The organism is Mucilaginibacter sp. (genome assembly GCF_965277465.1).
Taxonomy (GTDB): Bacteria; Bacteroidota; Bacteroidia; order Sphingobacteriales; family Sphingobacteriaceae; genus Mucilaginibacter.
Genome location: NZ_CBDICW010000001.1, coordinates 57672 through 115342 on the forward strand (window position 1 = coordinate 57672; position 57671 = coordinate 115342).

The following is a 57671-nucleotide window of genomic DNA, read 5'->3' on the forward strand; positions in this document are numbered from 1 at the left end:
TCGTATTCGGCCATGCCTAACTTGTCGTAACATTTGGCCGTTTCACGGGTACGGTCCTCTGCCCTCACCCAGAACTCCCTGGCATCATCTCCCGGGAATACCGGCCTGTCCTTCTGGCTCTGGTGCTTAAAGATCGCGTTCCGCTTCCGGATCACTTCCTGCGGCGACAGCGGTACGGCCATCTCTATCTCGTACGTGTCAAACTCCTGCCATGCCCCACGGTACATCCACAGCCAGCAGTCTTTTACCCAGGCCTCTGTTTCGCTTAGCCTGCGCAGTGCCGCAAGGATGATATTGAAGCACACCAGATGTGTCCCGTTAGGGTCCGCAAAGTCGCCCGCTGCAAACACCTGCTCCGGTTTTACCTGCTGCAGCAGTTCCATCGTCAGCCGGATGTCTTCTTCTCCCGCCGTGTTCTTCTTGATCTTCCCGGTTTCGTAGAATGGCAGCGCCATAAAGTGGATATGGTCGTCGCTCAGTCCTGCATAGCGTGCTCCCGAGATCGCTTCTGTCTTCCGGATAAAGCCTTTTACATCCCTGATCTCTTTTGTATCTACCTGGTTGGGTTGTTTTGTCGGGATAAACGCCCGCATCTCTTCGTAGATGTTCTTCAGCCTGCTGTTATCCTCCCCGATGCTTTGGTTAAAGTCTATCGCGAATTCTACAAAGCGCAGTACGTCATCATCCCATACCGCTGTATTCCCCGAGGTCTGGTACGCTACGTGTACATCATGCCCCTGGTCTACCAGCCTTATGAACGTGCCCCCCATCGAGATCACATCGTCATCCGGGTGCGGCGAGAAGATGATCGCTCTTTTGCGTGCCGGTTGTGCCCTTTCCGGACGCTGGCTGTCGTCCGCATCGGGTTTACCGCCCGGCCAGCCCGTGATCGTATGCTGCAGCTGGTTAAAGATGTCTATATTGATATTGTATACCGGGCCCTGTTCTACCGCTAACTGCGCCATCCCATGGTTATTGTAGTCTTCTTCTGTTAGTTTCAGGATCGGCTTATCCGTCGTATTGGCTAACCAGATCACGGCTTTCTTTTTCAGCGTGTTTTCCCACACGCAGTCTTTTACCAGCCAGGGGGTATCAAAGCGGGTCAGTGAGCTGGCTGCTGCTGCATCCAGCACAAATTCTACATGGTCGGATAATTGCAGGTAGGTTGCCGGTACTTCGCCCGAGATCTCGCCTTCTACTGCTTTCTTGATGATCGGTGCCTTTTTCAGGCTCCAGGCCATCAGGATGATCTCCCTGGCCTTGAAGATCGTGCCGATCCCCATCGTGATCGCCTTCGTCGGTACGTTTTGTTTACCTCCGAAGTCTCTTGAGGCATCGTTCCGCGTCAGGTCATCCAGTGTAACCAACCGGGTACCTGAGTTAGGGGCCGAGCCGGGTTCGTTAAAGCCGATGTGGCCCGTACGCCCTATCCCCAGTATCTGCAAATCCAGCCCGCCTAATTTGGTGATCTTTTGCTCGTAATCCAGGCAAAACGCTGCTACCGCGTCTTTATCCAATGTCCCGTCAGGGATATGTACATGCTCTTTTGCTATATCTACATGGCTGAACAGGTGCTCGTTCATGAACGTTACATAGCTCTGCGCCGCATCCGGCTGCATCGGGTAGTATTCGTCCAGGTTGAACGTGATCACATTCTTAAAGCTCAGTCCTTCTTCTTTGTGTTTGCGTACCAGTTCGGCATACACCGCTACCGGCGTTACCCCTGTGGCCAGGCCCAGTACCGTCTTTTCGCCTTTTGACTCTTTGTCTTTGATCAGCTTCGCTATCCGATCTGCTACCGCCTTCGAGCCTGATTCCCTGCTCTCGTACACGCTTACTGGTAGCTTCTCGTACCGCGTCTCTTCTAATAAATTTAATCGCGCCATATTATAGATTGTGGTTAGTAAAACATGAATAATGAAAAGTGCTTACAAAGAAAATCCCCGCCGGGGCGAGGATTTATTCAAACCAATTTAACTATTAAAATTACCCTTACCGACATAAGGTTAATGAGAAGTTCGATATATAATAAGCTTTGCATTAATTCAATACAAACTTAATAAATTAAATTTTACAATTCCAATACTTTTTAAAATATTTTAATAAGTTTTTATTGCCTTAACATTGTACCTATATTTTACCCCTATCTGCCAAAATTTATCCTGTTTTGTAACAGTGTTAACATTAGCACCTAATTACTGATCATTTTATTAAATTAGCTTCTTAAACTGACCGAAACAAAATGAAAAAACTGCTACTCTTTATCGGGGTTGCGTTATGGTGTAATTTTGCCAGCGCCCAATCAGCTCCCGACACCGCCTACATCAGGGACCATTACACTAAAATGGAAAAATATATTACCATGCGCGATGGTAAAAAACTGTTCACTTCCATTTACCTGCCGAAGGATCAGTCTAAAAAATACCCTATCCTGATGACCCGCACGCCATATACTGTTGCGCCTTATGGCGAAAACAACTATAAAAAATCGTTAGGGCAAAATTCACTGCTGGAGAAAGAGGGCTTTATTTTTGTTTACCAGGATGTACGCGGCAAGTGGATGAGTGAAGGCGATTTTGTTGACGTGCGCCCAAACATCGATAACAAAAAAGGCAAAACCCAAATAGACGAAAGCTCTGACACTTACGACACGATTGACTGGCTGATAAAAAACCTGCCAAACAACAATGGCAAGGTAGGTATTGAAGGTATCTCGTATCCGGGGTTTTACTCAACAGCATCACTCCCAAATGCGCACCCAGCTTTAAAGGCGGTATCGCCGCAGGCCCCGGTTACTGATTGGTTTATCGGCGATGATTTTCATCATAACGGTGTTTTGTTTTTGATGGATGCTTTTTCATTTATATCAAGCTTTGGCGTTCCGCGCCCTATGCCTATTACACCTGCCCAGTTTAAAAATGGCATCAAGTTTTCGGCGGCTGATAATTATAAGTTTTACCTGAACATGGGTGCCCTGCCTAATTATAAAACACACTACATGGGCGATTCGGTACAGTTTTGGAATAATATGATGGCGCATCCAAACTATGATAAGTTTTGGCAGGATATGAACATCCGCCCGCATTTAAAAAACATTACCCCGGCAACCATGACCGTTGGTGGATTTTTTGATGCCGAGGATTGCTTTGGCGCGCTGCATGTATTTGAAGCCCTTGAAAAGCAAAACCCGGCAACGCATAAAAATATGCTGGTTATGGGTCCATGGTTCCATGGTGGCTGGGAACGTGGCGACGGCCAGTTTTTTGGCGATCAGAATTTCGGCTCAAAAACAAGCGCATGGTTCCAGGAAAACTTGGAGCTGCCTTTCTTTAAATACTACCTGAAAGGCGAAGGCGAGCTTGATCTGCCAAAGGCAACCATTTTTATCTCGGGCAGTAACGAATGGAAAAAATTCAGCAAGTGGCCACCTGAAAACACTACCGAAAAAACTTTATACTTTCATGCTGATGGGAAGCTATCATTTGATGCACCAACAAGCAGCGAGAACTTCGACGAATATGTAAGTGATCCAAATTCGCCGATACCTTACCAGGATGGGATCCAATCACGTCGTACCCGCGAGTATATGTTGGACGACCAGCGTTTTGCCGGCCGACGCCCGGATGTTAAGGTTTACCAAACCGATACCCTGACAAACGATATTACCTTAACCGGCCCTGTAGTTGCCGACCTTTTAACCTCTATCAGCAGTACCGATGCCGATTACGTGGTAAAACTGATCGATGTTTTCCCGGATAATTATCCTGCACCGGTGCCAAATCCTAAAAATGTGATCATGTCTGGCTATGAGATGCTGGTACGCGGCGAAATATTCAGGGGCAAGTTCCGCAACTCGTTCGAAAAACCGGAGCCCTTTGTTCCGGGTAAGGTAACCGAGATTAAATACAACCTGCCCGATGTTGCGCATACCTTCCGTAAAGGACACCGCATTATGATACAGGTACAAAACTCATGGTTCCCGCTGGCCGACAGAAACCCACAAAAATTTGAGGATATCAACCAGGCTAAAGATTCGGATTTTCAAAAAGCAACCATCAGGATCTATCACGATGCTCAAAACAAATCGAGCGTTAAGGTTACTGTACTGCAATAATTAATTTTCACAATAGATTACACACATAAATGAAACTAAGTAAATTATTAATATGCGCCCTTGCATTACTCTCAATGGGGGCAAAGGCGCAAATGTTAGGCGGCAAGCGCGAAACATATACCCGTGCCGATTCTTTACGCGGCTATCAAAGTCCGCTGCGTACCTGTTACGATATTAATTACTATCACCTTGATGTTAAGTTTGATATTGATAACAAATTCATCAGCGGCAGCAACCTGTTTAAGTTTACCGCAACAGATGATTTCATCAAATTACAGTTTGATCTTTTTGCTAACCTGAAGGTTGAAAAGGTGGTTTATAAAGGCAAAGAACTGCCTTACACCCGCGAGTTTAATGCCGTGTTTGTTACCTTCACCAATACCATAACCAAAGGCAGTAAAGATCAGTTTACCGTTTATTATTCGGGCAACCCAACCATAGCCAAACGTGCGCCCTGGGATGGTGGTATTGTTTTCGCCAAAGATTCATTGGGTAACCCATGGGTGGCTACAGCCTGCCAGGGTATTGGCGCCAGCATCTGGTGGCCTAATAAAGATCAGCAGGCTGATGAAGTTGACAGCGCGTTGATCAGCATCAGTGTTCCTAAAGGTTTAATTGATGCATCGAATGGCCGCCTGCGTAAGGTTACTGATTTAAAAAACGGCTATACCCGTTTCGATTGGTTTGTGGCCAACCCCATTAATAATTATGATATTGAGGCTAACATTGGCAAGTATACCCACTTTAGCGATAGCTATATGGGCGAAAAAGGTAAGCTGACCTTAGATTACTGGGTACTGGATTATAACTTAGCAAAGGCAAAAAAACAATTTGGCGAAAATGTTAAGGATATGATCAAGGCTTTTGAGCACTGGTTTGGCGCTTATCCTTTTTACGAGGATGGCTATAAGCTGATTGAGGCACCGCATTTAGGTATGGAGCACCAGAGCGGTACAGCCTATGGCAACCACTATGGCAATGGCTATTTAGGGCGTGATCTTTCAGGTACCGGATGGGGCCTTAAATGGGATTTTATTATTGTGCACGAAAGCGGCCACGAATGGTTTGGTAATAACATTACCTCAAAAGACCTGGCTGATATGTGGATCCATGAAAGCTTTACCAATTATTCTGAATCATTATTTGTTGAGGACCGCTACGGCAAACAAGCCGGGCAGGAATATGTGCATGGTACCCGCTTTGCCATACAAAACGACTCGCCTATTTTAGGCATTTACAATGTGAACCGCGAAGGATCGGGCGATATGTATTATAAAGGCGGTAACCTGCTGAACATGATCCGTACTATAATTAATGATGACGAAAAATGGCGCGGTATTTTGCGAGGCCTTAATAAAATCTTTTACCACAAAACCGTAACTTATGATGATGTAGTGAATTACATTAATGAGCAATCGGGCAAAAACCTATCGCCGGTTTTTGATCAGTATTTAAAATATAAGGGCATCCCTATCCTTAACTTTATGGAAACAGAAGGTAAACTTTACGTTCGCTGGATCTCGGATGTTAAAGGGTTCAACATGCCGGTAAGGGTAAAGATAAAAGGTGGTGAGTATGAATTTATTACCCCATCAACCCGCTTTAAACCTGTTGATATTAAGAATGCCAACAAAGCTAATATTGAGGTAGATACCTTTAATTATTATATAGGTGTAATGGTAGATTAAATTGCGGCATAGTCAATCCCTAAAAAGGTCACATCTATTACAGGTGCGACCTTTTTTTATTTAATGCGATTGGGTAATCAATAAAATATTTTTAACTTATACATTTAAAAACAATAGTTATGGGACGCATTGTAATTGTATGCTATAAACCAAAGCCCGGCAAAGCCGAGGCACTGAAACAACTTACCCAAACACATGTATCGCGCCTAAAAAAGGAAAGTTTGGTAACCGACCGCCAACCCATTATTATGGAAACAGCCGATGGTACCATTATAGAGGTTTTTGAATGGCTATCGGCCGAGGCCATACAACAGGCACATTCAAATCCGGCAGTTCATCAAATGTGGGGAGAGTATGCTGAGGTTTGCGATTATGTAAACCTCAACAGCCTAAGCGAAGCGGAGAATTTGTTTGCCGAGTTTAATGCGATAGGTTAGTGATGATTTTTCGTTGTGCTCAATCGAAAAAAAGCACCATAGATGCTAAATATCGGTAGAAAAAACAATGTGATTAGCTTGCATGCCATAGGTAGGCAAATTTGCAAGCAACAATCTCAGTGGATTATTCCTGTTCAACCCAGTTGCCATCATCTTTAATAATGCCAATCAATTCATCGAGCGCATTGGCCGAACTTATATTTTTCTTCACCGCCTCTTTGCCGCGGTAAAGGGTAACCTTATCCGTACCCGAACCAACATAGCCATAATCAGCATCGGCCATTTCGCCGGGGCCGTTAACTATGCAACCCATAATACCAATTTTTAACCCTTTTAAATGGCTTGTGCGGCTGCGGATCATCTGCGTGGTAATCATCAGGTCAAACAATGTACGGCCACAGCTTGGGCATGATATATATTCGGTTTTTGAAATTCGCGAGCGGGTAGCCTGCAAAATACCAAAAGCGGTAGAAGTAATTACCTTAGCCTCGACAGCAGGGGCATCAATCCAGATCCCGTCGCCAAAACCATCAACCAATAAAGCACCTAAATCTGTAGATGCGTAAAGCTGTAAGTTCTGTGTACGCAGTTCTGCATCTGTAATTGCAGCAAAGTCATAATCTCGTTTGATGATAACAGGTATATCCAGTTCTGACTCCTCTAACTTAAAAAAGAATGAACGCTGGTCGGCCATGCCATGCAAGGCATCGGTTTCTAAAACAAAAACTAACGATTGATTAAACGGTAAAGCACCAAACGCCTCCGAATCAATATCTGCCGGTTTCACTTTTACCAGGTTCAGGGCTGATGAGCGGTCGGCCCCGTCCGCTACATACTCCTGCAAAGTAAACAGCGGGTGGCACATGGTTTTATCAGCTAATTGCAGCCATGTTTTATAGTTGTAGAGCTGTTTTAAATTACCCGGAAAATTAAAGGAGGGTAAATTATCCGCCAGGTAAACAAAATCAACCGACTGCTCGGCCATGTTATATTTATCCAGCAAAGCTGAATATAAATAGCCTGCATCGTTTAAAACAGCAGGATCTTTCAGATTTTTCTGTGACAGATCAATCACTACCCTTGGCACCATGTGGCCGCCAATAAAAGCATTAGCCTCATAAGTGTTGCGGCGAATGTATTCGTATGGGTTATGTGCGGAAGTGATTTCTTCAGCAGTAGTATTCTCAGCTTTTGCCTTTTGTTCTTTTGCCCTTGCAGAATAACGTTCAACCAAAGCAATAGCAACCGGGGCTTCTGCTTCCGGCTCTTCAGTTAGCGAAACACGAACCGTATCGCCAAGGCCATCTTCTAATAAGGTACCAATCCCTACTGCCGATTTGATGCGGCCATCTTCGCCATCGCCTGCTTCGGTAACGCCCAGGTGCAGCGGATAGTTCATCCCCTCGGCAACCATGGTTTCAACCAGCAGGCGGTAGGCCTGCACCATAACCTGTGGGTTGCTTGATTTCATGGATACCACCAGGTTGTAATAGTTGAGCGACTCGCACATGCGCATAAACTCCATAGCCGATTCAACCATGCCCTGCGGCGTGTCGCCATAGCGGCTCATGATCCTGTCTGATAGCGAACCGTGGTTAGTTCCTATCCGCATAGCGGTACCATATTCCTTACAGATTTTTACCAGCGGTGCAAACTTTTGGTTTATGCGTTCCAGCTCGCCAAGGTATTCGGCATCGGTATAGTCTATCTGGTCAAATTTCTTTTTATCGGCATAGTTGCCGGGGTTTACACGTACTTTTTCAACAATACGGGCCGCTACTTCGGCAGCATTGGGGGTAAAATGTATGTCGGCCACTAAGGGCACATTATAACCACGCTGGCGCAGCTGTTTTTTTATTTCGGCCAGGTTCTTGGCTTCTTTAATGCTGGGCGCAGTAATGCGCACATATTCGCAACCCGCATCAACCATCCTTATTGATTGCTCAACCGTACCAATGGTATCCATGGTATCGGTAGTGGTCATGCTCTGTATACGGATAGGGTTATTGCCGCCCATAGGTACATCGCCAATAAAAACTTCGCGCGTAATAAAACGGGAGTAATCAGTTAGCGAATTACAATAGCGGCCTTGCAGCAATTTAACAGCATCAGTATTCATCAAAGGATGGAATTAATATGATACAAAAATACAAAATATGATGGTTGTTGTATGAGCCTAAAGTTGAAAGCTTGTAAAGATTAAACTGCATGTGAAATTAAATAGCATGATTTATCTAATTTTCTTAAATTTGGTTAATGAGCACTCAATTCATCACTAACGATAAAGGCGAAAAAACCGCTGTAATTATTCCGATAAGTGAATATGAAAATCTGTTACACCAACATCATCTTGATCTTGACTTAACAGATGAGTATAAAACCATGATTGATGCGATGATAAAAGATGAGGAGCTTGAAAAAGCACAATACAAATCGTTTGAAAGCATTAAAAACAGGTTTCTCCCTAAATGATTTTTGAGCTTATTTTCAGAGTTGAAGCTGAAAAGGATTTAGAAGATATTCAAGATTATTACAACAAGATTCTACCCGCATTAACTGATCGGTTTTTCACTGAGTTTTTTGAAACGATGGACTTTATTCAAAGTGAACCACAGTTATTTTAAGTACGATACAGGGAAATAAGAATTGCTCCTTTATACAAGTTTCCGTACGGCATACATTATAAAGCAAACGGAAATAAGATCATAATTTATCGGGTGCTTCATACTAAAAGGTACTTTAAATAATATCAACCGCTATCGTCTTCTTCCTGATTTTCTGCTTTAAGCCCTAACATTCAAATACTAAATAACTTATTGCATACAAAAATTCGGTTTTAAATAAATATTTATAATTTAGTGTCGTATTTACAGTTATTAATCTAATCAACCCGATATGTTATTTCATAATGCTTTTTTGAAGGCGGTAAAACTTATCTGCCTGCCTGCCGCACTATTGCTTTTTAGTTTTAATGGTTTTGCCCAGCAAGGCCGTTCTGTTGCCGACTTTGATAAAGACTGGCATTTTCATTTAGGTGATGTGAGCAATGGCGAAAAGGAAAGCCTTAATGATGCTGCCTGGCGCACCCTTAACCTACCACACGACTGGAGCATTGAAGGTAAATTCAGCAAGGATAACCCTGCAACGCCCGAAGGTGGCGCCCTGCCCGGCGGCATTGGCTGGTACCGCAAAACATTCACTGTTCCGGCAGCTTCAAAAAGCAAATTGGTTTATATTGATTTTGACGGTGTTTACCAAAAAAGCGATGTTTGGGTAAATGGCCATCATTTAGGTTTCAGGCCCAATGGCTATATCTCTTTCAGGTATGAGCTAACTCCCTATTTAAACTTTGGCGGCAAAAACACCATAGCCGTTAAGGTTGATAACTCTGTACAGCCAAATTCACGCTGGTATTCGGGCTCGGGTATTTACCGTAATGTATGGCTGGTAACTACCAATAAAACAGCGGTAAACCACTGGGGTACCTATGTAACTACGCCAAAGGTTGATAACCAACAGGCTACCATACACATTGAAACCAGCGTACACTCGGCAGATAAAGCTGAGTTGAAAACCACTATTTATGATGCTGAAGGCAAAGCTGTAAAAAGTATAACCACGGCTATAAATGCTGCTGATGATAAAACAGCTGTAAAGCAGGATATAACCATTGCCGATCCAAAACTATGGTCGGTTGAGCTGCCTTACCTGTATAAGGTGGTAAGCGAGGTTTTAGTTGGCAATACCGTAGCTGATACTTACACCACGCCAATTGGTATCCGTTATTTTAATTTTGATGCTGATAAAGGCTTTACCCTAAACGGCAAGCCGGTTAAAATATTAGGCGTTTGTGATCACCACGATTTAGGTTCATTAGGTGCTGCTATAAATACCCGCGCACTGGAGCGCCAGCTGCAAATGTTAAAGGAAATCGGCTGCAATGGTATCCGTACCTCACACAATCCACCAGCCCCTGAATTGCTTGACCTTTGCGACAAGATGGGCTTTATTGTGATGGACGAAGCTTTTGATTGCTGGGAATGGAAAAAAGCCACTTATGACTACCATTTATTTTTTAAGGAATGGCACAAACGAGATTTAGAAGATCAGATACTGCGCGACCGTAATCACCCAAGTGTAATTATCTGGAGTATTGGCAACGAAATACCACAACAAAGCGATACCAGCGCTTTACGCCTGGCACCCGAACTTGCAGGCATTGTTCACAGCCTTGATTTAACAAGACCAATCACTACTGCAAATGACCGCCCTGACACCTCAAACAAGATCATTAAATCAGGTGCTATTGACCTGATAGGTTATAACTACCACGAGTTTAGCTATGCTACATTCCATGACAGGTATCCCGGTAAAAAATTCATCGCTACCGAAACAACTTCGGGCCTGGAAACCCGTGGGCATTATGATATGCCGTCAGACAGTATCCGCATCTGGCCGTCAAGATATGATAAGCCATTTACCGAGGGCAACGCAGATAATAGCGTATCTGCCTATGATAACGTGCGCCCGGCATGGGGATCAACCCACGAGGCTACCTGGAAAGTGATGAAGAAATACGATTTTCTTTCGGGCATGTTCATCTGGACCGGCTTTGACTATTTAGGCGAGCCTACTCCTTATACCTGGCCATCGCGCAGCTCATACTTTGGTATTATTGACCTTGCTGGATTCCCTAAAGATATTTATTACATGTACCAAAGCGAGTGGACCGATAAAACCGTGCTGCACATTTTTCCGCATTGGAACTGGACACCGGGTAAGACTGTTGACATTTGGGCATTTTATAACAATGCCGACGAGGTGGAGCTTTACCTGAACGGAAAATCAGTAGGGATCAAAAAGAAGACTGGCGACGACCTTCATGTAATGTGGCGTTTAAAATTTGAGCCGGGAACATTAAAAGCAGTATCGCGCAAGGATGGCAAAGTGGTTTTAACCCGCGAGATCCATACGGCCGGTGCCCCTGCAAAAATTGAACTGACTGCCGATAGAAAAAACATCAAAGCCGATGGTAAGGATTTATCCTTCATCACCGTAAAAATATTGGATAAAGACGGCAACGTTGTACCAAACGCCGATAACTTAGTGAACTTTAAACTAAATGGCGAAGCTTTTATAGCAGGTGTTGATAATGGCGATCCGGTTAGTCATGATTCTTTTAAGGTGAGTTACCGCAAGGCATTTAACGGCCTGGCACTGGCAATTGTACAGGCCAAAGAAAAAGCAGGTGCTGTTACATTTACGGCAACATCAGCCGGATTAAAACCAGCTGCATTAACCTTACAGGTTAAATAAAAAAGTAAAGAGTCGCAAAGTATTGTGTTTCTACAAAAAGCGTCATCCTGAAATCCAGGATGACGCTTTTTAATAGGACTGTATTTATTCTCCTTTAAACTTCAGGCCTATTTGTGCCCTTGCTGTATCCAGCATGGATATCATCTGCCGAGACATTTGGTGGCTAATGATTGGGCTTTCTTTTGCCCCCTGTTCTACTAAATCACAAAAATGCTGGGTTTCATAATTTAGGCCCCCGGCTATGAAAGGTTCATCCAATGTAATGATCCGGCCATCCAGGTAGTTAATAGTAGCCCTCGATGGGTTCCACCAGTTTTTGTTAATGGTAACATGCCCAAGTGTTCCGCAAATCAGGGCATCCCCCTTACCATGCAGATCAAAACCGCTGTAAAGCTGTGCATAACCCTGCTCATGTTCGGTTTGAAATATGGCAAACATATCAATCCCCGTTTCGCCAAACCTACCTAAGGTTTGCACCTGTTTGGTTGCGCCCAGCCAGTCGATAGCTAAAAAAGCCTCGTAAATGCCTATCCCCATTAATGCGCCGCCAGCTAATTCATAACTGTAATTAGGATGCCCGGGAGGGCAATCAGCAACTGATGAGCCCGCACGCACATAACCTACCGGGCCAATTGGATCAGTAATTAAATATTCTTTTAAACGGGTATATAAAGGATAAAAGGGAGGTTTCATTCCCTCCATAAATAGCAAACCCTTTAAGTGTGCAACGCTAAGTATAGTTTCTAATGCGGGTAAATTTATAGCCGCCGGTTTTTCGCATAATACATGCTTGCCTGCATGTAAGGCAGCTATGCTGTATTCGGCATGGCTATCGGGCAGGGTTGCTATATAAACCGCATCAATATCGCTGGCAAGCAGCTCATCAACCGATGTGCAGGCCTTGCCCCCATAGATGGCCACAAAATCAGTAACCGTTTCTACACGGCGCGACCATGATGCCGTTAACTCAGTACCGGGTACCTCCTTAAGCCCCTGCATAAAGCGGTGCGCTATGCGGCCGCAACCTATAATGCCCCAACGTATCATAATCCTGCTGATTTATATTTTGGTTAAAAAACAAATGTCACCCTTCGTTTGCAACAAAGGATGACATTTTAAATTTAAACTACCTATTGGTACTGAATATAAATAGGGTTTGGTTTTTTCTTTAAAACCTCCTCGGGTGTTAACATGTGGTGAGGAGCTTTCTTTAAATCATTTTTGTAGAACAATTTAAAACCTGTAAACTGTACAGGCTCGTTATGTATAAAGTAGCGCCATGTACCCTCTTTCAAATCCGGCTCACCCCATCCGTCCATATCCATTACTAATTGAACTTCAGGACGCAGTTTAATACCCTGGTAATTGGTAACCATCTTTTTGGTAAAGCGGTGTACAATTAAAATTTTTGGAGGCAGGTTATTCTTTTTTACAAGGCCAGCTAAATAGCCTGATACATAGTTAATATCGTCAGCATCATAAGTACCTATCTTTTTACCTGGATGGGTACCATCTTTCATTGAAAACTCAGGATCCATACCGAAGTGAACCTGTGGCATTATCAAATATTTCTCTAACAAAGGCAGTTCTGTTTTAATGTTGCTTAGCGCTACCTGCACATCTAAAAACACAATGGCATGTGCTTTTTTAGCAAGTACCAAAACGCTGTCAATTTGTTTAAATGGCATGCGGTGCCTGTATTTACCGTCTTTACCGGCATCGCCGCTGGCAACTACAGCTATATAATGTAAGGCTGGCTGTACCGGGGTTAAGGGATCAGCTTTTTGCCAGTTCTTTACTTCGCCTTTTAGTTTGGCAAGCATTTCATTTGGTGGCAATTCGCCCAATATACCCATCTTTTTTGCATACAGGTTACCATAAAATGCAACTACCCTTTTAAAAGGCAATATTGCGCCCGGTAAGGGGTACGGCGTATTTTTTACCGGCCATTTCCCGCTGGTATCACCATGTGCCAAACGTTTCATTAACGAATCGTATAGCTTTTTATCCAATGGCGGATAAGTAACCGGGGCAGCAACAGTATCTTTTGTTGCGGCTACGGTAGTAGTGGTGGTTTTTTTAGTAGTGTCTTTTACATCAACCTTACTGGTACTGCTGCTGGAATGACCACAGCTTGAAAAGAGCATTAACGAGGATAAAAGAAATGCGGCAGAAAAGATGATGTTCTTCAATTTCATTTTTATTGATTTGTATGTATAACCGGGGTGCTGCAAAGTAACAGCTTTTTTAGAGTGATTGAGTGTAATTTTATCAACATTTAAGTAACTGGTAGTTAATACAATGCAGCTTTACCGCAAACAGCATAACCTTAACCTGCTATTAACACATCAATTATTCCTTGTGTTTAAAAAACTTGCCAAACACCCCTAAAGGTAGTTTTGAACCTGCTGTTGCCTGTAAGTACAGCTCCCCTGTTTCCAGGTTTTGTACCTGCGGATAAGCACTTTTTATCAGGTTTTCAATAATTACCGATGAGAAGCCTAACGAATAAGTGTTCAGGATCAGGAAATGCTCTTCAGGATCCAGCAGCTGGATCACCTCGTCCATCATTTCGTTAATATTATCCTCTAACTTCCACTTTTCGCCGTTAGGGCCGTGGCCGTAAGCCGGTGGATCAAGTATGATACCGTTATATTTTTTTCCTCTTTTCAGCTCGCGCTTTACAAATTTCAGAGCATCTTCAACCACCCACCTAATATCGGTAAGCCCGGATATTTCCTGATTCTCATTGGCCCAGGTAACCACCTGTTTTATTGAGTCAACATGCGTAGTATCTGCTCCGGCTGCACGTGCTATAAGGGAAGCGCCTCCGGTGTAAGCAAACAGGTTAAGCACCTTAGGCTCTTTAGTTTTAAATTTTTTTATATTTTGGGTGATATAATCCCAGTTAACGGCCTGCTCGGGGAAAATACCCAAATGCTTAAAGGATGTTAATGCCAGCCTGAATTTAATGGCGGCTTCGGGGTTTTTATATTCTATATGCCAGCGGTCGGGCGTAGCGGGGTTCTTCTTTACCCACTCGCCTGATGTTGCCGAACGGCCTTTAAATTTAATATGATGAAGTTTTTGCCATTCGGCGCTGCTCAGGGCTTTGCTCCAAACCGCCTGTGGTTCGGGGCGTATTAAAATAACATTGCCAAAGCGTTCCAGCTTTTCAAAGTCGCCGCAATCAATCAGCTCGTAATCTTTCCAGTGCGTTGGTGTAAGTAGTTGGATCATTTCGTTTAAGTCCGGCTGGCAGATAAGCCCGGATACCGGAGATTTTTATTGTTAATCCGGCAGGCCGGAAAATAGTTTTAATTATAGCTTCTCTTTTGCAGCCTGCATAAACTTGCTGGCAAATACAAACGAGTTTAATTCTTTATTATCAGTATGGGCAATTTCTTTATTTGAGCCTTCCCACCATTTTTTACCCTCGTGCAAAAACACAATATGATCACCAATACCCATTACCGAGTTCATATCGTGGGTAACAATTACGGTGGTTATCTGGTATTCTTCGGTCAGCTCGTTGATCAGTTCATCAATCAGGATAGATGTTTTGGGGTCAAGACCTGAGTTGGGCTCATCCACAAACAAATACTTAGGCTGCATGGATATGGCCCTGGCAATACCCACACGTTTTTTCATCCCTCCCGATAGTTCAGAGGGGTAAAGTTTGTTCTTTCCCGTCAGGTTAACCCTTTCTAAACAAAAGTTTGCCCGCTCAAGCTTTTGGGCTCTGGACTCGTTGGTGAACAGGTTTAAAGGGAACATGATGTTTTCTTCAACCGTCATAGAATCAAACAGGGCCGAGTTTTGAAACAGCATCCCTATCTCTGTGCGGATAGGTACACGCTGGGTAAAATTCATTTCGGTAAAGTTCTCCTCATTAAAAAAAACCTGTCCTTTTGTAGGCTCGTGCAAGCCAACTATACACTTTAGCAAGGTGGTTTTTCCGGAACCGGAGCCACCTATGATCAGGTTATTTTTACCGGGTTTAAACTTGGCACTAATACCTTTTAAAACTGTATTTTCTCCAAATGTTTTATAAATATCCTTGATCTCGATCATAACATTACCCTTGATATTACTAAATCTGCAAAAAGGATAATCACACAGCTATAAACAACACCACGTGTGGCCGACTGGCCCACTTCTAAAGCTCCACCCTGGGTATAAAAGCCCTGGTAAGCGCAGATAGAAGTAATTATAAAGCCAAAGCACAATGATTTTACCATTGATGCCTGCAGGCTCACGGCACTGAAACTATCATGCAGGCCGGTAAGAAAATCGCTTGTGGTAATATCGCTTGATGATAAACAGGCTATATACCCGCCCGTTAAACCTAAAAGGATAGAAACAACGTTAAGCATAGGCACCATAGTAACGCCTGCAATTATTTTGGGCGAAATAAGGTAGCCAGGCGCATTTACACCCATAATTTCGAGTGCATCAATTTGCTCCGTTACCCGCATGGTACCTATTTGCGATGCAATGCTTGAACCTACCCTGCCAGCAAGTACCAGTGCAGAGATAGTTGGGCTAAATTCTAATATGGTTGAATCGCGTGCAATGCTGCCCACTATGGTATGCGGTACAACAGGGCTGGTTAACTGAAAAGCCACCTGTATAACTGCAACCGCACCAATAAATACCGATATAATGGCAATAATACCCAATGAACCGATACCAACTGATACCATTTCGCGCATAACCTCGGCCCAGTAAACACTGAACTTTTCGGGCTTGCGGAAACTTAAACGCATTAAAAGTATATATCTTCCTAAGCTATAAAACATTTATTATTTTAAAATTGGGCTAAAAATACGTTTTTTAACCTGATTTGAAACACAGTAAAAAGTCACAACAAAAAATAATAGGTTTTGCAGCTGTAAGTTAACTAAGTGCAGGGCATAATTGTTTGCTAAATTTCCAGCAATATTTACTAATTGCTTATTTAAATAACGAGATAATATCAGCTGTATTTAATACGGTGGCAAACTCCTCATTTAATGATGCAAGGGCTGTTTGATGCATTAATTCGGCATCATAAATTTCATTATTTACACCTTTTTTAGGGAAAGTTGCCACGGCATCAGTTGCCAGGTAGGTATTGTAACCAAAATTACCGGCCATACGGGTAGTGGTTGAAACGCAATGATCGGTAGTTAAGCCTATTATAACAACGGTATCAGTACCTGCATTATCCAACCGATCTTTTAAATCGGTACCTATAAAAGCACTATTAACAGATTTGGTAATAACCGGCTCATCCGCACGTGGTTTAACAATATCCTGAATCTCGTTTCCCGGATTACCTATTGCAAGCAATGAATCAGGATTGGACGAGCAATGTTGGATATGGTAAACAGGAAAGCCCCGCAGGCGCCAATGATCGAGCAATAACTTTGCGTTTTGTTCGGCACCGGGATTATTTCTTTTGCCGCCCCAATAGGCCTCATCAATAAACCCTTTCTGAATATCAACTAAAATTAATGCAGGTAAACCTTTTTTGCTGGCCATGTTAAAACTGATATTTAATTAATTCTTACTGATGTAAAAATGCAAATTCAATTGTAAACCGAATGGCTACAAACCTAAACAATTACCGTCACGGTAAAATATAGTGGTACACTTAAGGTAACTAACTGATGGTGCAGTTCCCCAAAAATCAATTTTTTTGAACCCCTGTTCCATTAAAAAATCAATCCCTACCTTATACTTTTCCCTTTCCGAATCATCAAGTACAACAACGCCATTGGGTTTTAACGAGGCGATGCTTTTTATACAGCAATTTACTCTGTCGCGGCCATCAACAATAATTAAATCGAACTGTTTATTGGTGGTTAAGGCATATTTGCAATAATCGCCGCCGGGCACCAAATCGCAGTAAAAAAGATTCACATTGGCGGGCATGGTGCTTTTTATTTTATCGAACCAAAACTTATCGTGCTCTACGCTATTTACAGCGGCTGCCTTATCAGCATAATAAAGAGTTGAATTACCACTGCCAAACTCAAATATATGGAGCTGCTTGTTTAACCTCCCTGCAATAAAATGGATAAAGGGGTAGCTAACCCAAGGAAGGGGCTGGTTATCCTTATCTACAATAGTATGCGTTACGATGGATTTGGTCCACCCTATATCATACAGATAGCCCTGTTTTTTAAATTCCAGCAGCTCTTTTTCTTCCTCGTTACTGAGCAAGCCTATCAGCCATTCGCGTTTCATCAGGGTGGTTAAAATATAATAGACTATTTTTTTCATAATGAGGGGCTGATAACCAAAGCTAATATATCCATCGGCATTGATGGCTTTGTAACTATACTTTTATGTAATCAAAGACGATTGTGGTTAATATCTGCCGTTCACCCAATTGTTTCACCGTTATTTTCCTATGGTTTACCGAAAATTAGGCCCGCTTTACCAATAGCTATAACCCGCCTGCTGAAATATAATTTAGATTTGATGTTATAAGAACGTAGGTTTTTTTGAATATCATTGTTTGATCAGTCAAAAAAAAAGGATTCTTAAAAATAACAAAATGAAAAACGCGCTAATAACAGCATCAACAAAAGGCATGGGCCGGGCTATAGCAATAGCATTTGCAAAAGAGGGTATAAACCTTGCTATTTGCTCAAGGAACCAGGCCGATCTGCTGGCTTTTAAGGATGAATTATTAGCCCTAAACCCTGCCATAAAAGTATTTATAGCGGTTACTGATTGCAGCATAAAACAACAGATACTGGAATTTGCAGGCGCCGCCGAGCAGGAACTTGGCTTTATCAGCATTATTGTTAACAATGCAGGTATGTACGAATACGCCAGCATACTGGATGATGCCGAAGAAACCTTTGCGCAGCAGATTAACACCAACCTGATGCCTGCTTATGAGCTATACCGCTATTTTGGTAAAACAATGATAGCTGCCCGGGAGGGCCATATATTTAATATCTGCTCTATTGCTGCTATAAACCCGATACCCGAAGCAGGCACTTACAGCGTAACAAAATTTGCGCTGCTGGGTCTTAATAAAGTAATGAAGTTAGAGATGCAGCAGCATGGCGTAAAGGTAACTGCCATTATACCGGGCTCAACTTTAACAGACTCGTGGAAGGGTATGCAGGTAGATAAAGACAGGATGATTTTACCTGAAGATATAGCTTCGGCAATTGTAAACATTTATAAAATGAGCGCCGGGGCAAACGTTGATGAAATAATAGTAACACCGACTTTCGGACAAATATAATATCACTCTTAAACAACAATACAATGAACAAAAAACTATATCGCGATGAATACCACAAGGTTTTAGGTGGCGTTTGTTCGGGCATGGCAGAATATTTTGAAATGGATGTAACCATAGTTCGCCTGCTATTTGCTTTCACCTTTTTTATAATGGGAGTTGGTCTGGGTACTTATATCATTTTATGGATAGTATTGCCACGAAAAGGATATATCTACAACAACCCAACGGTTGATTATACGGTATCACCACAAAACAGCGGGCAGTATACCCAACCGCAGGACGGTAACCCATTTGGGAACAATCTATATAACAATAATCCGTTTGCAGCAAACACTGCCGACAATATGCCCAAACAAAAATCACATGCGGGCATTATATTCGGTACCGTACTGATAGTGATTGGTGCCATTACACTAATTGAGAACTTTGACCTGATACCTGATATTGATTTTGAAAGATTATGGCCCATAGCATTGGTTATTGTAGGTGGTGCCCTTATTGCATCGGGCGAAAGAAAAAGGATGTTTCATAATCAGAACTGGGAGGATACTGATAAAAAGGCAGCCCCGGCAACTGAGCCTGAAAGTTCAGCAACTAATGATAACAATTCAACTGTAGAGTTATGAAAAACGATAAATTAATCCCGGGTATAATCCTGGTAGCTATAGGTGCTGCAATACTGCTTGCCAATTACGGGTACCTGCATTTTCAATGGTATAATATATTTCGCCTTTGGCCTATAATTTTAGTGATTGCCGGTGTAAACCTTGTGTTTGCACATAACAAAAGCCATTGGGCAACTATCTTAAAGGCGTCCGTTTTAGTGATTGGCTTAGGTTTACTTTTCTTCGGTAACTTTGGCAATAAATACAACTTTTGGCCGGGCTCGCACTTTAATTTTAACCACAATAATAACAATAACGACGATAACAGCTTCACCTTTGACGACGACAACGATAACAACAGCGACGACAATGATAAAGGTGATGTAAAAACAAGCGGCAGTGGTGTATTTAACCAGGTATTTGATGCAAGCACTAAATATGCTCGTTTAAATATTAGCGGAGGCGGCGTTTCCTATAACCTGGCCGATACTACCAACCAGTTGTTTAATGCCGTTACTAAAGATTCACAAAGCAGGTATTCATTCAGCAACAGCAAAGATGATTCTGTAAGCGTTGTTGATTTTAAGATGAAAAATAAGCGTGGCTTCAACTTTGATTCGGATAAGAACCAGGTTGATTTCCGTCTTAACCCAAACCCGATATGGGATATTAATGTAGAAACAGGCGCTACCAGCCTTGATTTTGACCTGTCGAAATTTAAGGTACAACACCTTAAGCTACATGGCGGGGCAGCATCATTTAATGTAAAGCTTGGCACACCATTAAGCCTTACTGACGTTGATATTTCAACCGGTGTTTCTTCAGTAGAGATCAGCATTCCTGAAAATGCAGCCTGCAGTATAGAAACTAATTCGGGCCTGTCTGATAATCATTATGACGGTTTTAGCAAAACAAGCGATAATAATTACGAAACCCCAGGTTTTGCAACAGCCAAAAACAAAATCCATATACACATCAGCGGCGGACTATCTGATTTTAAAGTAAGCCGTTACTAATTGTTTTAAGTTGGAAGGTTATAAAATTGAAATGTTAACGTTCAATTTTATAACCTTTCGGCAAAAACCCGGGTTTTAAATTTAATTTTGATTCCCGATGGAACCCGATAAAACTACTCCTCTTCAACCTGCTGATACAAATACTTACCAGCTGGTAATTAATGGTAAACCCGAGGGACCATTCACCATTGAGCAGCTCCGGTCGTTCAACATTAAACCCGGTGATTTTTTACGCACCGCCCAAATGGATGATTATAAGGAAGCCCATGAAATTGCCGAACTGCGCCAATATTTAGGCTTTAGCAAAGAGGCGCTTATCCCGCAGTATTTTGGCAATTTTGATCAACGCCTGCTGGCCTCGGCCCTTGATTGGTTCTTTGTGGCCGGCGCAGGTATCATCCTTACATTTTTGGCTGTTTTTTTAATTGATGATAAAGCTTTGCGTTTGGAGATAGCAATTGGTATGCTGGCTGTTATCCCACTGGCAAAACTTATCTACCATGTAGTAATGGAAAGCTCGGTTAAACAGGCAACCTATGGCAAGCAGCTACTTAAAATAAGGGTTTGTGATTTACAGGGCGAACGTATAAGCACGGCTAAAGCCATTGGCCGCAATACGGCTAAGGCACTATCAACCATAATTTTATTTACCGGGTACCTGCTGAGTTTTTTTAACAAGCAGCAGCAATGCCTGCACGATATGATTGCCGATACATTAGTGGTGAAGGATCGCTTGTTTTAATTGATATTACTGCCGCGTTTTACAACGTAGGTTTTAGCAAGCATATCATGCAATGCCTGGTGATACTCGGTAAAAAGCACGGCTAAAAAAACAGGGATAAATATAAACATAGATAATGCTTTACCTGCGGCGCGCAAAAGTGCATTGCCAAAATCAAGGCGCATGCCATCAACATCTACTACAACTAACTTCAGGATCCTTTTACCAATGCTGCCTCGCATTGGCGATGCATCACAAACGGTATTGTAAACAATCAATAGGGAGTAAAAGATGATCTGTAGGGTTAGCATATCCTTTGCAGGCAGCTTTAACATATCGTTTATGGAGTTTATATGGAACTTTATGCCTTTTACAGCCATTACACTGATCACTATACTCATTAAAAACGACAGGATAACATGATCAATTACAAAAGCTAACAAGCGCCACCAAAAGCTGGCAAGGTTATCCCCGGTAGGAAAATAAACACCCTGTGCTTCAAAATATGGATAAAGGTCTGGCAGGTCGCAGGCATCCTGCCAGGTATTTGCCAATGGAGATAAGATGCGGGTATGAATCTCCAGCTCAAATTCTGTTAATTCCTCAAAAGTATATGGGCCGGATTGTTCGCCGTCCACCAAAATAAAGTATGCGCTCATTACGTGTTGTAAAACCGATGAAAGATAGAAAAATTTAGGATTGATGTTTGAATAATAATTGTGTTTAGTGTTTCAACTAATCCCGTGCTTAAAACTGCTACCAAAATCAGCTTTAAGTACACCCCTAAAGCAAATTTAATTAACTTTAGTAAATTGCAAATATGGCAGCTATCCTATTCAAATCATCAAAAAACATTATAATTATTACGCTTATTGCCCTGTTTGTTTTTATAGGTGGTTCGGTACTGCTTCATATAGTTCCTGCCAATGTTAAAGATAAGGTTGCCGATGGCTTGTTGGCCGATTTTGTGATCACCTTCCCGGCGCTGTATTATTTTATCATCCTTCGTCCTTCGCAAGCCTCAGTAAAACGATTGCTGCTTATTATCAGTCTTTGTTGCATTATAGGTTACTTAGTGCTGCCGCAGCACCAGCGCCAATACATTTTACAGATCCGTAAACTTACCGTATTAGCCGAACTGATTTTTATTATTTACAGTGTTACCAAATTTAATAAAATAAGGCTGGCTTATAACGTACACCAAGCACAATGGGCCGACCCGATATACAATTTGCGCTATGCTATGGCCGATGTTATAGGCGAATCATTAGCCGTAAAAGTTATAGCATCAGAACTTGCTGTGTTAAGATATGGCCTGCTTTTTTGGAAAAAAGAGAAGTCGGCCTTAAAAGGCAGTATCACTTTCAGCACCCATAAGGAGTTCAACTACATAGCTATATGGTGTATACTTATTGTTGCCGTTATGGTTGAAGTTACGGCATTTCACTTACTGCTGCTGCGCTGGAGCAGCTTAGCCGCTAACGTAGTAACCGCGCTTTCATTATATGGTATTGTATTTTTTATTGCGGATCTGACTGCCATTATTAAAAGAAAGGTATTGATAGGCAATGAGCAAATCGTGCTGCGAACCGGCCTGCGATGGAGCGTTAATACACAATTAGACAACATCAGTGCTGTTAAAAAAATATCTAATGATTATCAATCTGAAGAGGAATACTTTAAAGGCGGCATCATTAAAAACAGCTGCAACCTGCTTATCACCTTTCATCAATCGGTACAGGTTGATAAGCTATACGGAGCAAGCAAAGCCTACAACACTATTTTAATGCACATTGATAATTATGAAGAATTTGCTGCGGCAGTAACTAAGCTGCCGCGAGTTTAGCGTAGCGTAACTCGCGGTAAGCATGGCTAAAGCTTCCAGCTTTAACAAAAACTTACTACCTTAATGTCAACATGAGCCGTAATTATAAATTTCACAATCAGGAACGCCCCTACTTCGTCACGTTTTCAGTAATTAAGTGGATAGATGTTTTTACCCGTAGAGAATATAAAGACATTGTTGTTGACAGCCTTAAATATTGCATTGAAAATAAAGGACTATTACTATATGCCTGGGTAATAATGAGCAATCATGTTCACTTAATCATCGGCACAAAAGATAAACCTATGCAGGATATTTTAAGGGATTTAAAAAGGCATACCTCCAAAACAATAACCAAAGCTATTAATGAAAACACACAGGAAAGCAGGCGTGACTGGCTACTCTGGTTTTTTGAACGCGAAGGCAAGCATAATTCAAACAATGAGCAATACCAGTTTTGGCAGCAGGGCAGTCATCCCATAGAATTATGGAGCAATGAGGTAACTGATCAAAAGTTAGATTATATTCATAACAACCCGGTAAAAGCAGGCTGGGTTAATGAACCACAGTATTACTTGTATAGCAGCGCTATTGATTATGCTGATGGTAAAGGATTAATTGACGTTTTGGTTATTTAGGTGTTTTAAGCTGAAAGCTTAAAAACATACACTCCACGGGTTACGCTGCGCTAAACCGGCGGAAGCAATTCCTTACGCTGCCGCGAGTTTAGCGTAGCGTAACTCGTGGCATGGCATGGCTTAAGCTTCCAGCTTTAACAAAACAAAAAAAGGGCATGATCCGAAAATCATGCCCTTTTAATATATTAAGCCTAAAGCTTAGTAACGGTAATACTCCGGTTTAAACGGACCTTCAACTGTTACGCCAATGTATTCAGCCTGATCCTGATCTAAAACTTCCAGCTCAACACCAATTTTTGAAAGGTGTAAACGGGCAACTTTTTCATCAAGGTGTTTTGGCAGGGTGTAAACGTTGTTTTCGTATTTATCGCCATTGTTCCAAAGCTCTAATTGTGCAAGAGTTTGGTTAGTGAACGATGCAGACATTACAAAGCTTGGGTGGCCGGTAGCACAACCTAAGTTAACCAAACGGCCTTCGGCCAATATGATCAGGTCTTTACCGTCAATAGTATATTTATCAACCTGTGGTTTAATTTCAATTTTGCTATCGCCATAAGCATCATTTAACCAAGCCATATCAATCTCGTTATCAAAGTGACCGATGTTACAAACGATTGCTTTGTCTTTCAATGCGCGGAAGTGCTCTTCGCGAACGATGTTTTTGTTACCTGTTGCAGTAACAACAATATCAGCTTCTTTAATAGCAGTACCTAATTTTTTAACTTCAAAACCTTCCATAGCTGCCTGTAATGCACAGATAGGGTCAATTTCAGTTACAATTACACGTACACCTGCATTGCGTAATGAATCGGCAGAACCTTTACCTACGTCACCGTAACCACAAACAACAGCCACTTTACCAGCCATCATCACATCAGTAGCACGACGGATCGCGTCAACCAATGATTCGCGGCAACCGTATTTGTTGTCAAATTTTGATTTGGTAACTGAATCGTTAACGTTGATAGCTGGCATTGGTAATGTACCGGCTTTAACACGCTCATATAAGCGGTGTACACCTGTAGTAGTTTCTTCAGATAAACCTTTGATGCCCGAAATAAGCTCAGGGTATTTATCCAATACCATGTTGGTTAAATCGCCACCATCATCAAGTATCATATTTAATGGCTTGCGGTCTTCGCCAAAAAATAAGGTTTGCTCAATACACCAGTCAAATTCTTCGGCGTTCATACCTTTCCAGGCATAAACTGAAGTACCTGCAGCAGCGATAGCAGCAGCAGCATGATCTTGTGTTGAGAAGATATTACATGACGACCAGGTAACTTCGGCACCTAATTCAATCAATGTTTCAATCAAAACAGCAGTCTGGATAGTCATGTGCAGACAGCCTGCAATGCGCGCACCCTTTAATGCTTTTGACGGGCCGTATTCTTTACGTAAGGCCATTAAGCCCGGCATTTCTGCTTCGGCCAATTCAATCTCTTTGCGGCCCCATTGAGCCAGTGAAAAGTCTTTTACTTTGTACTTTGTGTAAGCGGTCTCTACTGATGACATAGTTTTTTTAATTTTTTTTACAAATTTAACTTATAAGTTTATCAAAACGAAATATTGCGCTATAGATACGTAATAAGCGTGTCAAATAGTTTGAGTTAACTCACTAATTAAATAGTATTTATATTGCCGGATAGAAACCTGCTGCTTGCAGCGGATGATCAGCTAAACTGCTTCAATCAATTTTGCGGCAGGCTTAGCTAATTTAGGCGCAGATTTGGCGTTTTGGGTCATGGAGAGGATACCGTCATAAACGGCACCATTTTCAACTACTAAGTGCTGGGTTTTTATATGCCCGGTTATTTTTCCGGTAGCTTTAATCTCAAGGGAGTTAACATCAATATCGCCGGTTATGGTGCCGTAAACCACCATTTCTTTAGTGATCACATTACCGGTTACCGATCCTTTTTCGCCCAATATCAAACCTTCATCAATTGATACATCGCCTGTAACCCGGCCATCAATACGGGCAAAGGCCGGGGCCTTTAAGTTGCCATTTAAAACAGCTCCCTCGCTGATCAAAGTGGATATGGATTGAAGGTCGAGCGCTACTTTATCTTTCTTTGAAAACAATGCCATAATGTTGGAGTTCGGGGTTAATTATTGAGTGTCAAAAATTTAATAGGGTTTATAGCCTTGCCATTTTTACGCACTTCGTAATGCAGGTGTGTACCTGTTGAGTGCCCTGTTGAGCCAACCTCGCCAATTTTTTCGCCGGCGGTTACTTCCTGCCCAACTTTTACAGTTATGCGCGAAAGGTGCCCGTATAAAGTTTCAAAATTATTGGAGTGGGCAATACGCACGCAGTTGCCATAGCCGCCATACCATCCGGCAAAAACTACTTTGCCATTGGCGGTGCATTTGGCTTCATCGCCCCTGTTCCCTTTAAAATCAATACCGGGGTGAAACTCGGCATTGCCGGTATCAAAAGGATCGCTGCGATAACCAAAATATGAGGTTAATGAGCTGATACGCGGATAGCCCATTGGTGTAAATGCCACCGTATGCACCAAACGGTTAAGGTACTCATCGTACAACGAGTATTTTTCATCATCGGTCAGTTTGGCTTCTTCGGCATTACCATTGCCGCCAACGGCTTTGGTCGAAAATCCTTTTAAACCACGCTTTTTTAAATAGGTATTGATGGTTTGCAATTTTACCTCGATAGACTGGATATAGCTTTGCGCATTATTGGTTTTCTTTACCTCGGTAACAGGTGTTGGAATAGCGCCTTTAAGCCTGGTCAGCTGTGCAACAAGCTGCAATTTTTCCTGCTCCTGCTGCTGGTTTTGTGATCTTAAATAGATAATAGAGCCCGATAACGTGATGATGAGCGCCAAAACACTATAGGCATAATGCTTTATACGGCTAATGTGCTTTGTTTTTACCTGGAGCGTTTTAGTACCTGTATTATTTTTGTTAACTATAATAACTGTACTGACGTCAGACGGTTTTAATTTCATTAATTTTAATAATTAGGGTCGGCAATATAGGTATTAGGTGCATAAAATCAAAATGATTTTACATCAGGCAAAAGGTCATGATACTGAAATTCAAGGCTATAACCAGTAAACTTTATTAATTTACAGTTAACAACACAGGGGCTTTGGCCTATCTTGTAAAGAAAGTCAGCAAAGTGTTATTATTATGATTTTTAAATGTTAACTGGCAATCATTTGTTATTTTTGTTATCGAAATTTAGAAAAAGAAAAAATGTATCCAGAATATTTAGTAGCCCCAATGCGGGAAGACCTTACCAGAGTTGGTTTTGAAGAGTTGAAAGATGCAGATGCTGTAACCAAAGCTATTGAAGGCGAAGGAACAGTGTTGGTGATGGTAAATTCGGTTTGTGGTTGCGCTGCTGCTAATGCACGCCCTGCTGCACGCATAGCTGCACAAAGCGAAAAACATCCTGATAAATTGGTAACGGTATTTGCCGGTATGGAAACTGAGGCTGTTAATAAAGCACGTGCTTACATGCTGCCTTATCCTCCGTCATCACCTGCTATGGCCTTATTTAAAGATGGTAAGCTGGTTCACATTATTGAGCGCCACCAAATTGAAGGCCGCCCGGCACAAATGATTGCCGATAACCTTATTGGTGCATTTGAGCAATATTGCTAAAAGATTTTTATACCTATAAAACAAAACCCGGTTTGCAAAAGCATTCCGGGTTTTTGTTTTTATGGGATGAGGAACTTATTTGCTCTCGCTTAACTGCCTGAAAGTTCAGGTTTTATGTATACGTGAACATTCAGCCTAAAATAAAAATAAATGGGCATTGTAACATATTATGCTTGCATATTGTCATAGGTTTTTATAAGTAAACTTTATAGTTTTGCCTGTAATAATACCTGCACACCTTAACTATTTCATAACAGCATAAAATTCAATACATCAATATATGATAAAAACTAAAACCCTTTCGGCATTTGTCTTTTCAGGTCTTTTAGCCGGTTTGTCTGTAACTGCCGCCAATGCGCAGGCCGTTAAGCAGGATGACCCAAGCTTAAAGATATACAGGGCCACTCCGCCAAAAATCAACGACCTGGTGCATACCAAGCTTGATGTGCACTTTGATTACAAAAAACGTTACCTGTACGGTAAAGAATGGATTACTTTAAAGCCCCATTTTTACCCTACCGATACCCTTAGGCTTGATGCTAAAGGTATGGACCTTAAAACTATTGCCGTTGTAAAAAATGGTAAAAACATCCCCCTGAAATTCAAATACCAGGATAGCCTTTCGGTTGCTATACAGCTTGATAAAGTTTACCACAACAACGAAAGCTATACCATATATATTGATTATACATCAAAACCAAATGAGCTAAAGCAACATGGCAGCGCTGCAATAACCGATGCCAAGGGTTTATATTTTATTAACCCTGATGGTACCGAAAAAGATAAGCCAACGCAGATATGGACGCAGGGCGAATCAGAAAGCTCTTCGTGCTGGTTCCCTACTATTGATAAGCCTGAACAAAAAACCACCGACGAGATCAGTATGACTGTTCCGGCTAAGTATGTTACTTTGTCAAACGGGCAGTTAACCTCACAAAAAGATAATGGCGATGGTACCCGTACCGATACCTGGAAACAAGAGCTGCCACACTCGCCTTATTTGTTTATGATGGCCGTTGGTGATTTCAAGATTTATAAAGACAAATGGCGCAACAAAGAAGTAAATTATTACCTGGAACCTAAGTATGCGCCTTATGCCAAACAGATCTTCGGTATGACGCCTGAACTGATTGAGTTTTACTCAACAACTTTGGGTGTTGATTTCCCTTGGTATAAATACTCGCAGATTGTAGTGCGCGATTATGTTAGCGGTGCGATGGAAAATACATCGGCAACCCTGCATGGCGAGTACGTACAGGAAACCCCGCGCGAGTTACTGGATGCTAACTACGATGCAGGCCGCAGCACTATTGCGCATGAGCTTTTTCACCAGTGGTTTGGTGACCTGGTTACTGCCGAAAGCTGGAGCAACCTAACTGTAAATGAATCATTCGCTGATTTTAGCGAGATGCTTTGGGCCGAACACAAATACGGGCAAGACGAAGCTGATGCACACAGCCAGGAAGCGATGCTAAACTATCTTGGATCGCCTGATGCTAAAACCAAAAACCTGGTACGTTTCCATTACAATAACGAAATGGATATGTTTGATGTGGTTACTTACCAAAAGGGCGGTCGTATTTTAAATATGCTGCGCAACTACCTGGGTAAGGATGCTTTTTACAAAGGCTTAGGTATTTACCTTAAAACCAATGCCTTTAAAAACGGCGAAGCCCAGCAATTGCGTTTGGCCGAAGAAGAAGCCAGCGGACTTGATCTTAATTGGTTCTTTAACCAATGGTATTATGGTGCAGGTAACCCCGATCTTAATATCAGCTACAAATATGATGAGGCCGCTAAAACCGAAACAGTTTACTTACAGCAAACGCAAGAAGGACAAATATTTAAATTGCCAATGGCAATTGATATTTATGCAGGTGGTAAAACCAACCGCTATAAAGTTTGGATGAATGATAAGGCCGATACACTTACCTTCCCGGTAGCTTCAAAACCTGATTTAGTTAATGTTGATGGCGATAAGGTGCTGTTAGCACAAAAAACCGATAGCAAAACGCTTAACGAATACGTTTTTCAATATTTTAACGCACCATTATACATGGATCGTTTTGAGGCCATAACCGCTGCGGCTGCAAACCAAAGCGATAAAGGCGCACAAAAAGTATTGATAGCTGCCCTTAAGGACAAATACTACGGTCTGCGCATTAAAGCTATCAGAGCCTTAAAAATGAGCAATGACGATATTCATAATGCCGCCCTGCCGGTATTGGCCTCATTGGCACAAACTGATGATAATACATTGGTACGCGCTGCTGCAATCACAACATTAGGCAAATTAAAGGCATCTGGCAATTTAACATTGTTCAAACAAGCGTTAAGCAGCCAATCATACGCTATACAGGGTGCCGCTTTAATGGCTATTAACCAGTTGGAGCCAACACAGGCTTTAACATTGGCTAAAAACTTTGAAAGCGATAACAAAGGCGCACTTACACAGGCTATAGTTACCGTTTACGCAACAACAGGCGGCAGCGAGCAATGGCCGTATGTTTATAATGAATATGTTAAGGCAGGCCCGCAGTTTAAATTCAACCTGATCAGATCAGGATTTGGAGCGATGGCAGGCAGGGTTGATAAACCCGAATATGCCCAGCAAGGCATCAGCGCAATTGCCGATTTTGGTGTTAAGTTTAAACAGTTTGGTGTAGGCCCGCTTATTATAACAGCTTTAACTGATATAAAAGCACAGCGTACCAAGCTAAATGACGATGCATCGGCTAAAGCTGCTGATGAAGCCATTAAAAAAGTGAATGACGCTAAATAACATGCGCTAAGCATAGCATTTTATAAATTTCAAAAAGCCGGATGCTCAAAACATCCGGATTTTTGTTTTAACGTTTGTTGAGCGATAATTAACTTTGTTTAACATTTTTAAGTTTTAACTTAGTATTAAACAAAACGGTTATGAAAAAGATATTACTTGTAATTGTATTAGCAGCCGGCACTTACCAGCTAAAGGCACAGCAATTATTGCAGGTTAAGCCTGCTGATAGCTTATCGCAAAAATCGATTGATAACTATTTAAAGTTGCAGATAGATAGCAGCATTAAATTATTAAAGCCTGAGCCATTTGCACTAAATAACAGCAAGCTAAGCTCTGTAAATTTTAATATAGACCACATGCCTATAGCTGTTTTTGATGGGAACGATCACATGCCTATTTTAAAAACTGATGGCCATGATAATATGCCGGTTTTAAAAACAAACAACAACGACAGGCTGCAAACACTACCAATAATGCCAACTTTTAAGGTACCTGCTATGCTTGGTCCGGCTCAGCAAAAGTGAGCTTAGGATTGGGTAGTTTTTTCAGTTCTGCTAACCGGGCTTTTTCCTGATCCCTTATATCGGCAACTTTATCAAAGCTTTGTTCGTAAGTGGCATGGTTGGTACGCATTATCCTGTCCCAAAAGTTAAAGTACAGGCCATAATTACATTTAACCAACCGATGATGCATATTGTGATGGGTTGATGTATTGTGCCATTTAAATAACCAGTGGCTCGCAAAGCCTTTCCTGAACAGTTCATAACCCAGGTGCCCGGCCACATTCAGCAATAAAGAATACAGCGAAAATATAGTTAAGGCAGATTTATGGTAGGGAATGGTAAACGCAATCAGCGGAATGATCCCTATCTCCACCACTGCCTCTATCGGGTGAAAAGAATATGCTGCAAAAGGGGTTGGGTTGATTGATAAATGATGCGTTTTATGTACCCATTTAAATAAGGGTTTCCAATGCATCAGGCGATGTGTCCAGTAAAAATAAGTATCGTGAATAACTATCATCAGCACAATACTAAAAAAGTAATAAGCATAACCATACTTATCAATAGGCTCATAGATACGGGTAAGCCCTGCCTTACTTGCCCAAACAACAAACATTATTACCGCACCAAAAATCAGGATAGTGAAAAAGGAGTATTTAACCTCGCGAAAAATGTGTTTATTTTCAGGATAGCGCTGCTGGATTTTAGCCGACCAATATTTTTTGTGCTTCCACACATAAAAAAACAGGTAGAACGAGCCTGTAAATAACAAGTACTTGAAACCCATGCTAAGCAATACCTGCAATGAGCTAAACGACTGTGTGTATGGCGACAACCAATGCATATAAAGCTATAACGCTAAATATTAAAAATCCTTATTCAGTAGTTTCTCTAATTCGGCAAAACTGATATTCATTTTAACGCGGCCCTGTTTAGCGTACGAAATCTCTCCCGTTTCTTCGGATACGATGATGGCTGTTGCATCATTAGTTTCGGTAACGCCTATGCCTGCACGGTGGCGCAAGCCAAACTGGGCGGGCAGGTCAGTTTTTTCAGTAAGCGGCAAAATGCAGCTGGCCGATTTTATTTTATTTTCAGATATTACCACCGCCCCATCATGCAGCGGGCTATATTTTTGGAAGATACTTTCTAACAGGCGCTTTGAAATTTTGGCATCCACAAGCTCGCAGCTGTTTTGATAAAATTGCTCGTCGTAATATTTGGCAAACACAATCAGGGCCCCGGTACGGGTTTGTTTCATGCTTTTGCAGGCATCAATAATTGGCTTAATGCGGGCATAGTTATCCTTCTCTGCTTCGGCCTTGCCAAAAAAATACTGCCACCAGGCCTTGTTTCGTTGCAGCGATGCATTTTTACCCACCAACAGCAGAAACCGCCGCACCTCCTGCTGAAATACCACAATAAGCGCAATAATACCTACATCAACAAACTTGCCTAATATGCCGGTAAGCAACTGCATGTGCAATGCCTTTACCACATAGTAAAGCCCGAAGATAATAGCCAGCCCTATAAATATATTAGCAGCTATAGTCCCCCTTATCAGGTTGTATAATTGATATATAAGTATGGCCACAAATACCACATCGAGTATATCAAAGAAGGTGACCTTGAACAAGCTGAAGGTGAAAAATTGCATTTACTAAGGTAATAACATTCTGTTATAATAAGCCATTGCAGGCCATACATACCGCTTACTTAGTGTTGTAAATTTGTAAAGTTTGCAATATTAACCTGTTTTAACCCCTGTTTTTTTAGGAAATGCAAGCGATGCAGCAATACTGATAACCAATATTGCTAAAATCACCAGGAGCGAATTAGTGGTGGTTAGTCCTATTTTTTCAGCATAGTTTGCACCTAACATTTTAAGCCCGATAAAGGCTAACAAAGCCGCCAGCCCTACTTTTAGGTAATGGAACTTGTCAATAATGTTTACCAGCAAAAAGAACATAGACCGCAAGCCCAGTATGGCAAAGATGTTGGAGAAGAACACGATGTAAGGATCTTTAGTGATAGAAAATATAGCGGGGATAGAGTCGACCGCGAAAACAAGGTCGGTGCCCTCAACAATAAGCAGCACTAAAAAAAGCGGGGTAATATATTTTTTTGCATTGATGTTGACGAAAAACAGATCGCCCTCAAATTTAGGATGTACAGCAAAATATTTGGAGGCCCATTTTACAACCACATGGTTCTCGGGGTCTATCCCCTGTTTTTTATTGCGGTTAATGAACATGCTTACCCCGGTATAAACCAGGAAAGCTCCAAACACATACAATATCCAATGGAAGTGGGTGATAAGTGTTGAGCCTAAAAAGATAAAGGCAAAACGCATCAGCACGGCGCCAATTATCCCCCAAAAAAGCACCTTATGATAATACTTTTGCTCAACGGCAAAGGCAGTAAATACCAGCACAATTACAAATATATTATCAACCGAGAGGGCGTATTCAACCACATAACCCGTTATAAATTCGAGCCCGAGGTTTTTGCGGTAAAGTTGCAATCCACCGGTAAAATCGTTAGGGTTAAGCTTTAGCCGGTGGCCGTTTTTGCTATTTATTTGCTGTAGCGTGGCAAAGCTGTCAATGTGGTGAAGGAGATGCCCGTAATTTAATATCAGTGTGTAAAAGCCAATCGCCAGCACTATCCAAACGGCGCTCATTATCCCGGCCTGTTTAAGGCTTACGGGTTTATCGGTTTTGGTAAATAAACCTAAATCAAGCGAGAGCATGATCAGGATAAATACAATAAAGCCTGAAATAAATATCAGTTCGCTTTGCATTATTATTTATTACGTTCAGTAGTAAACCTTACCAATTGTTCAAGCCCTGTGCGTGCCTCGCCGGCAGGGAAAGTATTGAGTATTTCAAAAGCCTCGTCCTGGTATTTTTTCATTTGCGTTTCCGCATATTGCAAACCGCCCGATTCTTTTACAAAGCTGATGATCTGCGCTATTTTTTTAGGATCGTCGTTATGGTTCTTCACCAAATTGATCATTTGCTTTTTGATGGCAGGTTTACTATTATTTAGTGAGTAGATAAGCGGCAGGGTAACCTTTTTTTCCTTAATATCGATACCTAATGGTTTACCTACATCATCGGTACCAAAATCAAACATATCATCCTTGATCTGGAAAGCGATACCAATTTTTTCGCCAAAAAGGCGCATTTTTTCGATGGTTGCATCATCGGCCCCGGCTGATGCAGCTCCACACTCGCAGCAGGAAGCAATCAGCGATGCTGTTTTTTGTCTGATCACCTCGTAATACAAGGCTTCTTCTACATCCATTTTACGCACCTTTTCAACTTGCAGCAATTCGCCCTCAATCATTTGGCGCATGGCTTCTGATACGATCTTCAAGAACCTGAAATCGTCGTTCTTGATAGATAACAGCAGACCCTTCGATAATAAAAAATCACCAACCAATACGGCAATTTTATTTTTCCATAAAGCATTTATGCTGAAAAAGCTGCGGCGCTGGTAAGAGTTATCAACCACATCATCGTGGATCAGTGTTGCCGTATGTAAAAGCTCAACCAGTGCGGCACCACGATGGGTGGATTCATTGATGCCACCGCAAATGCTGGCCGAGAAGAATACGAACATGGGCCTGATCTGTTTGCCCTTGCGCTTAACAATATAATGGGTAATACGATCAAGCAGGGGTACTGAGCTTTGCATGGAAGATTTAAACTTTCCTTCAAAAACATCAATATCGGCAGCGATGGGTTTTTTAATCTCGTTGATGCTCAGCATTGGAACAAAACACGCTTTTTATGTGTAAAAGTTGCCATATCAGCAACCTGCACAAACATAAGCTAAAAATATTTATCTGCATTGCCGCACCTTATATTTTGACATGGTTTTGGCTAAGCCGTTAATTATTAAACTAAACCCTATGATATATTTTGGAAACACGATTAAACCAAACCCATCATTTACGCTCTATTACTATAACAACACTAATAATAACATAACATGAAAATCAAAATATTTGGAGGTTTATTGGTTGCAGCGTTAGCCGTTACCTCAATAGCCCAGGCACAAACACATACCCCGGTTATTACACACAGGCAGCAAAATCAAGACCGCCGTATAAACCAGGGCGTTCGTAGCGGCCAGCTTACCCGTAACGAGGCACATCACATGCGTAACGACGAACGAAAGATAAGCGCTAACAAGCAAATGGCTAAAGCCAACGGGCATGTAAGTTATGCCGAGCGCAGCAGACTGCGCCACGAAGAGAACCGCACCAGCCGCGCCATTTACCGCGATAAGCACAATGACCGGGTTAGATAATAGTTTTTGTATGAGTTAAGTTTTCATGGAGCGTCATCGGTTTTACCGGTGGCGCTTTTTTATTGTCTGCGGATGCAATATTATTTTACCTTTGCAATCCAAATACCAGGAGAGGTGTCTGAGTGGTCGAAAGAGCACGCCTGGAAAGTGTGTATACGCCAAAAGTGTATCGAGGGTTCGAATCCCTCCCTCTCCGCTAAACCGTCCGCAAGCACATAGCTTGCGGACGGTTTGTTTTAATAAAAGCAATCAAAACTTTCCCCACCCGCATAGAATATTTACTTATGTGTTTTTCGTTTTTCAATACGTTATCAGATATTAGCATACTTAATCCCCTTTATGCGATTTTTCACCATCGTGTTTGCTTTTATTTTGATCACCTCATCACTTTTTGGTCAGCAAAATAAAGTTAACGGCAAGGTATTGGATTCTGCAACCCGCCAGCCAATTGAGGCAGCGCTGGTAACCAATTTACGGACAAATAAAAAAGCCACAACCGACCAGAACGGCTTGTTTGAACTGTATAGCTTAAATGGCGACAGTGTCATTATTTCATTTATTGGTTATAAAACAAAACGTTTAAAAGCAGATAGCAGGCGCCAACTAAAAATATTACTTGAAAAAGGCTTCATTACTTTAAAGGATGTAACTATCAATAATAATGAGTCGCTTAAAACTTCCAACATACTTTCAAGGCTTGATTTAAATGAACAACCCGTTAATTCGGCCCAGGATTTATTGCGTTTGATCCCCGGCTTATTTATTGCACAGCACCAGGGCGGTGGAAAAGCAGAACAGATCTTTCTGAGAGGATTTGATGCAGACCACGGAACAGATGTTAACATTTCGGTAGATGGCGTACCGGTAAATATGGTTTCACAAGCCCATGGCCAGGGCTATGCCGACCTGCATTTTCTAATCCCTGAAACAGTGGCCAACTACGATTTTGGCAAAGGCCCCTATTATACCGACAAAGGCGATTTTAATACGGCAGGTTATGTTGCGTATAATACCAAAAACGTAATTGATCAGGATATGATAAAAGTAGAGGCGGGGCAGTTTAATACTTTCAGAACGGTTGCACTGATCAATCTTTTGAGCCAAAAAGCTAAAGAAAAAGGAACCAGCGCTTATGTAGCCGCTGATTATTTATATTCAAATGGCGGCCCTTTCCTGATACCTGAACATTTTAAACGATTGAACCTGTTTGGCAAATTAATAACAAAACTCAATAACAATAATACTCTAACCGCAATAGTTTCAACATTTAAATCAGACTGGCGGGCATCAGGCGAAACACCAGACAGGAGTGTTGCAGAAGGTTACATCACCAATAGATTCGGCACGCTTGATTCTGCACAGGGAGGCCATACCGCACGTACAAATGCAAGTCTCAAATTAATTTCTACCTTAGGCAATGGCTGGACGATGAGTAATCAACTTTGGTACGCTCATTATTACTTTAACCTGATCAGTAATTTCTCTTTTTATTACTATTTCCCAAACACAAGCGATGAGTTCCGCCAGTTTGAAAGGCGTGATCTGGGTGGTTATAATGGTAAAATATCAAAAACGAAAACGGTTAACAACACTGCTTTTACCTCGACGGCAGGCTTGGGCGCACGTTATGATCATATCAACCCTTTGGAACTTGACCACACCGAAAATGGCCAATTTGTTGGGTACCTTCAATATGGGCGGACAAAAGAGTTGAATACAAATGCTTATTTTGACGAAACTGTTACCACCGGTAAATGGCTCTTTAACGCAGGTGTAAGGCTTGATTATTTCCATTATAATTATACTAATCTATCCCCCGACACAGTAGCTACAAATATTTTTAATAACGTTAAGCCAAATGCAGGCAAAGCCGTAATTAGCCCAAAGCTGAGTGCCGAATATACCTTTAACGATAAAATCCAGCTTTATCTGAAACTGGGCAAAGGCTTTCACTCAAACGATGTAAGGGTGGTGATAGCTAACAAAGGTTTTGAAGTACTACCCGCCGCTTACGGAGCAGATTTAGGCTTTAACTGGAAGCCATTACCTAACCTGTTTATCAATGCGGCAGCCTGGTATATGTACCTTCAACAGGAGTTTACTTTCGGTTCTGACCTGATTGATCAGCCGGCAGGCCCGGTTAGCCCGAGTGGAAGAACAGTGAGGGTTGGCCTTGATTTTTCAGCACGCTACCAACTAACCGACTGGCTATTCGCCAATCTGAATATCAACATGGCGCACCCAAGGTATATTGACAGTTTAAAGGGACATAACTATGTGGCACTTGCACCAATCTTAACCAGTATTGCAGGTTTAGATTACCGTTTTAAAAATGGCATTAATGGTGGCATCAGCTATCGTTATCTGCATCAAAGAGCGGCAAATTCTGATTATAGTTTAACTGCCCGGGGTTATTTCATTACCGATCTGGCCATTAATTACACACAGAAAAGGTATGAAGTGGGCCTGGCCATTGAAAATTTATTTAACAAGCAATGGGACGAAGCGCAATTTGAATATACCTCCCAATTAAAGGGAGAAACTAAACCTGTTGACCAAGTAAGCTATACGCCTGGTGTTCCATTTTTTGCGAAGCTTAAAGTTGCTGTGTTTTTTTAGTGGCTGATTCTGTCATAATGTAACTAACGTACTTACCCTTACTCAGTCCAAAGCGCTCCGATAGCATAAGTTTTGGCATAGCCTGCAATCAGTACGCTGCTTCCTTTATCGGTACAATAAAGCACCCCCGTTCGTTCTGATAACTGAATCGCTTTCATTTCACTCTTTTGCAGACGCGCTGACCAGTATGGGATTAATGAGCAATGCGAAGACCCGGTAACCGGATCTTCTAAAATGCTGGATTGCGGGGTGAAATATCTTGAAACAAAATCATATTCCTCGCCCTTCGCGGTAACCACCACACCACCGGGATCAAGATTGATCTGATCGAATACCTGGCGGTCAATCTTAATATCTTTTATCTCCTGCTCGCTGTTGTAAACAAGCACATAATCGCGCGATTTGAGCACAATTGCCGGCTGTATGTTTAACGCATTTTTAATAATCTCCGGCAACTCGCTTACCAGCGGTTTTCTTGATGGAAAATTCAAGGTGTATAATCCATCCTGCTCCGTAACCAACAGATCGCCGCTGAGGGTTGTAAATACGATATCCTTCCCGCTGTAGCTTAAACATGTTTTAAGAACGTGTGCTGCCGCCAGCGTTGCATGGCCACACAGATCCATTTCAATTTCAGGGGTAAACCATCGTAAATGCACCCGATCATTATTGATCACGAAAAATGCGGTTTCTGCAACCGCATTTTCCTTTGCTATATTGAGTAAAATTTCATCACTAAGCCAAAAATCCAGTGGCACTACGCAGGCCGGGTTTCCTTTAAAGGTTTCCCGGGTAAAACTGTCAACCTGAAACAGAGCTAATTTCATGCAGCAATATTAATAATTTCTGAAACCCGGCAGGCTAACAATAGCCTACATTCTAAATAAAATCTATTATCAATTGCTGGGTTTAATAACTATAAACGGCCAGATATATCAGATGATCAGCCTATTTAAATCCAAGATTTAAAGAAACCACGTTGGATACTAAATTGGTATTTTGCGAATAATGGCCATACCTCAGTTCCAGTTCGTGCAGGTTTTGCCAACCAAAAACTCCCTTAGGCGGCGCTATCCTGAAACCCATACCAAAAAACTGGCTGTTGAACTTGGCATATTCATAATTACTGGTATAGTACTCGTCGGTAGCACTATGTCCTTCGTAAGGGGCAAAATACCTGGCAGCCGTTTGGGTATAATACCGGTAAAACGGCGATACAGAAAAGAAAGGAGAAACTTTATAAGTAACCTCTAAACTCGCTGTATTGGCACGGGTGCCCCAATTATCCAAGTAATAGCGGTAATAAGACCTGAGAATAATATTATCCCCTAAAAAATAGTTAGCCCTAAACCCTACCGGCAGCTTAAAACGGGATGATGGCAATTTTTCAATGGTATCTTTCCCGTTTGAAAAATACACCCTGTGAAACGGCAAGCTTAAATAACCGTTTTGCTTTACCAGATCGGCAAGGAACATGATCTGTAGCCTTGAGTTAATTATTTGCGAATAGCCAAAAGATGCGGTATAAGTATCGCGTGGTTTTGTAGGAAGGCTTGGTTTTGATACCGAAGAGCCGCCGTTGCTCAATACCACGTTACCACTGGCTGTTGTAACATAAGTTGACCCTGTTGATACAGGGGTAATAACAGGTATAAATTCTGAAGGATAAATAAGGGTTACATGATCTAAATAGGCTTGTAATTTAACGCTGAACTCACCGTTCTTATCGGCAGTCTTTGCTGAAAAATGCAAATCGGCACCTAACGACTTATAGTTATACTCGCCCGAGTAATAAGCGCCAATACCAAAGGTATTACCTGTTTTAGCGTTTTCAAGTGTCCAGTCAAACGATGGATAGATCCTTGTTCCACCCTGTTTGCCCAAGCCTGTTTTGGTAACATACGCAGAGGATGCAGAGGTATGATGATCGAGCCCTAAACCCAGGGAGATGGTATTTTTGTTGGAATTATTACCGTTCCAGGCCAGCTTAAGATCTAAGCCATTTGAGATGTCTGAAACCTTTTCTGTTCCAATCCCCCCGGTTATGGCCGAATGATCGCCGGTTTGCCAGTAATAACTGGATACCAGGTTTATTTCGTCAATACGTAAGGCGCGTGGGTTATAATCATAGGGTTTCTCCTCACCGTCAATCTTTACGGGCTGGTATAAACTGAATGGTTTTTTATTTCGGCTTGTATCCTCCTTAGTTTGGGCAGAGGCACTTAAACGGCAGATCATTGCGAACCCGACAACGGATAAAAATATTTTTTTCATGTGCTTTAAGTGTTAATGCTAATTAATTGCAGCCACAGCCACCACCAGTTTTGCCCGCATTAGCACCCGAAGCTGCTTCGCGATAGGATTGAAAATTTAACTCGTTCTTTTCTACCTTACGGTTACTGAGTGCCATTTCAGAATCATTGATCCTGTTTTTCTGGTACTCTTTTAATTGCACACAGGACGTCATTGCAGCCATTACCATAAGGCCGGCCAGTACTTTAATTGTTGGGGTAATCATGAATCAGGGGGTTAAGTAATATTTATATTTTTTGATGTATATAAATTGTCGTCATCATCAATAATAATGGCTTCAATATCTTTCATCTGGTTAATCATATCTAAACCGGCGTAAACCCCCATAATGGTAACCGGGGTGGCCATAGCATCAGCAATCTCTGCATTGGTAGATATGATGGTTACACTTTTAATACCCGTTACCGGGAGCCCTGTGCGCGGGTTGATGGTATGTGAATACTTTTTACCATCAATCAGGATAAACTTTTCATAATTCCCTGATGTGGCAACGGCCAATCCCGATATATTGAGGTAAGAAAAAACCTGGTGAGATGAATCCGGGTTGGCAATTCCGATGGTCCATTTTTTACCATCGGGCTGCAAACCCCAGGCGTTCAAATCGCCCGAAGCATTTACAACGCCACTTTCAACACCTTGCTGTACCATAATAAGTTTGGCCCGCTCTGCGGCATAACCTTTACCAATACCGCCAAATCCTATGCGCATACCCTGCTCCCGTAAAAACACCGTACAATCAGCTTCATTAAGAATTATATTGCGGTAGTTGATTAGCCTTACCATTTTTTTTGCCGTAGCCTCGTCGGGTAACGAGGTCATGTGCTGGTCAAAGTTCCATAGCCTTTTATCAATTGATCCATAAGTAATATCAAAAGCACCCTGGGTAATCCGGGAGATCATCACACACCGCCGGATCAGATCAAACGTTTCCCGGCTTACCACTACGGGCTTAATCCCCGCATTGCTGTTCACCTGGTTTGTTTCACTATCATCACTAAAAGTGGTAAGTAGTTTTTCAATCCGTTGTATCTCTTGTATTCCGGCATCAATCCGTTCATTGGCCCATTTTTCATTAGCCGAAACAACGGTTAATTCAAAACGGTTCCCCATCAGTTTACAGGCTTTTTTAAAAACTTGAAGAGCGGTCATAACATACAATTTATACGTATTGTAAAGTAATCATATTAGCTTAAAATGTATCAGTAATGTTAGCCGTAAAATCTGAAGATAGCTTGAAGTTACCAAACTAATCTACCCGTTTTATCCTTATTTAACATTTATTAACACATTTAATATCAGCAACTTAATACAAAGTATCAACTAATGCTTTTGTAACAGTTATAACAGCCTTTACTTTAGCTGCGAGTTAAAATCTTTACATCAATAGCTGTTTAATTATTTAAATTGACTGATGCCCTTTTCTAAAAATTTGGTATAATCCTCTGCATCATAATCGGCTCCGCTCGGCGTTTCCAAAATCTCACCATTACTGTTAACAATCACATAAAAAGGCTGCGAATTGGTATTGAACTTAGATGCCTGGAAATCACTCCACTTGCCACCAAGTGTACTAATTAGTTTACCACTGTAGGTTGAAGTAAATTGTTCTGATTTTTCGAGCTCCGTTTTATCATCCACATAAAGCTCGGCCATAATAAATTTGCTGCGCAGTAATTTAATTACTTGCGGGTTGGTCCAAACGGTACTTTCCATTTTACGGCGGTTTACACAGTTCCAACCGGTAAAATCAATTAAAACAGGTTTTCTTTCGGCTTTTGATACTTGCAGTGCCTGCTCATAATCATAAAATGCTTCCAACCCTAATTTGCTGCTGGGTGCTCTTTTAAATATCTCTTCATATTTTTTTACGCCTGTAAAACTGCCGGCAGTTGCGCCGCCGTTGTTACCATTATTTAGCTGCGCAGAGGTATACAGATCAAAATCTTGCGTTGATGATGGTGGTAAAAATGCGCTGATGGATTTTAACGGTGCGCCCCACATCCCAGGTATCATGTAAACAACAAAAGACAGTACAATAATGGCCATAAATGTTCTTGGAACAGATACATAGGAAACGGGACTATCGTGCGAAAACTGAAGTTTACCTAACAGGTAAAAACCCATTATTGCGAATATAACGATCCAAAGGGCCAGGAATATTTCCCGGTCGAACCAGTTCCAATGATAAGCCAGATCCACATTAGACAGGAACTTAAGTGCAAACGCCAGTTCGAGCAAACCTAACACCACCTTTACACTGTTTAGCCATCCTCCGGATTTTGGCAAAGATTTTAATGCTGATGGGAATAATGCGAACAAGGTAAACGGAATTGCCAATGCCAGCGAAAAACCAAACATACCAATTGCCGGGCCCAGTCGTTCCCCTTTTGAGGCGGCTTCAACCAGTAATGTTCCAATAATTGGCCCGGTGCAGCTAAAAGAAACAACCACCAGGGTAGCTGCCATAAAGAAAAGCCCCATCAGGCCGCCTTTATCTGAATTTTCATCAAGCTTATTGGCCAACGAACTGGGTAGTGTAATTTCAAAGGCTCCTAAAAAAGAAATACCGAATACAATGAGCAGTAAAAAGAAAAAGAAGTTAAATATCCCGTTGGTAGAGAGCGCATTCAAAGCATCTGAGCCAAAAATCAGGGTAATAATCAATCCTAACAATACATAAATAACAATAATTGAAAGGCCATATAGTGAAGCTTGCCCCGCGGCTTTAGCTTTCCCCTTTTTAGTAAAATAACTAACGGTAAGCGGCAACATGGGGAATATGCAGGGCATAAGCAAGGCAGCAAATCCGCCCAAAAAACCAGCAATAAATATTTGCCATAAGGTTTTATGCTCAGGTGCTTGTAGTTTAACAGGCTGCCCCGTTTTTGTTACCGCATCTGTTTTGTGTTTTGCCTTAAGGGCCGCAATACTATCTGCCGCTGTTGGGATAGGGGTAAAATCTACCCCGCTTGCAGAAACAGTATCATTTTTATTATTTTGTGCAGATACCCGGCTACCACAAAAAAGAAAAGACGCAGTAAGCAATGCGGTTAAGAAAAACAGCCTGAATTGTGATAAGTTCATATCGGTAATTATTTTATGGTAACGCTAAAGTCCAGATCGGTTGGGGGCAGGCATTTGTGATCATTGCAGGTCATGTATTCCAGAGACCCCTTTACTGTAGTTTGGGCCTTTTTCAATTTAATCTTCTGCTGAAAAACAACGGTCTTTTCAAAATAGGAAACATCCATCCCAAACGATTTTTCGAAATGGGTTATGGGAGCAGGTTCAATGGTTTTACCTATCAGGCTATAACCTGCAGCAGGCGAAAAAGTAAAGCTTGTTTTTACAGGGCCGCCATCTTTAATATTTTGTGAGTAAATATGCCACCCGTCATCAATGGTTGCCTTTATAAATATAACAGCTTCCTTATCATTTATTTTTTTTGCGGCGTAAGCCCATTTAACAGGTTGTGCTATTTGTGCAAAAGCACTTGCTGTTAAAAAAATCAGCATAGCGGCGATACTTAAATGTTTCATTCTATTATTTTTTAGTGTAAAAATTACCAACAACCAACTGATTTTTAAATATTTATGATATAAATATTTAAAAACACCAATGGCCAAATAGGGCATAACTATAGCACAACAGGTACTTTTCGGCCTGATAAATACTTATATTATTGCTGCTAAAGGTTTCTGATTGAAATCCTTTAACAGCAATGTAAAATGTGATTATTTAAAACCCAGGTTCACTGAAACTACGTTGGAAACGAGATCGGTATTTTGTGAATAATGGCCGTATCTTATTTCCATTTCATGAAGTCCCTGCCATCCAAAAACGCCGTTAGGTGGTGCTATGCGGAAACCTACCCCAAAAAACTGGCTATGGAATTTTGCATATTCATAGTTACTGGTGAAATACTGCTGCGTAGGGCTGGCTTCTTCGTATGGAGCAAAGTACCTGGCAGCTGTTTGGGTATAATACCTGTAAAATGGCGAAATAGAAAAGAATGGCGAAACCTTGTAAGCAACCTCAAGGTTGGCTGTACTTGACCGCACTCCCCAGCTATCGGCATAGTAACGGTAGTAAGACCGGAGAATAATATTATCACCCAGGAAATAATTGGCGCGGAACCCTATCGGTAATTTAAAACGGGACGAAGGTAATCTTTCAATTGTGTCCTTTCCGTTCGAAAAATAAACCCTGTGAAATGGCAGGCTCAAAAATCCGTTCTGGCCCACTACATCTGCCAAGAATGCAATCTGCAACCTTGAGTTAATGATCTGCGAATAAGAGAAAGAAGCACTATATGTTTTGCGCGGACTGGTACCATAGTTATCCCTGTGCCCGCCATCGCCGTGGTCGCCACCATAGTTTGTTACCACAGCAGTTGCCAAAGGAGATTCTGATGGGTAAATGAGCGTAACATTATCAAAATAGCCTTGAAGCTTGGCGCTGAATTCACCATTTTTATCGGCTGTTTTAACAGAGAAATGCACATCGCCGCCTAATGATTTGTAATTGTACTCGTTAGAATAATATGCCCCGAAACCAAAGGTATTGCCGCTTTTAGCACTTTCAATTGTATAATCAATAGATGGATAAAGCCTTGCACCCGTTGGGCTTGATGCACCGGTTTTAGATACATAGGCCTGTGATGCCGCTGTATGGTAATCAAAACCAAGCCCTACCGTCAGGGTATTTTTATTTTGATTACGATCCGTTTTAACAAAGTTTAAAGTAAGCCCGTTAGCAAGGTCAGTTACCTTCTCAGTACCTATACCACCCGTTACTGCCGAGTGGTTACCCGTTTGTGAATAGTAACTGGATACAAAATCAATTTCATCCAGGTGAAACTTCCGGGGGTTATAGTGGGTTGAATCCTGCTTTGGTGTATTGTTAATGGTATATGCAGATTTATGGGCCACACTATCCTGTTTGGTTTGTGCATAGCCATTGAGGCGGCAAAGTAATGAAAATCCGAGGACGGATAAATATATTTTTTTCATTTAAATGATCAGGGGTTAAAGAGCAATTAATTACAGCCACAGCCGCCACCGGTTTTCCCGGCATTAGCACCCGAAGCCGCTTCGCGGTACGATTGAAAATTCAATTCATTTTTCTCTACCTTCCGGTTGCTCAAGGCCATCTCCGAATCATTGATGCGATTTTTCTGATACTCTTTTACATTTGCGCAGGAGGCACAGGCCACTGCCAGCAGTAAACAGGCTGAAATTTTTGCGATCTGATTTATCATATTGCAGGGTTATTATTTATGTTGGATATATTATAATTATGTTAAAACAGATGATTTAAACCCGCTTTATTTAGTTGGCCGTGCCTGATAATGTTGCGATTTGATTAACAAAACTTTCAGGCGATTCATTAGGGAAACCATCCCAGTCTTTTACTACTTTACCGTGCTCATCAACCAGTATGGTATAAGGGAACTTTCCTTCCGGATTATATTTATCTGCTAAAGCTTCGTTCTTTTTAGTTTGCTCTTTGCTCAGCTGGTTTTTCTTTTGTCGTGGAAAATCGGCCCTTACCAATACCAAATGATCTGCAGCATATTTCACGAATGCATCGTTTTCTAAAATTTCTTTCCTTTCGCGAATGCAGGGGCCACACCAATCAGATCCTGAGAAATTGATCAGGATATATTTATGAGATTTTGCGGCTTCAGCGGTTGCTTCGTTAAAGTCGCCCAACCAGGTAACGTTAACAAACAAACCTAAAACAAAAGAGATCAGTAATAATTTCATGTTGTAATTTTTAATAGTAAATCTTAAACCGGGTATCAACTAACACTTATAAATATAATTAAGGGCAAAGCGCTCATTTATTATTTTCGGTATGAAACGCACATACATCCTTTTTATTTTTTGTGTTACTGCTATTTAAATCCCTTAATGTAACAGCGATATTACCAGCACAATCTGTAGTTTGCATGAAAATGAGCCCATTTAACATTATTTTAACATATTATGACGATTGATATATAAACGAGCCTTATCAATTATACACTTTAACTAAAATAACGCCGAATATTGAAGCAAACCTGAAGTTGAAGCGGATGTTTATTTATAATATTTGTTTTATGAGGAATATAAATGCCCCGGATAAGCGGCCCTAAATTTATATAACCACCACCAATCGCTGTCCATCCGGAATTTCAAGATCCCATAGGTCCGCAATGTCTTTTAATTTAACTTCAGTCGTTTCTATCTTTAATTTGCCATCGGCCGATAGCTGGAACATTTCCGGTAATATCTCTGAGAAAAGCTGATGCACCTGATCTTTAGACCAGGCCCCCAGGCCCGAACCTGTTAGCTGTAAATCAACGCTCCGTAAATTTGCGGCAGATAGCTGGATCAGATCCCCTGTCATGCTCCCTACAGAAACAAACCGGGTTTTATGGGTGAATGCACCTTTACCCATCAAGCTTGCCAAAATCATTTCGGCTGTATGCCCCCACAAATAATCAACAATCACATCAATAGGTGTAAGGGTATGCGCTTGTTTTATTTGTTCCATAAATTGTTCATCCGCTTGTTTAACAGAAATAATTTCATCTGCCCCAAGCATTAATAGATCATTTAACGATTGCTCATTCCTCCCGGTAGCAATCACTTTTTTAGCCCCGTAATGTTTCGCTATCTGAACGGCCACCCTACCGGTAAAACCTGTGGCGCCGTTAATCAATACTACATCCCCGGATTTAATAGCTGCTTTAAACCGTAAAGCCATAGCTGCACCAATTACTGCGTTTGCCAAAGCTGCGGCATTTGCGTCACTTATCCCGGCAGGCAACTTTACTATCCTGCTTTTTTCTATGATAGCTTTTTCTGCCATCATACCGTTTACGGCCATTCCGTAAACCCTCGTACCATCTTCCAGGAAACAAACACCATCGCCGCCAACTACACGGCCTGCTTGCTTTGGTGCATCGCTTGAATAGTGTTTTCCTGTAGCCCTGCCCCTGTCAAAATGTTTCAATGCAACGGCGTTAACGGTAACTAAAACTTCATCATCATTTTGAGCCATTGGCTCGGGGAAATCTACATATTGGGGTAATTCACCTTTTTGATACATTACTGCTGCTTTCATCGTTTTTTATTTTTTTGTTACGACAAAATTAAAGCGAGGCCACAAGGGATGGCGATAACAAATGTTACCGAATGTTTTCCTGATCCTTTTTTCGTGCGAGGGAACTTTTTATCCGGCTCAGGTGAACCCTGCTTACACCCAGGTAAGATGCGATATAATGCTGCGGCACCCGCTGAATAATATGCGGCCTTTCTTTCAACAAATTTTGATAGCGCTGCTCGGGCGTATCTTTTATAAACGATACAAATTCGTGCATATAATGCAGTTGCCTTTCGGCCGAAACTTCTAATATCATATTTAAAAAATCGGCTTCGTGGCGCAGTTCGTTCAACAAATTATTAACGTGTATTTTGGGCAGCAGGTAAACAACCGATGGTTCAATAGTTTCTACGGCGAATAAGCTGGGTGTATTTTTCAAAAAACTTTCAAATGAGGTTAACCCCTCGTTTTCAAAAAAAAACTGTACCGTTTTATCCGTTCCGTTATTGTTAAACGCTAAACGGACGCATCCTTTTTCGATAAAAATATAATTTCCTGATACTTTTCCTTCTGCCAACAATACTGTTTTTGCGGGCACTTCAATACGTTTCTGAAACTCCAGGTATTTATCCCAGTAAACGGCTAATTGAGGAAATTTATCTTTGAAATGAAAAAGCATAAATAACAGTATGTGCTGTTAAATTAGGAATAATAACTTATTTGATAAGATTATACGCGCTTTATTACAACGGCAGCGATACGATGAATGAAGTACCAATACCCAACAGTGATTTTACGGTAATGGTACCGTTCATATCTTCAATAGCTTGTTTGGTAAAATACAAACCAAGTCCCATGCTTTTTTTGTTGATGCCCGATTTAAAGTATTTGTTAAAGATACTGCTCTTCTGATCGGGCTTTATACCTAAGCCGTTGTCCTCAATTTCAATAACACAGTTTTGGTTATTGCGATAGGTTTTTACACGGATCCATTGCTCAGGCTTGTTAAAGTCGGCATATTTAATAGCGTTCGAAATTAAATTATTAAATATCACCTTCAGGTCGGTTACATTGCATTTAAGCTCCCAAACTTCCAGCTCGTTTAAAAATTTCACCTTTTTGCCTTCGGCGAAAAAGCTGTTCTGGCTGATCACGTCATTCACAATATCGCCTAAATTACAAACCTCTTCCTTTTTACTATTGGCATTAATAATAGTATTTAAAACATCATGGATAGATTTGTCCTGCAGTTCCAGGCTCTCTTTCATCATGGCTGTATATTCCGGAATTTTGGTAATATCCTTTTCACGTTCCAGTACAGAAACCAGGCCGGTTAAAGAAGATAGCGGCGACCGCAGATCGTGCGTTACGGTATAAACAAATTTGCTTACGCGTTCATTCATCAGCTTAAGCTCCAGGTTTTGCTCGGTAATTACTTTTTTAGAGGTATGAAGTTTGCGCAGCATGATGCCGGCCAGCAGTGCCGAACAGGCAAGTATAATGATAGAGATAGTAAGATCAGCGATAAAAACATAATGATCAACCATGCGCGAGGTGATGCCCAATACCGCCGAAAAGTTAAGTTGCTTAATGGTAAGGTTATCAGATATGGTATTGATCTGCAACACCAGATCTTCTTTATCTACCGGTTTGCCCGAATGTATTTTGTTATAGGCAACCGCACCGATACGGTTAAGCTTACCCACCATAATATCAGATTCTTGCCAGGCATTAATGGCTGTTTTAAACAGGGCAACGTTTTTAAAGCGGTGAAAAAACCAAACCAGTTCGGGCAGGTCATCGGGATGATTGCCGGCCATTAAAAAACCAATACGGGCTATTCTTATATCCTTGCCTGTGGTAAGTGCATTGCGGGCTATGCTATCGCCGATAGGAATGCTGATGTCGTTTTTAAAAGCTAAATAATCAACCTCATCGTGCGAGTAGATATAGCTCATTAAATGCCGGGAGGCATCCTTTTCGCCTTTAGAGTATTGAGATTCGAAATTTGTATAGGCCCGGCTGGCCGAAAGGATCTTAACCGAATAATAATGCGCAACACCTATTGCCGCCGTTGCGATCAATACTATTGTGGTTAATGCTATTATTACTCTCTTCATATTTACTGCCCGCGATATTTAAATTGATATAAAATATCGTTTCGGGATACATTGTTTTATACGGGCTATAAAAGTTTAGGTTATAATTTAATTGTAACAATTAAATTATTGAAGTAAAGCTGATGTAAGTCAGTACAATCAATCCTTAAAAGAGATCTCGAATTTTGCACCTTCATTTAATTTACTATCAACAACTATTTTACCGCCTAAGCTAATTACATGGTTATAAACCAGGTATAAGCCAATGCCTTTGCTATCATTATTATTATGAAATTTTTGGTTCAAGCCAAATATTTTGTTCTTCACCTTATCCATATCAAAGCCTTGTCCTTCATCGGCAAAAAGTAATTGATTAACCCCGTTTTCTCTTTTTGAGCTGATAGAGATTACCGGGCACTGATGGGGTTTAGCATATTTAATTGAGTTGGTGATCAGGTTAAGAAAAACACTTTCAAGGTAGGCTCGGTTAAAATTCACAGTCTTTAATTCAGCAAGGTTTACCTGTATTTTTGCGCCTGAGCTTTGAATCAGCGATTGCAAACCCTGTAATGCCGAATTTAAGCACTCATTTATATCTACCGCTTCAGTATGCACCATCAGCACATTTTTTTGGCTTAGCTGATCCACATAATTATTAAGCGTATCCCTTAAGCTTTCGGTTGATGATCTTAACATGCCAATAAACTCCAATGTTTCTTCGTCCTGTATCTTTGAAATATCCAGCAAATTAAAAACAGACAGCAAATTGCTTACCGGCATCCGCAAATCGTGCGATGTTGAGTAGGTTAACTGTTTAAGGTTTTGATTTATTTTAGTAAAATCAGCCAGCAGGGCATTCCTGTCTTCGTCGAGTTTCTTTTTATGGGTAATGTTTTTGGCAATGGCAAACACCACTTCTTCACTTTTTACAGGCATTGACGTCCATGAGAGCCAAACAATTTCACCGCTTTTGGTCAGGTAACGGTTCTCAAAATTTAAAAGAGGGGTATCAGCAATTAAGTTAAGGCGCTTATCTGCTGTTATATGCTTGTCATCACTATAAATAAATTCGTGAATAGGTTTTGCAAACAACTCCTCGTTGGTATAACCCAATGTTTTTGAAACACTTGAATTTATCTTTTTAAAATAACCGTCGTACCCGGCTATGCAAAACAAATCAGCAGATAGCTCAAAAAAATGTTCTAAATTAAAGTTATCGGTAAAAGCAGTATCGGCATAATTCTTTATTTCGGTCATTTCAGGTAGCATCCTTGGTATTAACGCTACTATACGGATGTTTAATACATTAGTTGCATTATAGGTGTTATTATGACACAAATACACACATTGCAAACCAGCCCAACCAATATTACTTATCCACTATTTTACAACATACGTATAACTGCCTGATATTAAATGCAAACCATTTACCACATTGAGAAGCTTACCGCCCTGGTATACTTTTTTGCTTCCGGTATTTTTAAAGCTAAGTGTTGCTGTTGAGTTTGAAGGTATAATAACACTGTACTCAATAACGCCATCTTTCTTTTGCCATGATGAAGATATTTTACCATACGGACCAACGTGCGCTGATTCAAAATGGTCAAGTTTATCCATAAAATGAGGTTCCAGGATCACATTTTTAAATCCCGGGCTTTGCGGATCTGGCTTTATACCCCCAATGCCTTTATACATCCAGGCCCCTATCTCGCCAAACATAATGTGATTTAATGACAGGTCAGACTTGGCCTGAATATCCCAGTTCTCGTACAAGGTGGTAGCGCCATTAACTATCCACCAGCCCCACGAAGGAAAAGTTTCCTGCGATGCTATGGCATAGGCAACCTCGGGGTAACCGTTATCACTTAAAGCACTTAGTATAGCTTTTGCGCCTAATATCCCTGTATCCAAATGATAATTATCCTCCTTTACCCGCTGGGCCAGGTTAGCAGCTACTTTAGTCTTCATATCTTCGGGTACAATTCCCCAAAACAAGGGCACACTTAATTCGGTCTGGTAACCTTTATCATACATACCCGTTGTGCGGTCAAGATATTTGGCGTTGATAGCATCTTTTATCTTTAAGGCCAAAGCATCATATTTTGCAGCCTCCCCAGTTTTGTTCAGTATCCTGGCGGCTTTGGCCAATATACTGGCATCGGCATAGTAATAGGCCGATGAAGTTAGCTCAACAGGCGTTACCGATTTAACCGGAACCCAATCGCCAAGCCCCCAGGTGGTAAGCCCAGTTGGATAAAGGTCGTTGATATGGTCAACATAGCGTTTTATGTTGTCGTAATTATCAGCCAGGGGTTTGTTATCACCATAAAATAAATAAAGGTTCCAGGGAATAATAGCTATTGTACTGGTCCAATCGGGCCCGTTACCCCATTCATATCCCCAACCGTCAGATGGTACTATGGATGGCAGCACTCCGTTTGGCTGCTGCTCATCGCGGTGATCGGCCATCCATTTTTCATAAATGGTTATGCCATCAAAATTGTACAGCCCGGTTTCGCTGGCTATGTGCGCATCCCCTGTCCAGCCGTTTTTTTCACGCTGCGGGCAATCTGTAGGGTAGCCGAAAAAGTTAGACAGGTATGAGTTATTGGCAGCCCACCATATTTTATTTATGGTATTGTTTGATGAGCTTACGGCACCAACCGGGCTAACATCGCTGTGCATAAAATAACCGGTAAGGCTTTCTTTGCTCAGGCTGATGGGCGTAGTGCTGCTTACCTCTACATACTGAAAACCCTTATAGTTAAATTTAGGCATAAATGACTCTTCACCTTTGCCGCTCAAAATAAAAATATCGGTTTGAAAGGGATCCTTGTCATCCGTTGGCCTATAGTGAATATCAATATTTGATTGATCGGCACGGCCATTTTTATCCAACTTTTCGGCATGTTTAAGGCGGATAATAGTACCCGCTTCGCCACTTACGGTAATTTGGCTTACACCCGATATGTTTCGGCCTAAATCAAAAAGGTAGGTTTTTTCATCTATCTTTTTAACACTTGCAGCCGGTATCTTTTCTACATTACGAATGGGCTGCATAGCCTGTGATACGATATTTGCCGATGGTGCCGAACGGTTGGTGATCTCTTTCCACGCGGTATCAATAAAATTAGTGGTGTTCCATCCGGGTTGCTCCAGGCGGGCATCATAATGCTCGGCGGTATAAATGCTGTTAAAAATAACCGGGCCGAGCGAGGTTTTCCAATTTTTGCCGGATGTAATTGTTTCTGTAGTCCCGTCCTCGTAGGTTATGCGCAGGTCCATACAAAATGCAGGCCGGCCGCGCCAGGGTGCCTTATGAAAATCCCATACGGCGGTAGACTGGTGATTATACCAGCCATTACCCAACAACACACCAATAGCATTTTTACCGCTTTGCAATTGTGCGGTAACATTATAAGTAACATACAGAGTGCGCCTGTCAAACCGGGTGTACATAGGGTCTAACCGGTGGTTGCCTATTTTTTGTCCATTAATATATAACTCATATAAGCCGGCCACAGCTATATAAGCCCTTGCCGATCTGATCTTTTTAGCAGCAGTAAATACATCCCTGAAATACGGTGCAGGTTTAAAATTGATGTTCCTGCTGTCGCTTATCCAGGTACCTTTCCAGTTAGTTTTATCCATCATCCCGGTTTCAAAGCTGGCAATTGCCGATGATGTGCTTTTTCCTGCATTATCCCAGCTCAAAACCTTCCAGTAATATTTGGTAAATGGCTGTAATGCCTTACCCTGGTAAAGTACCCGGCTCAGATCTGATGCAATTTTAGCTGTTTGCCAGCTGTTTGCAATCCCCTTGCTTACAGCAACAGAATCTGTACCTGCAAAAACCTGGTAAGCAGTTTGCGCAGCACCCTGCCGGGTATCATCCATCACCCACGATAATCGCGGATGCAGGGCATCAATTCCCAAAGGATCAATAAGGTATTCGCATTTAAGGTCGGCCACTTTGGTAGCAGCATATACTTTATTTATAAACGTACTGCTTAAAACAATTAAGCAGCAAACAGCTATTTTTTTTAAGAATGTTTTTTGAGCCGGAAGGGTTATCATTAATTCAAATATAGGATATGAAATTATTGCGGTGTGCAAATTAAGCAGATCAGGAAATAAACGCGTCCTGTACCATCCTGTAAAACTATCATGGTTTGGATGCCTCCAAAGGTTCACAAAAATAATACGCGGCTTTAAATAAAAATCACGCATATTCGTTTCAATTATACAGCCTGCCCGGTTAAACCAATACAATAATGAAGTCTGTTTCCTTTTTTGATCTGGTACAAATTGATGAATATTCGGCATCGCCAAAATACCTGCAGCTCACTAATGCCATTTTAAATGCAATAGGATCGGGCAAGATCACCAAAGATTACCTGCTGCCCTCCATTAACGAATTAAGCTACCAGCTTGATATATCAAGAGATACCGCCGAAAAGGGGTACAAGCATTTAAAAAAGATAGGCGTTATCAGCTCTGTACCGGGTAAAGGGTATTATATATCAAACGTCCTTTTCAGGCAAAAGCTTAAAGTATTTTTACTATTTAATAAGCTAAGCGCCCATAAAAAAATAGTGTTTGATGCTTTTGTTGCTGCCTTGGGCGAGGATGTAGCCATTGATTTATACATTTATAACAACGACTTTAACCTTTTCAAAAAACTCCTGCTCAATAAAAAGAGTGATTATACCCACTACGTGATCATCCCACATTTTTTGGATGGCGGTGAGAATGCCCACGAGATCATCAACACCATACCTAAAGACAAGCTGATACTGCTTGATAAAAAAATACCGGGTATTGATGGTAATTACAGCGCCGCCTACGAAAACTTTGAGAAGGATATTTTTGGCGCATTAGAGGAGGCTCGCGATCAGTTAAGTAATTATGATACGCTCAAGATCATTTTCCCTTCGCATACCTATTACCCGGTTGAGATACTGAACGGCTTTAAAAGATTTTGCCAGCAGTACGCCTTTAACCACAAAGTAATTAACGACATAAGCCTGGAGCCTATAAACAAAGGCGAGGTTTTTATTAACCTGATGGAGGATGACCTGGTGGTATTGCTTGAACGCATTATAGCGCTCGACCTTAAAATAGGCAAGGATATTGGCGTTATCTCCTACAACGAAACGCCTTTAAAGCGCATCATCCTCAACGGCATCACTACCATATCAACTGATTTTAAATATATGGGTACCATAGCCGCCAATATGATCACCCAAAATATAAAACAGCATGTGGAAGTGCCTTTTTATTATACCAGGCGGTCGTCATTATAAAAAGCACACTTCATTTATCATCAAAACAGTTAACGGCATGACAGTACATGACGGATAAACAATAATTGATGTTTAATTTAGTCAAACGTTCCAATCAGCGTTATAAACCTTTTGTATGCAGATCATATTTGGTATCATCTTCCACTTTATTGGTGGCTTTGCTTCAGGCAGCTTTTATATTCCTTTTAAAAAAGTAAAAGGCTGGGCCTGGGAAAGTTTCTGGATAATTGGCGGCATATTTTCGTGGTTAATTGTACCGCCGCTTGCCGCATGGATCACCATACCCAACTTTACCGAAATAATTAAACAAACCAACGGGCAAATACTTTTACTCACCTACTTTTTTGGCTTGCTATGGGGAATAGGCGGTTTAACTTATGGTTTGGGAGTACGGTATTTAGGCGTATCACTGGGCAGCACTATTATATTAGGCTTATGCGCGGTTTTCGGCTCTATAATTCCTTCTGTATACTATAATATATTCCCGCAGCCGGGTAAAGATAGCTTTAGCATGCTGCTGCACAACCATTGGGGGCAAATGGTTTTACTGGGCATTGTGATATGTACCATCGGTATAATCATCTGTGGTAAAGCCGGTACTATTAAGGAGCATGACCTGGCCACTAACAAAGCTATTGTAAACGAAAACAAGGATTACCGCTTTGGCTTAGGCATTGCTGTCGCGATAATATCCGGGGTACTGAGCGCCTGTTTTAATTTTGGTATTGAAGCCGGTAAAACAATGGCCGATAATGCCAACGAAATATGGAAAGCCGCACACCCGGCACAAGGCGATTTCCTTTTTCAAAACAACGTGATCTACGTGGTGATACTTTGGGGTGGCTTAACCACCAACTTTATATGGTGCATGATATTAAATGCCCGCAATAAAACCTTTGGCGATTACACCAACACGCAGAAACCTTTATTAAAGAACTACTTGTTTTCGGCATTGGCGGGTACAACCTGGTTTTTACAGTTCTTTTTTTATGGCATGGGCGAAAGTAAGATGGGCAATGGTGCCAGCTCATGGATACTGCACATGGCATTTATTATATTAATAGCCAATGTATGGGGTCTGCTATTAAAAGAATGGAAAGGTGTAAGCAAAAAAGCAATTTATACTGTTATAGCAGGTATAGCAACCATTATACTATCGGTTTTGATAGTAGGGTATGGTAATTCAATAAAATAAGTATTTAAAAAATCTACAATATGTCTGTCAGCACAAAACAATTTAAACATGTAAGCTATCTGTGGGACGATGCCGAAGCAGCAGCGTTAGCCGGAGATGAAGTAGCTTTACTGATATACCGCTCAAATCTTCTAGGTGCCGACCTGCGCTTAACCAATTATGGCGGGGGCAATACCTCCTGTAAGGTAATGGATAAAGATCCGTTAACCGGAAAAGAGGTTGAAGTAATGTGGATCAAAGGATCGGGCGGGGATATAGGCACTTTAGAAAAGAGCGGGCTTGCCGCTTTATATGTCGACAGGCTCCGCAGCTTAAAAAATGTATACCGTGGTATTGCACACGAAGATGAAATGGTTGAACTTTTTAACCACAGCATTTTTGATCTTAACTCAAAGGCCCCATCAATTGATACGCCTTTACATGGCTTTTTACCCTTTAAACATATTGATCACCTACACCCTGATGCAGCTATCGCTATCGCGGCAGCAAAAGACGGAGAAAAAATAACGCAACAACTTTTTGGCGGCACTATTGGCTGGGTAGGCTGGCAACGGCCGGGCTTTGACCTGGGCCTGCAATTAAAAGAATGTTTGGATAGCAATCCCGGCATCCGTGGTATTATGTTAGGCTCGCATGGCTTATTTACCTGGGGCAATACCGCTTATGAAAGCTATATCAACACGCTTGAGGTAATAGAAAAATGTGCAGAATACCTGGAGCAGAGCTACGGTAAAAAAGGCCCTGTTTTTGGCGGACAAAAATCAGAAAGCTTAGCCGCCGATGAGCGCAAAAAGCAAGCTGTGGCATTAGCACCGGTACTGCGTGGTTTTTGCTCATCTAACGTGAAAATGATAGGTCATTTTACCGATGATGCAAGGGTACTGGAATATATTAACTCTAATGATTTAGAACGACTGGCCCCTATGGGCACCAGTTGCCCCGACCACTTTTTGAGGACTAAGATCAGTCCGCTGGTATTGGATCTGAAAGCCGGCGATGACCTGAGCGATGTAAAAGCATTAAAAGAAAAACTAAGCCCGGCATTTGAAGCCTACCGTAAAATGTATGCTGATTATTACAATACCTGTAAGAATGCCAATAGTCCTGCCATTCGCGATGCTAACCCGGTAGTTATTTTATACCCGGGTGTAGGGATGTTCACCTTTGCCAAGGATAAGCAAACGGCCCGGGTTGCAGCCGAGTTTTATACCAACGCCATTAACGTAATGAAAGGTGCAGAAGCAATTTCTGAGTACACCTCCCTGCCCCGCCAGGAAGCCTTTGATATTGAATACTGGCTATTGGAAGAAGCCAAGCTACAACGTATGCCAAAACCAAAGGCCCTATCAGGGCGCATTGCTTTAATAACAGGCAGCGCTGGTGGCATAGGTAAGGCAATTGCCAAAAAGTTTGTTGCAGAAGGCGCCGTTGTTATTTTGAATGACATGAATGAGGAACGCCTGGCAGGTGCGGGTGAAGATTTTAAAAAGCAATTTGGTAAAGATGCCTACGTTACCGCTACCCTGGATGTAACCAAAGGCGAGCAGATCCGTGAAGCTTTAGCAACTGGCATATTGGCCTTTGGCGGTGTAGACCTTGTAGTAAACAATGCCGGGCTATCTATCTCAAAAACCATAGGCGACCATACCGAGAAAGATTGGGACCTGTTATACGATGTTTTGGTAAAAGGCCAGTTTTTGGTTACTCAGGCAGCTGTAGAAATTATGAAAAAACAGGATACCGGGGGAGACATTATTAATATAGTAAGTAAAAACGCGCTGGTAAGCGGCCCTAACAATGCCGGATACGGTAGTGCAAAAGCAGCACAGCTCCACTTAAGCCGTTTAAACGCAGCCGAATTAGGTGCAGATAAGATCCGCGTTAACGTGGTAAACCCGGATGCGGTGATCAGTGATAGTAACATTTGGGCCGGTGGCTGGGCCGAGGGCCGTGCAAAAGCTTATGGGGTAACAGTTGATGAACTGCCTGCTTATTACGCCAAAAGAACATTACTGAATGAGGCCATACTGCCCGATGATATTGCTAATGCCTGCTTCGCTTTTGTGGGTGGCTTGCTGAACAAATCAACCGGGAATGTATTGAACGTTGATGGCGGTGTAGCTGCGGGGTTTGTGCGGTAGTTTATTTAAAAGGATATTATTATGCAAATAGAGCAATATAAAATAGACGAATT

Annotated in this window: 51 protein-coding genes and 1 tRNA gene (2 of these 52 cut by a window edge); 21 read left to right on the plus strand and 31 right to left on the minus strand. The window is 41.6% G+C overall.

Annotated features, from left to right (window positions below; genetic code table 11):
- Positions 1-1886, minus strand: partial view of a glucosamine-6-phosphate deaminase gene (gene nagB / locus ACQY4U_RS00200; RefSeq protein ID WP_428327336.1) — the 5' portion only. 34 nt of this gene lie to the left of the window's left edge; the window shows 1886 of its 1920 coding nt (coding positions 1-1886); the start codon lies at positions 1884-1886; its stop codon lies off the left edge, out of view.
- A gap of 356 nt (positions 1887-2242) precedes the next feature.
- On the opposite strand from nagB, the gene ACQY4U_RS00205 reads away from it, so the two are divergent.
- The 3 genes from ACQY4U_RS00205 to ACQY4U_RS00215 all read left to right on the plus strand — a co-directional run bounded on the left by ACQY4U_RS00205 (position 2243) and on the right by ACQY4U_RS00215 (position 6239).
- On the plus strand, positions 2243-4114 hold the full coding sequence (locus ACQY4U_RS00205; protein ID WP_428327337.1) for a CocE/NonD family hydrolase: 1872 nt from the start codon (positions 2243-2245) through the stop codon (positions 4112-4114).
- 29 nt (positions 4115-4143) lie between these two features.
- Entirely contained in the window at positions 4144-5802 is a 1659-nt protein-coding gene (locus tag ACQY4U_RS00210) for a M1 family metallopeptidase (protein WP_428327338.1), read from the plus strand.
- A 119-nt stretch (positions 5803-5921) separates the two neighbouring features.
- The gene (locus ACQY4U_RS00215) at positions 5922-6239 is read left to right on the plus strand and encodes a hypothetical protein (protein WP_428327339.1); all 318 of its coding nucleotides are present in this window, start codon (positions 5922-5924) and stop codon (positions 6237-6239) included.
- A 124-nt stretch (positions 6240-6363) separates the two neighbouring features.
- Here ACQY4U_RS00215 and ispG read toward each other — a convergent pair whose 3' ends face one another.
- Positions 6364-8358 (minus strand): (E)-4-hydroxy-3-methylbut-2-enyl-diphosphate synthase, encoded by a 1995-nt coding sequence (gene ispG, locus ACQY4U_RS00220; RefSeq protein ID WP_428327340.1) that lies wholly within the window; start codon positions 8356-8358, stop codon positions 6364-6366.
- A 137-nt stretch (positions 8359-8495) separates the two neighbouring features.
- Between ispG and ACQY4U_RS00225 the strand changes: the two genes are divergently transcribed.
- Together ACQY4U_RS00225 and galB are read left to right on the plus strand one after the other, a co-directional pair.
- Positions 8496-8711 carry a hypothetical protein gene (locus tag ACQY4U_RS00225; RefSeq protein ID WP_428327341.1) on the plus strand — a complete coding sequence of 72 codons (216 nt, stop codon included), beginning with the start codon at positions 8496-8498 and terminating at the stop codon, positions 8709-8711.
- A gap of 423 nt (positions 8712-9134) precedes the next feature.
- Positions 9135-11555 carry a beta-galactosidase GalB gene (gene galB, locus ACQY4U_RS00230; RefSeq protein ID WP_428327342.1) on the plus strand — a complete coding sequence of 807 codons (2421 nt, stop codon included), beginning with the start codon at positions 9135-9137 and terminating at the stop codon, positions 11553-11555.
- A gap of 84 nt (positions 11556-11639) precedes the next feature.
- Here galB and ACQY4U_RS00235 read toward each other — a convergent pair whose 3' ends face one another.
- From ACQY4U_RS00235 to ACQY4U_RS00265, 7 genes are all read right to left on the minus strand, one after another.
- Positions 11640-12602, minus strand: coding sequence for a Gfo/Idh/MocA family protein (locus ACQY4U_RS00235; protein ID WP_428327343.1), 963 nt, complete (start codon positions 12600-12602; stop codon positions 11640-11642).
- Positions 12603-12685: 83 nt separating this feature from the next.
- Positions 12686-13753, minus strand: a complete 1068-nt coding sequence (locus ACQY4U_RS00240) for a hypothetical protein (RefSeq protein ID WP_428327344.1) — start codon at positions 13751-13753, stop codon at positions 12686-12688.
- Positions 13754-13907: 154 nt separating this feature from the next.
- Positions 13908-14795, minus strand: a complete 888-nt coding sequence (locus tag ACQY4U_RS00245) for a class I SAM-dependent methyltransferase (protein WP_428327345.1) — start codon at positions 14793-14795, stop codon at positions 13908-13910.
- Between the two features lie 81 nt (positions 14796-14876).
- Entirely contained in the window at positions 14877-15629 is a 753-nt protein-coding gene (locus ACQY4U_RS00250; protein ID WP_428327346.1) for an ABC transporter ATP-binding protein, read from the minus strand.
- Positions 15626-16357 carry an MlaE family ABC transporter permease gene (locus tag ACQY4U_RS00255; RefSeq protein WP_428327347.1) on the minus strand — a complete coding sequence of 244 codons (732 nt, stop codon included), beginning with the start codon at positions 16355-16357 and terminating at the stop codon, positions 15626-15628. The genes ACQY4U_RS00250 and ACQY4U_RS00255 overlap by 4 nt, the downstream gene beginning before the upstream one ends.
- 154 nt (positions 16358-16511) lie before the next feature.
- Positions 16512-17081 carry a cysteine hydrolase family protein gene (locus ACQY4U_RS00260; RefSeq protein WP_428327348.1) on the minus strand — a complete coding sequence of 190 codons (570 nt, stop codon included), beginning with the start codon at positions 17079-17081 and terminating at the stop codon, positions 16512-16514.
- Between the two features lie 66 nt (positions 17082-17147).
- Positions 17148-17825, minus strand: coding sequence for an FkbM family methyltransferase (locus tag ACQY4U_RS00265; RefSeq protein WP_428327349.1), 678 nt, complete (start codon positions 17823-17825; stop codon positions 17148-17150).
- Between the two features lie 277 nt (positions 17826-18102).
- Between ACQY4U_RS00265 and ACQY4U_RS00270 the strand changes: the two genes are divergently transcribed.
- From ACQY4U_RS00270 to ACQY4U_RS00285, 4 genes are all read left to right on the plus strand, one after another.
- Complete coding sequence (locus ACQY4U_RS00270) at positions 18103-18807, plus strand: SDR family oxidoreductase (RefSeq protein ID WP_428327350.1); 705 nt, start codon at positions 18103-18105, stop codon at positions 18805-18807.
- A gap of 23 nt (positions 18808-18830) precedes the next feature.
- Entirely contained in the window at positions 18831-19433 is a 603-nt protein-coding gene (locus ACQY4U_RS00275) for a PspC domain-containing protein (RefSeq protein ID WP_428327351.1), read from the plus strand.
- Positions 19430-20428 (plus strand): LiaI-LiaF-like domain-containing protein, encoded by a 999-nt coding sequence (locus ACQY4U_RS00280; protein WP_428327352.1) that lies wholly within the window; start codon positions 19430-19432, stop codon positions 20426-20428. Before ACQY4U_RS00275 ends, ACQY4U_RS00280 begins: the two co-directional genes overlap by 4 nt.
- Before the next feature lie 97 nt (positions 20429-20525).
- A complete protein-coding gene (locus tag ACQY4U_RS00285; protein WP_428327353.1) occupies positions 20526-21170 on the plus strand; it encodes an RDD family protein in 645 nt (214 codons plus the stop codon).
- Here the strand turns inward: ACQY4U_RS00285 and ACQY4U_RS00290 are convergent.
- Positions 21167-21808: an RDD family protein gene (locus tag ACQY4U_RS00290; RefSeq protein WP_428327354.1), complete on the minus strand. Its 642-nt coding sequence runs from the start codon at positions 21806-21808 to the stop codon at positions 21167-21169. The genes ACQY4U_RS00285 and ACQY4U_RS00290 overlap by 4 nt on opposite strands.
- A gap of 161 nt (positions 21809-21969) precedes the next feature.
- On the opposite strand from ACQY4U_RS00290, the gene ACQY4U_RS00295 reads away from it, so the two are divergent.
- Positions 21970-22995 carry a hypothetical protein gene (locus ACQY4U_RS00295; protein WP_428327355.1) on the plus strand — a complete coding sequence of 342 codons (1026 nt, stop codon included), beginning with the start codon at positions 21970-21972 and terminating at the stop codon, positions 22993-22995.
- A 71-nt stretch (positions 22996-23066) separates the two neighbouring features.
- Positions 23067-23612: an REP-associated tyrosine transposase gene (locus ACQY4U_RS00300; RefSeq protein ID WP_428327356.1), complete on the plus strand. Its 546-nt coding sequence runs from the start codon at positions 23067-23069 to the stop codon at positions 23610-23612.
- Positions 23613-23810: 198 nt separating this feature from the next.
- On the opposite strand, the gene ahcY is transcribed toward ACQY4U_RS00300, so the two are convergent.
- From ahcY to ACQY4U_RS00315, 3 genes are all read right to left on the minus strand, one after another.
- Complete coding sequence (gene ahcY / locus ACQY4U_RS00305; RefSeq protein ID WP_428327357.1) at positions 23811-25127, minus strand: adenosylhomocysteinase; 1317 nt, start codon at positions 25125-25127, stop codon at positions 23811-23813.
- Between the two features lie 162 nt (positions 25128-25289).
- On the minus strand, positions 25290-25703 hold the full coding sequence (locus ACQY4U_RS00310) for a bactofilin family protein (RefSeq protein ID WP_428327358.1): 414 nt from the start codon (positions 25701-25703) through the stop codon (positions 25290-25292).
- 17 nt (positions 25704-25720) lie between these two features.
- Complete coding sequence (locus tag ACQY4U_RS00315; protein ID WP_428327359.1) at positions 25721-26587, minus strand: M23 family metallopeptidase; 867 nt, start codon at positions 26585-26587, stop codon at positions 25721-25723.
- Positions 26588-26837: 250 nt separating this feature from the next.
- Here ACQY4U_RS00315 and ACQY4U_RS00320 point away from each other — a divergent pair, with 250 nt between their 5' ends.
- The 3 genes from ACQY4U_RS00320 (at position 26838) to ACQY4U_RS00330 (ending at position 30554) form a co-directional block, all read left to right on the plus strand.
- Positions 26838-27248: a BrxA/BrxB family bacilliredoxin gene (locus ACQY4U_RS00320; RefSeq protein WP_428327360.1), complete on the plus strand. Its 411-nt coding sequence runs from the start codon at positions 26838-26840 to the stop codon at positions 27246-27248.
- Between the two features lie 280 nt (positions 27249-27528).
- Positions 27529-30030 carry a M1 family aminopeptidase gene (locus ACQY4U_RS00325; protein WP_428327361.1) on the plus strand — a complete coding sequence of 834 codons (2502 nt, stop codon included), beginning with the start codon at positions 27529-27531 and terminating at the stop codon, positions 30028-30030.
- Between the two features lie 140 nt (positions 30031-30170).
- The gene (locus ACQY4U_RS00330) at positions 30171-30554 is read left to right on the plus strand and encodes a hypothetical protein (RefSeq protein WP_428327362.1); all 384 of its coding nucleotides are present in this window, start codon (positions 30171-30173) and stop codon (positions 30552-30554) included.
- Here the strand turns inward: ACQY4U_RS00330 and ACQY4U_RS00335 are convergent.
- From ACQY4U_RS00335 to ACQY4U_RS00350, 4 genes are all read right to left on the minus strand, one after another.
- Positions 30526-31377: a sterol desaturase family protein gene (locus ACQY4U_RS00335; RefSeq protein WP_428327363.1), complete on the minus strand. Its 852-nt coding sequence runs from the start codon at positions 31375-31377 to the stop codon at positions 30526-30528. The two genes, ACQY4U_RS00330 and ACQY4U_RS00335, sit on opposite strands and share 29 nt — an antisense overlap.
- 21 nt (positions 31378-31398) lie before the next feature.
- Positions 31399-32190, minus strand: coding sequence for a diadenylate cyclase CdaA (gene cdaA / locus ACQY4U_RS00340; protein WP_428327364.1), 792 nt, complete (start codon positions 32188-32190; stop codon positions 31399-31401).
- A gap of 90 nt (positions 32191-32280) precedes the next feature.
- Positions 32281-33336 carry a TerC/Alx family metal homeostasis membrane protein gene (locus ACQY4U_RS00345; RefSeq protein WP_428327365.1) on the minus strand — a complete coding sequence of 352 codons (1056 nt, stop codon included), beginning with the start codon at positions 33334-33336 and terminating at the stop codon, positions 32281-32283.
- A 2-nt stretch (positions 33337-33338) separates the two neighbouring features.
- The gene (locus ACQY4U_RS00350) at positions 33339-34310 is read right to left on the minus strand and encodes a polyprenyl synthetase family protein (RefSeq protein WP_428327366.1); all 972 of its coding nucleotides are present in this window, start codon (positions 34308-34310) and stop codon (positions 33339-33341) included.
- 222 nt (positions 34311-34532) lie between these two features.
- On the opposite strand from ACQY4U_RS00350, the gene ACQY4U_RS00355 reads away from it, so the two are divergent.
- From ACQY4U_RS00355 to ACQY4U_RS00365, 3 genes are all read left to right on the plus strand, one after another.
- Positions 34533-34853, plus strand: a complete 321-nt coding sequence (locus ACQY4U_RS00355; RefSeq protein ID WP_428327367.1) for a hypothetical protein — start codon at positions 34533-34535, stop codon at positions 34851-34853.
- Positions 34854-34961: 108 nt separating this feature from the next.
- Positions 34962-35049: transfer RNA gene (locus tag ACQY4U_RS00360), tRNA-Ser, on the plus strand.
- Between the two features lie 143 nt (positions 35050-35192).
- Positions 35193-37472, plus strand: a complete 2280-nt coding sequence (locus tag ACQY4U_RS00365; RefSeq protein WP_428327368.1) for a TonB-dependent receptor — start codon at positions 35193-35195, stop codon at positions 37470-37472.
- 38 nt (positions 37473-37510) lie between these two features.
- Here the strand turns inward: ACQY4U_RS00365 and ACQY4U_RS00370 are convergent, their stop codons facing one another.
- From ACQY4U_RS00370 to ACQY4U_RS00435, 14 genes are all read right to left on the minus strand, one after another.
- Positions 37511-38299: a PhzF family phenazine biosynthesis protein gene (locus tag ACQY4U_RS00370; RefSeq protein ID WP_428327369.1), complete on the minus strand. Its 789-nt coding sequence runs from the start codon at positions 38297-38299 to the stop codon at positions 37511-37513.
- Positions 38300-38420: 121 nt separating this feature from the next.
- Positions 38421-39746, minus strand: a complete 1326-nt coding sequence (locus ACQY4U_RS00375) for a DUF3570 domain-containing protein (protein WP_428327370.1) — start codon at positions 39744-39746, stop codon at positions 38421-38423.
- A gap of 22 nt (positions 39747-39768) precedes the next feature.
- Positions 39769-39990 carry a DUF4266 domain-containing protein gene (locus ACQY4U_RS00380; protein ID WP_428327371.1) on the minus strand — a complete coding sequence of 74 codons (222 nt, stop codon included), beginning with the start codon at positions 39988-39990 and terminating at the stop codon, positions 39769-39771.
- A gap of 11 nt (positions 39991-40001) precedes the next feature.
- Positions 40002-40934, minus strand: a complete 933-nt coding sequence (locus ACQY4U_RS00385) for an FAD:protein FMN transferase (protein ID WP_428327372.1) — start codon at positions 40932-40934, stop codon at positions 40002-40004.
- A gap of 246 nt (positions 40935-41180) precedes the next feature.
- Complete coding sequence (locus ACQY4U_RS00390; RefSeq protein ID WP_428327373.1) at positions 41181-42869, minus strand: protein-disulfide reductase DsbD family protein; 1689 nt, start codon at positions 42867-42869, stop codon at positions 41181-41183.
- An 8-nt stretch (positions 42870-42877) separates the two neighbouring features.
- A complete protein-coding gene (locus ACQY4U_RS00395; RefSeq protein ID WP_428327374.1) occupies positions 42878-43324 on the minus strand; it encodes a protein-disulfide reductase DsbD N-terminal domain-containing protein in 447 nt (148 codons plus the stop codon).
- 195 nt (positions 43325-43519) lie between these two features.
- On the minus strand, positions 43520-44797 hold the full coding sequence (locus ACQY4U_RS00400) for a DUF3570 domain-containing protein (RefSeq protein WP_428327375.1): 1278 nt from the start codon (positions 44795-44797) through the stop codon (positions 43520-43522).
- A gap of 26 nt (positions 44798-44823) precedes the next feature.
- Positions 44824-45045 carry a DUF4266 domain-containing protein gene (locus ACQY4U_RS00405; protein WP_428327376.1) on the minus strand — a complete coding sequence of 74 codons (222 nt, stop codon included), beginning with the start codon at positions 45043-45045 and terminating at the stop codon, positions 44824-44826.
- A gap of 70 nt (positions 45046-45115) precedes the next feature.
- Positions 45116-45553, minus strand: a complete 438-nt coding sequence (locus tag ACQY4U_RS00410) for a thioredoxin family protein (RefSeq protein WP_428327377.1) — start codon at positions 45551-45553, stop codon at positions 45116-45118.
- A 373-nt stretch (positions 45554-45926) separates the two neighbouring features.
- A complete protein-coding gene (locus ACQY4U_RS00415; protein WP_428327378.1) occupies positions 45927-46898 on the minus strand; it encodes a quinone oxidoreductase family protein in 972 nt (323 codons plus the stop codon).
- A gap of 64 nt (positions 46899-46962) precedes the next feature.
- On the minus strand, positions 46963-47556 hold the full coding sequence (locus ACQY4U_RS00420) for a Crp/Fnr family transcriptional regulator (RefSeq protein ID WP_428327379.1): 594 nt from the start codon (positions 47554-47556) through the stop codon (positions 46963-46965).
- Positions 47557-47620: 64 nt separating this feature from the next.
- Positions 47621-48997 (minus strand): sensor histidine kinase, encoded by a 1377-nt coding sequence (locus tag ACQY4U_RS00425; RefSeq protein WP_428327380.1) that lies wholly within the window; start codon positions 48995-48997, stop codon positions 47621-47623.
- A gap of 138 nt (positions 48998-49135) precedes the next feature.
- Entirely contained in the window at positions 49136-50233 is a 1098-nt protein-coding gene (locus ACQY4U_RS00430; protein WP_428327381.1) for a PAS domain-containing sensor histidine kinase, read from the minus strand.
- A 123-nt stretch (positions 50234-50356) separates the two neighbouring features.
- On the minus strand, positions 50357-53053 hold the full coding sequence (locus ACQY4U_RS00435; protein ID WP_428327382.1) for a family 78 glycoside hydrolase catalytic domain: 2697 nt from the start codon (positions 53051-53053) through the stop codon (positions 50357-50359).
- Positions 53054-53250: 197 nt separating this feature from the next.
- Here ACQY4U_RS00435 and ACQY4U_RS00440 point away from each other — a divergent pair, with 197 nt between their 5' ends.
- The 4 genes from ACQY4U_RS00440 to ACQY4U_RS00455 form a co-directional block, all read left to right on the plus strand.
- On the plus strand, positions 53251-54282 hold the full coding sequence (locus ACQY4U_RS00440) for a GntR family transcriptional regulator (protein ID WP_428327383.1): 1032 nt from the start codon (positions 53251-53253) through the stop codon (positions 54280-54282).
- A gap of 115 nt (positions 54283-54397) precedes the next feature.
- Positions 54398-55477, plus strand: coding sequence for an L-rhamnose/proton symporter RhaT (rhaT, locus tag ACQY4U_RS00445; RefSeq protein WP_428327384.1), 1080 nt, complete (start codon positions 54398-54400; stop codon positions 55475-55477).
- Positions 55478-55497: 20 nt separating this feature from the next.
- Complete coding sequence (locus ACQY4U_RS00450; RefSeq protein ID WP_428327385.1) at positions 55498-57618, plus strand: bifunctional aldolase/short-chain dehydrogenase; 2121 nt, start codon at positions 55498-55500, stop codon at positions 57616-57618.
- 21 nt (positions 57619-57639) lie between these two features.
- Positions 57640-57671 carry the 5' portion of a TIM barrel protein gene (locus ACQY4U_RS00455; protein WP_428327386.1) on the plus strand. The gene runs 1243 nt beyond the window's last position, so only the first 32 of its 1275 coding nucleotides appear in the window; its start codon is at positions 57640-57642; its stop codon lies off the right edge, out of view.

Excerpts from the sequence above, each read along its gene's own strand:
- ACQY4U_RS00255 (WP_428327347.1), bottom strand. The coding sequence starts at position 16,357 with ATGTTTTATAGCTTAGGAAGATATATACTTTTAATGCGTTTAAGTTTC.
- ACQY4U_RS00325 (WP_428327361.1), top strand. The coding sequence starts at position 27,529 with ATGATAAAAACTAAAACCCTTTCGGCATTTGTCTTTTCAGGTCTTTTA.
- ACQY4U_RS00240 (WP_428327344.1), bottom strand. The coding sequence starts at position 13,753 with ATGAAATTGAAGAACATCATCTTTTCTGCCGCATTTCTTTTATCCTCG.
- ACQY4U_RS00315 (WP_428327359.1), bottom strand. The coding sequence starts at position 26,587 with ATGAAATTAAAACCGTCTGACGTCAGTACAGTTATTATAGTTAACAAA.
- ACQY4U_RS00275 (WP_428327351.1), top strand. The coding sequence starts at position 18,831 with ATGAACAAAAAACTATATCGCGATGAATACCACAAGGTTTTAGGTGGC.
- ACQY4U_RS00250 (WP_428327346.1), bottom strand. The coding sequence starts at position 15,629 with ATGATCGAGATCAAGGATATTTATAAAACATTTGGAGAAAATACAGTT.
- cdaA (WP_428327364.1), bottom strand. The coding sequence starts at position 32,190 with ATGCAATTTTTCACCTTCAGCTTGTTCAAGGTCACCTTCTTTGATATA.
- ispG (WP_428327340.1), bottom strand. The coding sequence starts at position 8,358 with ATGAATACTGATGCTGTTAAATTGCTGCAAGGCCGCTATTGTAATTCG.
- galB (WP_428327342.1), top strand. The coding sequence starts at position 9,135 with ATGTTATTTCATAATGCTTTTTTGAAGGCGGTAAAACTTATCTGCCTG.
- ACQY4U_RS00215 (WP_428327339.1), top strand. The coding sequence starts at position 5,922 with ATGGGACGCATTGTAATTGTATGCTATAAACCAAAGCCCGGCAAAGCC.
- ACQY4U_RS00425 (WP_428327380.1), bottom strand. The coding sequence starts at position 48,997 with ATGAAGAGAGTAATAATAGCATTAACCACAATAGTATTGATCGCAACG.
- ACQY4U_RS00395 (WP_428327374.1), bottom strand. The coding sequence starts at position 43,324 with ATGAAACATTTAAGTATCGCCGCTATGCTGATTTTTTTAACAGCAAGT.
- ACQY4U_RS00245 (WP_428327345.1), bottom strand. The coding sequence starts at position 14,795 with ATGATCCAACTACTTACACCAACGCACTGGAAAGATTACGAGCTGATT.
- ACQY4U_RS00365 (WP_428327368.1), top strand. The coding sequence starts at position 35,193 with ATGCGATTTTTCACCATCGTGTTTGCTTTTATTTTGATCACCTCATCA.
- ACQY4U_RS00390 (WP_428327373.1), bottom strand. The coding sequence starts at position 42,869 with ATGAACTTATCACAATTCAGGCTGTTTTTCTTAACCGCATTGCTTACT.
- ACQY4U_RS00265 (WP_428327349.1), bottom strand. The coding sequence starts at position 17,825 with ATGAAAAAAATAGTCTATTATATTTTAACCACCCTGATGAAACGCGAA.
- ACQY4U_RS00415 (WP_428327378.1), bottom strand. The coding sequence starts at position 46,898 with ATGAAAGCAGCAGTAATGTATCAAAAAGGTGAATTACCCCAATATGTA.
- ACQY4U_RS00410 (WP_428327377.1), bottom strand. The coding sequence starts at position 45,553 with ATGAAATTATTACTGATCTCTTTTGTTTTAGGTTTGTTTGTTAACGTT.
- ACQY4U_RS00290 (WP_428327354.1), bottom strand. The coding sequence starts at position 21,808 with ATGAGCGCATACTTTATTTTGGTGGACGGCGAACAATCCGGCCCATAT.
- ACQY4U_RS00295 (WP_428327355.1), top strand. The coding sequence starts at position 21,970 with ATGGCAGCTATCCTATTCAAATCATCAAAAAACATTATAATTATTACG.
- ACQY4U_RS00310 (WP_428327358.1), bottom strand. The coding sequence starts at position 25,703 with ATGGCATTGTTTTCAAAGAAAGATAAAGTAGCGCTCGACCTTCAATCC.
- ACQY4U_RS00335 (WP_428327363.1), bottom strand. The coding sequence starts at position 31,377 with ATGCATTGGTTGTCGCCATACACACAGTCGTTTAGCTCATTGCAGGTA.
- ACQY4U_RS00235 (WP_428327343.1), bottom strand. The coding sequence starts at position 12,602 with ATGATACGTTGGGGCATTATAGGTTGCGGCCGCATAGCGCACCGCTTT.
- rhaT (WP_428327384.1), top strand. The coding sequence starts at position 54,398 with ATGCAGATCATATTTGGTATCATCTTCCACTTTATTGGTGGCTTTGCT.
- ACQY4U_RS00345 (WP_428327365.1), bottom strand. The coding sequence starts at position 33,336 with ATGCAAAGCGAACTGATATTTATTTCAGGCTTTATTGTATTTATCCTG.
- ACQY4U_RS00400 (WP_428327375.1), bottom strand. The coding sequence starts at position 44,797 with ATGAAAAAAATATATTTATCCGTCCTCGGATTTTCATTACTTTGCCGC.
- ACQY4U_RS00430 (WP_428327381.1), bottom strand. The coding sequence starts at position 50,233 with ATGACCGAAATAAAGAATTATGCCGATACTGCTTTTACCGATAACTTT.
- ACQY4U_RS00210 (WP_428327338.1), top strand. The coding sequence starts at position 4,144 with ATGAAACTAAGTAAATTATTAATATGCGCCCTTGCATTACTCTCAATG.
- ACQY4U_RS00405 (WP_428327376.1), bottom strand. The coding sequence starts at position 45,045 with ATGATAAATCAGATCGCAAAAATTTCAGCCTGTTTACTGCTGGCAGTG.
- ACQY4U_RS00355 (WP_428327367.1), top strand. The coding sequence starts at position 34,533 with ATGAAAATCAAAATATTTGGAGGTTTATTGGTTGCAGCGTTAGCCGTT.
- ACQY4U_RS00440 (WP_428327383.1), top strand. The coding sequence starts at position 53,251 with ATGAAGTCTGTTTCCTTTTTTGATCTGGTACAAATTGATGAATATTCG.
- ACQY4U_RS00450 (WP_428327385.1), top strand. The coding sequence starts at position 55,498 with ATGTCTGTCAGCACAAAACAATTTAAACATGTAAGCTATCTGTGGGAC.
- ACQY4U_RS00280 (WP_428327352.1), top strand. The coding sequence starts at position 19,430 with ATGAAAAACGATAAATTAATCCCGGGTATAATCCTGGTAGCTATAGGT.
- ACQY4U_RS00380 (WP_428327371.1), bottom strand. The coding sequence starts at position 39,990 with ATGATTACCCCAACAATTAAAGTACTGGCCGGCCTTATGGTAATGGCT.
- ACQY4U_RS00205 (WP_428327337.1), top strand. The coding sequence starts at position 2,243 with ATGAAAAAACTGCTACTCTTTATCGGGGTTGCGTTATGGTGTAATTTT.
- ACQY4U_RS00420 (WP_428327379.1), bottom strand. The coding sequence starts at position 47,556 with ATGCTTTTTCATTTCAAAGATAAATTTCCTCAATTAGCCGTTTACTGG.
- ACQY4U_RS00375 (WP_428327370.1), bottom strand. The coding sequence starts at position 39,746 with ATGAAAAAAATATTTTTATCCGTTGTCGGGTTCGCAATGATCTGCCGT.
- ACQY4U_RS00385 (WP_428327372.1), bottom strand. The coding sequence starts at position 40,934 with ATGACCGCTCTTCAAGTTTTTAAAAAAGCCTGTAAACTGATGGGGAAC.
- ACQY4U_RS00370 (WP_428327369.1), bottom strand. The coding sequence starts at position 38,299 with ATGAAATTAGCTCTGTTTCAGGTTGACAGTTTTACCCGGGAAACCTTT.
- ACQY4U_RS00285 (WP_428327353.1), top strand. The coding sequence starts at position 20,526 with ATGGAACCCGATAAAACTACTCCTCTTCAACCTGCTGATACAAATACT.
- ACQY4U_RS00260 (WP_428327348.1), bottom strand. The coding sequence starts at position 17,081 with ATGGCCAGCAAAAAAGGTTTACCTGCATTAATTTTAGTTGATATTCAG.
- ACQY4U_RS00300 (WP_428327356.1), top strand. The coding sequence starts at position 23,067 with ATGAGCCGTAATTATAAATTTCACAATCAGGAACGCCCCTACTTCGTC.
- ACQY4U_RS00225 (WP_428327341.1), top strand. The coding sequence starts at position 8,496 with ATGAGCACTCAATTCATCACTAACGATAAAGGCGAAAAAACCGCTGTA.
- ahcY (WP_428327357.1), bottom strand. The coding sequence starts at position 25,127 with ATGTCATCAGTAGAGACCGCTTACACAAAGTACAAAGTAAAAGACTTT.
- ACQY4U_RS00350 (WP_428327366.1), bottom strand. The coding sequence starts at position 34,310 with ATGCTGAGCATCAACGAGATTAAAAAACCCATCGCTGCCGATATTGAT.
- ACQY4U_RS00330 (WP_428327362.1), top strand. The coding sequence starts at position 30,171 with ATGAAAAAGATATTACTTGTAATTGTATTAGCAGCCGGCACTTACCAG.
- ACQY4U_RS00270 (WP_428327350.1), top strand. The coding sequence starts at position 18,103 with ATGAAAAACGCGCTAATAACAGCATCAACAAAAGGCATGGGCCGGGCT.
- ACQY4U_RS00435 (WP_428327382.1), bottom strand. The coding sequence starts at position 53,053 with ATGATAACCCTTCCGGCTCAAAAAACATTCTTAAAAAAAATAGCTGTT.
- ACQY4U_RS00320 (WP_428327360.1), top strand. The coding sequence starts at position 26,838 with ATGTATCCAGAATATTTAGTAGCCCCAATGCGGGAAGACCTTACCAGA.